The following is a 43,252-nucleotide window of genomic DNA, read 5'->3' on the forward strand; positions in this document are numbered from 1 at the left end:
TCCGCCAGTTTGACGCCGGCACCGAGGCGTCAGGACCACACGACTTCGCCGTCCGCAAGCCAAGCGCCCTCGTCAGAAGCGCCACCTGCGTCCACCGCATCCCGCCCCAACGTTCGTGACGATGGCCAACGCCCCTCTGCGGGACAGGATGATTCGTTTCTACTGCTGTTTCTACCAGGTGGTCAAGCGATAATTCGGAAAATCAGAAATTTGGAGAGTTTCCGGGGCGGGTCAGCGAAGGATATAGATTTGATCAGGGTCGTCGGCGAAGCAGAGTTTTTTGCAAAGAGGGCTGGACAGACGGATCGACAAACTGCCCGTCATGCAAAATCAGCCGACCTGCCCGCCCTCATCTGGGCGCCTTTCGGACATGGCGGATCTGACTGGCGATCTCCGTTCGCGGGGGTAAAGCAGACATCCGGCAGCTAAGCGAAGATGTACACTTGTGACCCCGCAGAGGACATGCCGGTCTCGCGAAGGCGTCGAAAAACTTTTTGATCCAAATCAAGGCGTCACGTCGAGGGTCATCCAGTCTACGAAACCTTGTGGCGCGCTCAGTGATGGGTGCTTTCAAAAATGGAAAAATTCGTCATGGGTAGTTGTCGATTGAGCGTTGCGACACTGACACTGACCTTTCTGTTGTCCACAGCATCGAGCGCGCAACAAATCAACGGCGTGCCGGGCTCACCCAGCGCGACGACGACGATTCCGGGCGACCAGCTTCCGGCGCCGCCGGAAAAATTCGGTGGCAAGATCGAGCGCGAGGCGACCAAGTCGAAGCCTTACTGGCCGGCGCGCATCGTCCCGCCCAAAGGCGCGCCGAACGTGCTTTTGATCATCACCGACGATGCCGGCTATGGCGTGCCCTCGACGTTCGGTGGCGTGATTCCGACGCCTGCGCTCGATCGCATCGCAAACGAGGGGCTGCGCTACACCAATTTCCATTCGACAGCATTGTGTTCGCCGACCCGCGCGGCGCTGATCACGGGGCGCAATCATCACTCGGTCGGCTACGGCGTCATCGCCGAGCAGGCCACCGGCTATCCCGGCTATGACAGCGTCATCACCAAGGACAAGGCCACCATCGGCCGGATCCTGCAGGACAATGGTTACCACACCGCCTGGTTCGGCAAGAACCACAACACGCCGGAATATCAGGCCAGCCAGGCCGGGCCGTTCGATCAATGGCCTACCGGCATGGGCTTTGAATATTTCTACGGCTTCATGGGCGGCGACACCAACCAGTGGGAGCCGGGCAACCTGGTCCAGAACACTACGCCGATCTATCCCTATGTCGGAAAGCCCGGCTGGAACCTGATGACGGCGATGGCCGACGAGGCGATCGACTATGTTAATCGCATCAATGCCCTGTCGCCCGATCAACCCTTCCTGATCAAGTTCGCGCCGGGCGCCACCCACGCCCCGCACCACCCGACGCCGGAGTGGATCAAGAAGATCAGCGACATGCATCTGTTCGACGACGGCTGGAACAAGCTGCGCGACACAATCTACGCCAACCAGAAGAAGCTCGGCGTCATTCCGCAGGACGCCAAGCTGACGCCGTGGCCGAAGGACCTGATCAAGGAATGGGACCAGCTCAATGCCGACGAAAGGAAGCTGTTCATTCGGCAAGCCGATGTCTTCGGTGCTTTCGTCGCCTACGCCGACAATGAGATCGGCCGCGTGATCCAGGCGATCGACGACCTCGGCAAGCTCGACAACACGATCGTCATCTATATCACCGGCGACAACGGCACCAGCGCCGAGGGCCAGCCGAACGGCACGCCGAACGAAGTGGCGATGTTCAATCAGGCCAACCCTTCGGTCGAGGAGCAGCTCAAATATTTCTACGACGTCTGGGGCACCGACCGCACCTACGGCCACATGTCGATCGGCTGGGCCTGGGCGTTCGACACGCCGTTCTCCTGGACCAAGCAGATCGTTTCGCATTTCGGCGGCACCCGGCAGGGCATGGCGATCTCCTGGCCGAAGGTGATCACGGACAAGGGCGGCGTTCGCACCCAGTTCCACCATGTCATCGATGTGGTGCCGACGATTCTCGAGGCGGCCCATATCAAGCAGCCGACCATGGTGGATGGCATCAAGCAGAGCCCGATCGAGGGTGTCAGCATGATGTACACTTTCGACAAGAAGAACGCGAACGCGCCCACGAGGCATACGACGCAATATTTCGAAATGTTCGCCGATCGCGCGATTTATCACGACGGCTGGATCGCCAGCTCCAAGGTGCTACGGCCGCCATGGGTGACGGTTGCCAAACTGCCGAGCCCGCTGGAGTACCCCTGGGAGCTTTATGACCTCAAGAACGACTGGACGCAGTACGAAGATGTCGCGGCGAAATATCCGGCGAAGCTGAAGGAGATGCAGGACCTGTTCTGGAAGGAAGCGCAGAAATATCAGGTTTTGCCACTGGATTCATCGGTAGCCGGGCGCTTGGTAACACCGCGACCGAGCCTCAGCGCCGGCCGCACTTCCTTCACCTGGATCCGGCCAATGACCGGCACGCCGAACGGCGATGCGCCGAGCCTGCTCAACACCTCCTACAATTTCAAGGTCGACGTCGAGATACCACAAGGCGGCGCCGAGGGAATGTTGATTACGCAAGGCGGGAGGTTCGGCGGTTACGGCTTTTACGTTCGGAAGAACAAGCCGGTGTTCCTCTGGAACTTGGTCGACCTCAAGCGTGTACGCTGGGAGGGGCCGGAGCTGACACCCGGCAAGCACCAGATCGAGTTCGACTTCAAATATGACGGTCTCGGCGCAGCTACCATGATGTTCGGCAATTATAGCGGAATCGGGCAGGGCGGCACCGGTACGCTTAAGGTTGACGGCAACACGGTGGCGACCGAGAAAATGGAGCATACGCTTCCCTTCATCCTGCAGTGGGATGAATCGCTCGACATCGGGTCGGACACCGGCACGCCGGTGGACGACGACGACTACAGCACGCCGTTCACCTTCACCGGCAAGCTCAACAAGATCACGCTGAATATCGACCGCCCGAAATTGAGTCCCGCGGATCTCAAGGGTCTCGAGGATGCGGCGCGGGCCGCCGGTGACGGACCGACAGGCGATGCCGGCGCGGCTGCGGCCGCCACGCCGCAGGTTTCCGCCGATATCGGTCTGGGTCTGCTTCAGAAAGTCGAGCTGCGGCTGGACAAGCGCGGGGGCTGCCGCAAGCAGGCTGAAGCGCTGGGGCTCGGGATTCTCGAAAGGATCCAGTTCGTCCGCAAATGCATGGAGTGAAATTCCATCGACGAAGTTGTCGTGCTGACGAGTTCGAACTCGCGCAGTCCGACGATGCAACGAGCGGGTGGGGTGCCGTTTTCCAATGCTGCGTAGCAGCAGCGGTACGGATTTTTAACGAAATTTTTGCTGTTGTGACCCATCCGCCACGGTCTTCACACGCCGTATGTGAGCTACTGTTTGAAGAGGGTCGACTGCCTGGCGAATGGTTCTGCGCGAGAGAGTGCGCAGGTCCGCCGTTCTGTCGCAAACTTCCGATCACAGCTGGCGCGAATACCGCAATTCTGCATGGAGGTCTGCAATGGTACGAAATGAATCGAGATTTCGCTGGATTGGCCTGATGGCAGCGGGCGCGGCGCTTGTTTGCTCAGTGGAAGTCTCCCGCGCGGATGAAAGCGGTGTTTCGTTCTGGCTTCCGGGATTATACGGCAGCCTCGCCGCAACTCCCGGCACACCAGGTTGGTCAGTGGCCGCGATCTACTACCACACCTCGGTGAATGCGTCGGGGGCGGCGGCTGCGTCGCGGGAATTCCAGGTCGGACGATTTTCCCCGACCGTCAATATCAATCTGAATCTGGCCTTGAGCGGCCAGGCCGATCTGATGGTAGTCGCGCCGACCTACACCTTCGCGACGCCGGTGCTCGGCGGCCAGTTGTCCGCGACCCTGGCCGGCATCTATGGCAGAAACTCCGCGAGCCTCGCCGGCACGCTGACGGCGGCCGGGGGGCCGATCGTGACGACGCGCACGGGATTTCTTGAAGACGCGCTCACTTCCTATGGCGATCTCTATCCGACGCTGAAGCTGAAGTGGAACAGCGGCGTCAACAACTACATGGTCTACGCCGCCGGAGACATTCCCGTCGGCGACTACAATCCGAACCGGCTGGCCAATATCGGCATCGGTCACGGCGCCCTCGACGTCGGTGGCGGCTACACCTATCTTAATCCCGCATCAGGCATGGAATTGTCGGGCGTCGGCGGCTTCACCTACAATTTCAAGAATCCCGATACCCAATATCAGAGCGGCGTCGATTTCCATTTCGACTGGGGCGTGTCGCAGTTTCTGTCGAAGCAGGTCATTGTCGGCGTCGTCGGCTATGCCTATCAGCAGGTCACCGACGATTTCGGTCAGCCGGCCGTTCTCGGCGGCTTCCGCTCGCGCGTTCTCGGCGTCGGGCCGCAGATCGGATATATTTTCCCGATCGGGAGCAGTCAGGCGTTTCTGGGCCTGAAGGGATATGGCGAATTCGACGCCGCAAACCGACCGTCCGGCTGGAATACCTGGCTGACGTTCTCGATCTCCGAACCTGCACCCGTTAACACGGTGACGCCGACCCGGCACATGGTTACGAAATAAATGAACCAACAGATCGAGATCTTGGATGGGACGCCGCAACCGCCGTTGCGACGGTGACAGTTTGCCCAGCAACATGCTGGCGCGAAGCGTTCATGGATCGCCCTCCTTATGTCGCAACGAGTTTTTGACTTATGAATACGGCAGAAAGCTTGTAAGTTGTTGAAGGGCTGCTTCTGGCGCAAAGTGGCCCTTGGCGGGTAGCTTACCGATGTCTGCTCTCGGGGGTATTTCGGACAAGCCGTGGAAGCGGGGCACTTCCGTTTTTGACCCTGAGCGGACCTTACTTTTGAACCGGTCTCAGGGCCTCAGGTCAAATTCCCTGAGTTTCTTTGCCGCCGTGCCGAATTGGCCAAGTTGATAAACCGCCGCGCCCGCCGGCGAAAAGGTGAAGGGCTCGAACGGTTCGGTGAGCAGCTTGTCGAGGTAGGTTCGAGGTGCGAGGCCGGTGGAGACATGCGGACTAAAGCGTTCGGCCGTGTTTTTCGGAACAAACGTCGAAACATAGTCGATCAGGAAGGGGTCGATGACGCGATCATCTGAAGTCGTGACGAAGGCGGCCGAAGTTCCGCTCGTCACCGTGAAGGGGGCTACCGCGGCGACCAAGTCATCTTGCAGCTTGAGCAGTTCAGCTGTCGGCCTCGCGACAATCCCAGAGAGGCCCAGATCGTTGGATGGGACGTAGTAGTATTTGAAGGCTTCGAGCTTTATCCCGGTCACATTGGCGCGGGCAAGAACCTTGCCGGCGGCGGCATAGACCTTGTCGAGGTCCGCCGTGCGGACGAAACGCTGGATTAGCGTAATGTGAGGGCGGTGCGCCGCATCCAGCGCAAAGCCTTGCGGAAATATCTTCAGGTGGCTCGCGTTCACGGCTTCCGCATGGCGGAGCATGGTGGCGTCCGGCTCGAGCAGGATGTCGATGGCCGTGACCGTTCCCGGTTCGAACGGAAACACCAGGCCCCAATCGTTCTTCATGCTGACGACGGTCCAGCCTGCCTGCTTCGCTTGATCGTAAAGGGCCTGCGGGAACGCCCCTAGTTTCGGTTCGGGCAATCCCAGCGCCGGACCGTAGGCGTATTCGCGGGCCGCATCGTCGTGCAGCACCAGCAGTTCGAACCGCGCGCCGCCACCGGCTTGCGTGTATTCCAGCATTTCCTTGTCGCCACGGGAGTTGCCGAACGCGGCGATCGGACGACGGCCGATGTGCTGGTTGATGCCCACGGGCTTGCCGCCTTGGTCATCATTGAAGTTGAATTCCGGCAAGCGCACGAGAATGGGTTTTCCGTCGCGCATGTCGAACTTCGTCTTGATGCTGCTGCCGACAACCTGTTCGGGCGGGATGCCGTAAACGCGCGCCGCCCACGGCCGCATGAACTCGATGCCGCCGCCGGAAACGATGTAGTTCTTGAAGCCGTTGGCGCGGAGGTAGGACAGCACTTCGAGCATGGGCTGATAGACCATGTCGGTATAGAGCTGGCCGGTTTTCGGATGCTTCGCGGTGGCGATCCAGTTTTTTACGATCTGCTCGAATTCCGCCGTGGTCATGCCCGCATGGGTGGCCATGACGATTTCGAGCAGGGCGTGGTCGCCGCCGGCCATTGCCTTTTGAAAATCGCCCTTCAGGAGGGAGGCGAACGGCTCCCGGGTTTTCCATTCCGGGTGCTGCGGCGCCAGCGCCTTGACGCGGTCGAGCGCGAAATACAATTGCACCGGCATCGGCTGTTCGCACCACAGCGTGCCGTCATTGTCGAAGGTCGCGATGCGTTCGGGCACCGGCACGAAGTCCGGCGAGCCGGGTTTGGTGACCTTCTCGACAAAGGCGATGATGGATTGCTTCGCCGGGCCGTCGTTCCACGACGGCAGGGGATCGGCAGCTTGCGAAACGACGGTGGTGAACCCCAGCGCAACGAGGGCGAAAATGATGAGAACGGCCTTGAGCGCCGTTCTCTGCATACCGAATTTGGCGTTCTGCTTTATGCCCATGTTCAAACGGCCTCGCAGAGGTTTGCCGACACAAAAAGGCGTCCAGCCACACTCAACGGCTATTCTGCGTTCCGGTCTTCCGACTTGAGCCAAATCAAGGCCGGCTAATCCGCCCAACTCTAGCTTGGCCCATTAGCCGGCCGGCCTGTGCCGACCTGACCAACAAAAAACCGACAATTGCTCAAGATCACTTGGTTTCATCAGCCTGGCTCGCCGTCCCCCCAGGTATCGCAACGGCCTTTTTGAGCCCTGGCCGCGGGGACGCGGCACAAACAGAGAAGGAAACGCTGCATGGCAAGATGGAAGCACGCGTTGGTCGCGATCACGCTCGCGGCGCCGCTATTGGCGCCTGCGACTGTGCAAGCGCAGCAGCCGCGAAAGCCGAATATCGTCATCATCTGGGGTGACGACATCGGCCAATCCAATGTCAGCGCCTATTCGCGCGGGATGATGGGGTATCAGACACCGAACATCGACCGCATTGCCAATGAAGGCACGATGTTCACCGACTATTATGCGGAGCAGAGCTGCACCGCCGGCCGTGCTTCCTTCATCACCGGGCAGTCGGGCTTGCGCACCGGCATGACCAAGGTCGGTCTGCCCGGCGCCACGCTCGGGTTGCAGAAGGAAGATCCGACGATTGCCGAACTGCTCAAGCCGCTCGGCTACGCGACCGGCCAATTCGGCAAGAACCATCTTGGCGACCGTAACGAATTTCTGCCGACCGTGCACGGCTTCGACGAGTTCTACGGCAATCTCTATCACCTCAACGCCGAGGAAGAGCCGGAGCTGCCCGACTATCCAAAGAGCCCCGAGTTTCGTGCCAAGTTCGGACCGCGCGGCGTGATGGACTGCAAAGCGTCGGACAAGGACGATCCGACGGTCGATCCACGCTTCGGACGGGTCGGCAAGCAGGTCTGCACCGACACCGGCCCGCTAACGAAAGCGCGGATGGTCGGAATCGACGACGACATCGCCAACCGTGCAGCCGACTACATCAAGCGGATGAACAAGGCCGGAAAGCCGGCGTTCGTCTGGGTGAACTTCACACACATGCACTTCCGCACCCACACCAAGCCTGAAAGCATCGGCCAATCCGGGCGTTGGCAGAGCCCGTATCACGACGCCATGATCGACCACGACAAGAACGTCGGCACGGTGCTCAAGGCGATCGACGACGAGGGCATCGCCAACAACACCTTCGTCATGTACTCGACCGACAACGGTCCGCATATGAACTCATGGCCGGATGGCGCGATGACGCCGTTCCGCAACGAAAAGAACTCGAACTGGGAAGGCGCCTACCGGGTACCGGCGATGTTCCGCTGGCCGGGCAAGATCAAGCCGGGCCAGGTCTCCAACGACATCGTCGCCCATCTCGACATGCTGCCGACGCTGCTGGCGGTCGCCGGCGATACCGATGTCAAAAGCAAACTGCTCACCGGCTACAAGGCCGGCGACATGACCTACAAGGTCCATCTCGACGGCGACAACCTCGTGCCTTACCTCACCGGTCAGGCTCCGAAGAGCCCGCGTGAATCCTTCCTCTACATCAACGACGACCAGCAATTGACGGGCCTTCGTTATGACAACTGGAAGCTCGTGTTCATGGAACAGCGTGCTACGGGAACGTTGCGTATCTGGTCGGAGCCGTTCACTAACTTGCGGATTCCGAAGATTTTCAACCTCCGAACCGACCCCTACGAGCGCGCGGACATCACCTCGAACACCTACTACGACTGGCTGCTTGACCACGCCTTTCAGCTGGTCCCGGCACAGGCCTATGTCGGTCAGTTCCTGACGACGTTCAAGGATTTTCCGCAGCGTCAGAAGGCGGCCAGCTTCAACATGGATGAAGTGATGCAGAAGCTGGGGGAGTCGTCAGCAAAGGATTAGGCGCCGTCGATGCAAATGATCTGCGGCCGGCCATGCTCTGTGGTCGGCCGCAGGAACGATCGGACCGGGGAGTCAGAGATATAACCCGGGCCTAGTCGTCATCACCAGCGCGATACCGCGCTGAAGTTAGCAGCGCGTTGAGACGCGCGGAGACCGACCATGCTGATCATCGCAATTCTCTACATCGGCATCGCCTGGCTGGTGTTCTTCCGGTTCAAGCTGCTGCCGTGGAACTGGCCGTGGCGGATTGTCACGGCGCTGCTCGGCTGCGTCATCCTCGCGGTATTCATTGCTCTTCTCAACACGCTGACGCCTTCCGGCCGGATCGCGGTTGTCGGACGTGTCGTCGAGGTGACGCCAAACGTCGCCGGCACCGTCACGTCGATACCGGTCGAGCCCAATGAGCTTGTCAAGGCCGGAACGGTCCTGTTCCAGATTGATCCCGCCCCTTACGACGCCAAGGTAAAACAGCTTCGCGCGGCCGTCGCGGAGGCGCGGCAGAAGGTGGAGCAACTCAAGTCCCAGGTCGATCTCGTGGTCGCGGATGTCAAAGGTGTGGGCTCTCAGCTGGACTATGCGGAAAAGCGGCGTGATGACGTTGAAAGACTTGCGAAGACCGGCGCGACGAACCAGTTCGCGCTTCAGGATGCGGTTGCAAAAGTCGATGGGCTCACCGCGCAGGTCCAGGCCGCCAACGCCAGGGAGATCAATGCGCGGTTGGCCCTCGGATCGGAAATCGGCGGTGAGAATACCACCGTCGCCCAACTCAACGCACAACTCGAAAACGCGCAATGGGAGCTCGATCAGACGACCGTGAAAGCAGCGGACGACGGCTATGTCAGCATCATGACACTCGCGGTCGGAGCCCGGGCGGTGCCGTTTCGGGGGGCGATGTCGTTTATTCTCGCCGACGACATGTCCATCGTCGGCGTGTTCGACCAAAACGGATTCAAGAATATCAAGCGCAGCGCGCCGGTGAAGCTCGTGTTCGCAAACCGGCCCGGTAAAGTCTTTTATTCCGCAATTTCGGATGTCTATCGAGGCGTCGGCCAGGGTCAGGTCGCGGTTTCCGGCACGCTGGCCCGAGCGGAGACGGTCGGGACCAGTTCGACCTTTCCGGCGAAAATCGAAATCCCAAAGGGCATCGACCCTGATATGCTCCGGCTCGGCATGGTGGGAACGGCGACGGTCATCTCCGACAAAGCGGGCCCGATCGGACTTTTGGCTACGATTCTTCTTTGGGTGAAGGCATACGCCGCGTATCTATGATGCGGTCTGCTTGGCCTTGACCGTCGGACATCTATCCGGTCGGTTCTTGGGCGGTTTCGTGAGAGGGACCGTTGGTGTTCTTTCTTGCGGCCATATTGCGGCTGAATGCGGTCGATACGGAGCGTCGCCAATGCGAGCGGGAATTTTTCCCGGACGGAAAAGACGCGATGCTGGCGTCACGGTCGCCCTTGTACTTTTTAGCGTTTGCCTCCTCGTTGCGATGATCCTGCGGCCGACGGTTGCCGCCTCACAAGACGCGTCCTCCCGTGATGAAAGCAATGCGGGCCTGGACTTCTTCAGGCCTCCGTCGAATCTGTTTCAGATCATGACCTATTACAAGACGGCTCCAGGAAGCGGACCCACGAGCGGATCTACTGCCAACGTCACGACCGAGACGCTCAATCTGCGTTATGACCACGCAGTGGCTCTCGCGCCGATGTGGGTCCTGGCGCTGCGCTCAGATTTGCCTCTACTTGCCAAGAATCCCTTCTCTTCCAGCAATCCCGATGGCGATTACCTGCATGGCGTCGGTGATGCTGATGTTCAGGCTGCCATCATCCATAATTTGAGCCAGCGTTGGGCGGTCGGCTTTGGCGCCCGCCTGATCGCGCCCACGGGTGGAGACACGTTCGGCTCGGGAAAATGGCAGATGATGCCCATTGTCGGCGTGCGCTACGCGTTGTGGGAGATCAATTCATCCAGCTATTTCGAGCCGATCGTTCGATACGACGCGAGCGTTGCCGGTGATCCGACCAGGAGAAATATCAGCAACCTGCAATTTGCGCCGACATTCAACCTGGGGCTTTCGGACCGATGGTTCCTTACCTTCTATCCGAACGCAGATATCCGGATAAATCTGGGAGACCCGATCACCGGCCAGACCGGCCGGCTGTTCCTGCCGTTCGACGCCAGAATCGGACGCAAACTGTCGGACAATGCCGCGCTCTCGTTCGAGCTCGGCGTCCCCATCATCAAGGACTATCCGATCTATAATATAAAGACGCAGGTCAGGCTGAACGTGACCTATTAGATTTCTACGGAATGCCCGGATATTCCGGCTGCCCGAATTGACGAATCCGCTCCCCGATCCACGCGCGGCCCACTTGACTTGAGGGCACGCCGGCCGATGATGATAGCGGTCCTGGTGGAGGATTGTTCGATCGCTTTTTTGCGATCCCGGCACTGAGGGACTAGGCCGTTGGCACGCAAGCGACGCAAATCCGGCAAGATAGTTGGATCGCGGAAAAAATCTGCCGGAGAGCCGACGCAGGCCGAACTGTCGCAAGAAACGACTTCTGACATATCCAGAACCACTGTCCTCTCGGGACGTCTGATTTGGATTTCGGCGGTGGCGGCCGTGCTGGTCATCGCCGCCGCCGGCTTTGGCTTACATCTGCGCAGTGGTAACGGGATTGCGCCGACGGCAAGTTTCGTCGGCAGCCAGACATGTGCAGGCTGCCACCAGACCGAAGCAAAATTGTGGGAGGCCTCGCAGCACAAGGCAGCGATGCAGCACGCGACCGACAAGACCGTGCTCGGCGACTTCAACGACGCAGGCTTCGATTATTACGGCGTGCATTCCCGCTTCTTCCGCAAGGACGGAAAATTTCTCGTTGAAACAGACGGTGCGGACGGCAAGCTTGCCGTGTTCGAGGTGAAATACACTTTCGGTATTGATCCGCTGCAGCAATATTTGGTGGAATTCCCCGACGGTCGTATTCAGACACTGTCGATCGCCTGGGATAGCAGGCCGAAGGAAAAAGGCGGACAGCGCTGGTTCCACATCTATCCTGACGAGGAGATCAAACACGACGATATCCTGCACTGGACCAGGCTGAACCAGAACTGGAATTTCATGTGCGCGGAGTGCCACTCGACCGGCCTGCGCAAGAACTACGACGCCAGCACCGATCATTTCGCCACCGGCTGGGCGGAGATCAGCGTGGGTTGCGAGGCGTGCCATGGACAAGGTTCGTCTCACGCTGCCTGGGCGCGCGACCAGAAGAGCTGGTGGCCATTTGGCAAGCGCGAGGATTTGAACAAGGGATTGCTCGTTCGCTTCGACGAGCGCTCCGATGTGACCTGGCCGATTGATCCGCAGACCGGGACGGCGCGGCGCAGCGCCGGGCCCGTCACGCTTCGCAAGGAAGTCGAAACCTGCGGATTGTGCCACGCGCGCCGCGCCGGGTTCCACGAAGACTGGATTCCCGGCCGGTGGCTGTCGCAAACCCATGTAGTCGAACCGCTGGCGCGCAGCACCTATCAGGTCGACGGATCGATCCGCGACGTGGAAGAGCCTTATAATTATACGCCGTTCAAGCAGAGCAAGATGTTCGCCGCCGGTGTCACCTGCAGCGATTGCCACGAGCCTCACAGCTCGAAGCTTCGGGTCTCGGGTGAGGGGGTCTGCCTGCAATGCCACGCGTCCGAGAAGTACGCCGATGTCAGGCATCGCCATCACGGTGGCGTCGACCCGCCGCCAACCTGCATTTCATGCCATATGCCGGCGCGCACCTACATGGTCGTCGATCCGCGCCATGATCACAGCTTTCGCATCCCGAGGCCCGATCTTTCCGTCACGCTCGGCACCCCGAATGCGTGCAACGATTGCCATGGCGACAAGGCACCGCAATGGGCCGCCGCGGCCGTCGAAGGCTGGTTCGGCCCGGACCGCAAGGGCTTTCAGACCTACGGGGCGGCTTTCCATGCTTCGCGTACGGACCAGGCGGATGCCGCCGCGCTCCTTGCGGCCCTCGCAGCGGATCCCAACGCGCCAGCCGTTGCGCGCGCGAGCGCGCTTGACGAGCTTGGGTCTCGTGTTTCACCCGCGAACATCGGCCTGGCGCGAACCGCGCTCGCCGACGCCGATCCAATGGTCCGGATCGGCGGGCTCGACATGCTGGAAAATGTACCCGCCGGTCAGATCTGGCCCTGGGTGTCTGCACTGCTGTCCGATCCGGTGCGGGGCGTTCGGATCAGGGCGGCTTCGCTGCTCGCAGCCGTTCCGACTGCAAGCCAGCCTCCAGCCGACCGGGAACGATTTGAGCGCGCGGCGACCGAGTTTGTGGCCGCGCAACGCTTCAACGCCGACCGGCCGGAAGCCCGCACGACATTGGGGAATTTTCTTGCCCGGCGCGGACAGCCAGTCGGCGCCGAGACCGAATACAAGGCTGCGCTCCAACTCAGCCCGCGATACGTCGCGGCAACCATCAACCTGGCTGACCTCTATCGGCAGCTCGGCCGGGACAGCGACGGGGAAGCCGTGCTTCGCGCCGCGACCGCCGTTTCGCCCCGCGACGCCGCGGCGTATCACGCGCTCGGCCTGACGCTCACCAGGCTCAAGAAGCCGGAAGCGGCACTCGCCGAGTTTCGGCGCGCGACCGAGCTCGCGCCGGATGGGGCCCGATATGCCTACGTCTACGCTGTTGCGCTGAACTCCGGCGGTCAGGGCGATAAAGCCATGGCGGTATTGAAGGAGAGCCTGGCGCTTCATCCGAACGACCGCGATATCCTGTCAGCGCTGGTTGCCTTCAATCGCGCGGCCGGGGATACCGGTTCCGCGCTCGCTTATGCCGAACGGCTGGCTGTCGTCATGCCGGATGACCGGGGCCTGGCAGGCCTTATTCAGGAGCTTCGGCGCCCGACCAAACCGAACTAGGGGTACGTCTTCACGGCAGCGCCAGCAGTCCAGCGGCGATCGCCAAAGTGGCGAGCGCCGACAGCGCCAGCGACCAGTGCACGCCGATCAGGCTGCCGAGCAGGCCAACGGAAACGCCGCTGAAGGCGCGCAAGCCGAGGCTCGCCATGTTGAACAGGCCGATGACGCGTCCGCGCTTGTCGGGCGGCGCATTGATCTGGACCAGGCTCTGCGCCATGGCGTTGAAGGATAGTTCCAAAAATCCCGCGGCAAACAGGAAGCCGAGCGCGAGCGGATAGCTTGTCGCCTGCGAGAAGCTCGCCAGCGCTCCGCACCACAGCATCGCGAGCACGATCGCGGTGCGCGGCCGCGGCGGCAGCAACCCCCGGCTTTCGAGCACGATACCCCCCAGAAACGCGCCGGCGGCATCGGCGGCCAGCAGCATGCTGTAGGACACGCCGGGATCGCCATGGCCGAGATCGGTCGCGAGCCCCGGCATTTGCGAACTATAGGCATTGCCGACAAAGAACGACGCCGCACCGGCCAGCAGTGTCATCGAGACGATGACGGCATGAGGCTTGATGTCCTGCACCGTCTGCACGATGTCGCCAAAGCCGCGGACGGCGCGGCGCGGGGCGGGGATGCCGGTGCGGTAGCGCGGACCATAGGGCGCGTTGACGAGCCACAGCACCAGCGGCAGATAGAACACCGTGTTGAGCATGATGCCGGGCGCCGGCCCGAGCGCGATCAGGATGACGCCGCCGACGGCAGGGCCAATCAGGATGCCGAGATAACGCGCCATCGCGTTGAGCCGCACCGCGCTCTCCAGATCCTGCGGGCCGACGATATCGTAGAGCAGCATCTGGTTCGGCGTCTGCCACAGCACCCCGGCGCAGCCATGAATCACCAGGATCACCATGGCCTGCCACATCTGCAGGGTGTCGGTGACGAAGAAATAGCTCCAGCTCAGGGAGGCGATGATGAACAGGGTCATGCCGATCTGGATGATCCGGCGCGGGTCGAAGCGGTCGGCGAGCGCGCCGGCGGCGACCGAGAACAGCAGGAACGGCAGCCAGTGCGACACGATGGCGAAACCCGCCAGGGCCGGCGAGTGAAATTTCTGGAACACCATCCAGTAGCTGATGACGTGCTCGATATTGTCCGCCATCATGGCGAGCACATAGGTGATGAACTGGGCCCGGAAGCCCGGGTGGCGCATCGCCGCAAAAGACCGCTGGGTGGATGACGCGGTGACGGGGGCAGTTCTCGTATCGCTCATCAAGGAACCGTTGGCTGCGCTGTGGGAGGGCCACATCCGGCAGCGCAATGCATTGGACATGTTCGAAGGGATGGTGGATTCGGATATTACGGTTTGCCCGGCCACCATGTCGATGGGCTCAATCGAATACCACTCGACCGATGTTGCATGGCCGCGCTGATGAGCGATCGGCAACCAGCAGGCGCGGCGGTTGTCTCTGATCGTAGGGTGGGCAAAGCGAAGCGTGCCCACCATGATAAATCGAATTCAAGTGGTGGGCACGGCGCGAAGCGCGCCTTGGTCTTACTGCGTCATAACCGGCTTTTCACCTCATCCTGAGGAGCTTGCGCAGCAAGCGTCTCGATGGATGTGGCCCGGGAAATACATGCGGGGGCCTCATGGCTCGAGACGGCGCTTGCGCGCCTCCTCACCATGAGGGTTTAGTCGAGTGACCCAGTAAGAATAGCCCACCCTATTATGCCCTGCACGCTAGGATGCCCGTCCTATCGCGCTCTTCTCCGACATTGCGAGCGCAAGCGAAGCAATCCAGTGTCAGGGGCAAGCTGGATTGCTTCGTCGCCCAGGCTCCCTTGCGCAAACGCTTTGCGTTTGTCGCAGGCAATGACGATGAACGGTGATCTTGCCGCCCCAGTCGCGCCGCGCCATACTCATTTCAATGCTCCGACAACGACCAGCCTGAGGAGATGCCCTTATGAAACCGTGGCCGCTTGTTCGACGATTATCCGTGATCGGCGTGGCCGCGCTGTTGGCGGTGAGGGCCGCTGCCGCCGCCGATGTGCAGGTGATGATCTCGTCCGGCTTTTATGGAGTCTATTCCGAACTGGGTCCGGCTTTCGAGCGTGCGAGCGGCGACCATCTGGTCACCACGCGCGGTCCATCGATGGGTGACTCTCCGGAGGCCATTCCGGCGCGGCTGGCGCGAGGCGAGGTCGCCGATGTCGTGATCCTGGATGGCGGGGCCGCCGACGAACTCGGCAAGCGGGGACTGGTGCGCCTCGACAGCAAGACCGAGCTCGCCCGCTCACTGATCGGCATGGTGGTGCGCGAAGGCGCCGCAAAACCCGATATCGGGAGCGTCGAGGCCTTCCGGGACACGCTGCTGGCGGCAAAGTCGATCGCCTACTCTGACAGCGGTAGCGGCACCTATCTGTCGACCAAATTGTTCGCCCGGCTCGGCGTCGCCGGAGAGATCGCGGGCAAGAGCCGAAAGGTGAGGGGACCTCCGTCCGGCGAGCCGGTGGCCGCGGTGGTCGCGCGCGGCGAGGCGGAAATCGGCTTCCAGCAGGTCAGCGAACTGATCCATGTCCCCGGCATCAGCTTCGTCGGTGCGATTCCGGCCGAGCTCCAGCCGATGTTCACGTTCGCCGGCGCGCTCGCCAGTACGGTCCAGCAGCCCGAGGCGGCCGCTGCGCTGCTCCGGTTCCTGGCTTCGCCCGAAGCCGCGCCGGTGATCGTGAAGGCCGGACTGGCGCCGCCCTCGGAGCGCTAACCCGGGATGGTTTTAGGTTGAGGTGCGGCGGCGATCCGTGGCTGCTCCCTCTCCCCGCCTGCGGGGTCGAGACGAGCAGAGCTCGCTCTTTAGAGGGTTGGGGTGAGGGGGACTCTCGTCAAAGTCGGACTCGCGGATAGTCCCCCTCACCCGATCACTTCGTGATCGACCTCTCCCCGCAAGCGGGGCGAGGTAGCCGAAATGCGCGAACAGACCGATTCAATCAAAATTCATCCGGCGTTAGCCCGCGCAAACCGGTTTCACCGATGCGGACGCCTGGCGATATCAGGGCAGGAATTTGATGCCGTAGGTCTTGCCGCGACGCCAGACGACTTCGCAGAGCTCGCGCTTCGGATGATCCGGCACCAGCGCCAGTTCGAAGGTGTCCCTGACATCCATCGCATCATCGGTCGCGATCCTGGCGCCGCCCGGCGAGACGTCCAACACGAAGCATTCACGCTTGGTCATGCCGTTGTCGACCGTCATCCAGGCTGGCTGCTTGCGCAGCTGCCGTCGCGGTTCGCGCGGTACCTTGGCCCTGTACTCAAGCACGGTCATGATGACCACCCGTCGTTGGACGTGACGGCGATCGGCTCGGCGATCGTCAAAACAGGTCGCCAGATTGACGGCGATTTCGTAAAGTTCCCTTAGCGCATTACCTTGAAGTTTATCGGTTTACGTCGCCGGGATGTCCGGCAGCCCCCCGCGATCGCCACCTTCGATGGGCCTTCTAGGCCTGCTTCAGCGCCGCGATGGCATCCCGGACATCCGGATCGAGGCCCGCGCCGCCGGCGTCGAGATGGGCGAGGATCGCCGTGCGCATCCGCGGATCCCAGAATTTTCGGATGTGCTCGGCAATGCCCGGAACCGCCTTGTCGTGGCCCTGGCTGTGGAAGAACTTGCCGATTTGATTGGCCATGTAGACCAGCCGGTCAGGCGACATGGACGGCTCCTTGCGTGACGGCCGCGGACGTAATGCGGCCCGGATGGGTGAAGATCTCGAAGCCGTCGCCACGCGCGATGGCCGCAAGCGTAATGCCGGCGGCATCCGCCATCCGTACCGCCAGCGCGGTCGGCGCGGAAACCGCGACCATCACGGCTGCGCCCATCGCGGCCGTCTTCTGCACCATCTCGACCGAGACCCTGCTGGTCAGCAACACCATGCCCTGATCAGTCGAGATCCCGCCCTGCGCCAGCGCGCCGGCCAGCTTGTCGAGCGCATTGTGGCGGCCGACGTCCTCGCGCAGGGCGACAGTGCCGCGCCCCGGCATCCAGAACGCCGCGGCATGCACCGCGCGGGTTTCGACGTTGATCGTTTGCAATGGCGGAATGCTCTGCATCGCCGTCATCACCTCTTGCGAGGAGAATCCTCGGCCCTGCGCGACGATGGCCGCCGGGCGCACCGCCTCGGCAATCGACTCGATCCCGCAAATTCCGCAACCCGTGGGGCCGGCGATATGCCGCCGCCGTTCATTGAGCCGATCCGCCCGCGATGGCGCCAGCCACATCCGCAGCTCGATGCCGTCGTCGAGACCGATGATATCGAGCGAACGGATATCGTCGGGGGATTGCACGATGCCTTCGCTGAGGCTGAACCCGACGGCGAAATCCCGGAGATTCTGCGGGGTGGCCATCATCACGGCATAGGTGCCGCCATTATAGGTCAGCGCAATCGCGGTCTCTTCCGGAATCGCACGCCTGCCGCGGCTGGGGCCGCCGTCGCGCCAGACCTGACGATCAACCGTGCGAACCGGGTCGTGCATCGCCTTACTCCGCGGCTTCCACGACGGGGGCAATGCGCCGGGAGTGGCGGGCCTGTTCGTCATAGGCCTTTTGCCATTCCGACGGACCGTTGGAGGGTGAAATCTGCACCGCCGTGACCTTGTATTCCGGGCAGTTGGTGGCCCAGTCGGAATATTCGGTGGTGATGACGTTGGCCTGGGTGTCCGGATGATGGAACGTGGTGTAGACCACGCCCGGCGCGACCCGCTCGGTGATCAGCGCGCGCAAGGTGGTTTCCCCGGCGCGGCTTGCAAGCCGCACCCAGTCGCCATCGCGCACGCCGCGCTGCTCGGCGTCGTGGGGATGGATCTCGAGCCGGTCCTCCTCGTGCCAGATGATATTATCGGTGCGCCGGGTCTGGGCGCCGACATTGTACTGGCTGAGAATGCGCCCGGTGGTCAGCAGCAGCGGGTAACGCGGACCGGTACGCTCGTCGGTGGCGATATATTCGGTGATGACGAACTTGCCCTTGCCGCGCACGAAGCCGTCGATATGCATGACCGGCGTGCCCAGCGGCATTTTCTCGTTGCAGGGCCATTGCACCGAGCCGAGTTCATCGAGCTTGGCGTAGGAAACGCCGCTGAACGTCGGCGTCAGCGCCGCGATCTCGTCCATGATCTCGGAGGGATGGTTATACTTCATCTCATAGCCCATCGCCTTGGCGAGGCGGATCGTCACTTCCCAGTCGGCCAGTCCGTTGCGCGGCGACATCACCTTGCGGACGCGCTGGATGCGGCGCTCGGCGTTGGTGAAGGTGCCGTCCTTCTCGAGGAAGGTCGATCCAGGCAGGAAGATGTGGGCGTAGTTGGCGGTCTCGTTGAGGAAGAGATCGTGGACGATGACGCATTCCATCGCCGATAGCGCCGCAACGACGTGCTTGGTGTTGGGGTCGGACTGCAGGATGTCCTCACCCTGCACATAAAGCCCCATGAAGGTGCCCTCGACCGCGGCATCGAACATGTTGGGAATCCGCAGGCCCGGCTCCTTGTTGAGCTTGACCTTCCACATCGCCTCGAACGACTGGCGTACCGCATCGCCCGAGATATGCCGATAGCCAGGCAGTTCGTGCGGGAATGAACCCATGTCGCAGGAACCCTGCACATTGTTCTGGCCGCGCAGCGGGTTCACGCCGACGCCGGGCCGGCCGATATTGCCGGTCGCCATGGCGAGATTGGCGATCGCGATCACCGTGGTGGAGCCCTGGCTGTGTTCGGTGACGCCGAGCCCGTAATAGATCGCGCCGTTGCCGCCGGTCGCGAACAGCCGCGCCGCGGCGCGCAACTCCCTGGGGTCGAGCCCGGTCGCCATCGCGGTAGCTTCCGGACTGTTGTTCGGCAGCGCGACGAAAGTGGCCCAATCCTGGAACTCGCTCCAGTCGCAGCGCTCCCGCACGAAGGCCTCATCGACGAGACCTTCGGTGACGATGACATGCGCCATCGCGGTCAGCACGGCGACATTGGTGCCCGGCATCAGCGGCAGATGATGCTGGGCCTCGACGTGGGCGGAGCGAACGATATCGGTGCGACGCGGATCGATCACGATCAGCTTGGCGCCGGCGCGCAGGCGCTTCTTCATGCGGGATGCAAACACCGGATGCGCGTCGGTCGGATTGGCGCCGATGATCATCATCACGTCGGTCTGCTCGACCGAATCGAAATCCTGCGTGCCGGCCGAGGTGCCGAAGGTGGTGGCCAGCCCATATCCGGTCGGGGAATGGCAGACCCGGGCGCAGGTATCGACATTGTTGTTGCCGAATCCGGCGCGGACCAGCTGCTGCACCAGATAGGTTTCCTCGTTGGTGCAGCGCGAGGAGGTAATGCCGCCGACGGAATCGCGGCCATATTTGGCCTGGATCCGCTTGAACTCGGAAGCCGCGTAGTCGAAGGCCTCGTCCCACGACACTTCGCGCCAGGGATCGGTGATCTTTTCGCGGATCATCGGGTGCAGGATGCGCTCCTTGTGGGTGGTGTAACCCCAGGCGAAGCGGCCCTTGACGCAGGAATGACCGCGATTGGCCTTGCCGTCCTTGTACGGCACCATACGGACGACTTCCTCGCCGCGCATTTCCGCCTTGAAGGTGCAGCCGACGCCGCAATAGGCGCAGGTTGTCACCACGGAATGCTCGGGCTGGCCGATTTCGATCACCGATTTTTCGGTCAGCGTCGCGGTCGGGCAGGCCTGCACGCAGGCGCCGCAGGACACGCATTCGGAGCCGAGGAAGCTCTCGCTCATGCCGGGCGATACCCGGCTGTCAAAGCCGCGCCCGGAAATCGTCAGCGCGAAGGTGCCTTGCACCTCCTCGCAGGCGCGCACGCAGCGCGAGCAGACGATGCATTTCGACGGGTCGTAGGTGAAATAGGGATTGGATTCATCCTTCGCCATCCAGGCCGCGTTCGCGGTCCCATTGGCCTTGGCGAAGACGTGGTTGTCGCCCTGATAGCCATAGCGCACATCGCGCAGGCCGACCGCGCCCGCCATGTCCTGCAATTCGCAGTCGCCGTTGGCGGCACAGGTCAGGCAATCCAGCGGATGGTCGGAGATGTACAGTTCCATCACCCCCTTGCGCAGTTTCTTCAGCCGTTCGGTCTGGGTGTGGACCACGAGGCCTGGCGTGGCCGGCGTGGTGCAGGACGCCGGCGTGCCGGCGCGGCCCTCGATCTCGATCAGGCACATGCGGCAGGAGCCGAAAGCGTCCACCATGTCGGTGGCACAGAGCTTTGGAATCTGGGTGCCGGCCTCCATCGCCGCGCGCATGATCGAGGTGCCCTCCGGCACGGTGACGCTCTGGCCGTCGATGGTGAGCGTGACCATGGTTTCGGATCGGGAGCGCGGGGTTCCGAAATCGGTTTCCTGGATCAGCGACATGGCGATCGTCCTTTATTCCGCAGCTTGCAGGCGCGTGGCGGCCGGGCCGAAATCTTCCCGGAAGTGCTTCAGGGCGCTCATCACGGGGTAGGGTGTGAAACCGCCCAGCGCGCAGAGCGAGCCGAATTTCATGGTGTTGCAGAGGTCTTCGATGACAGCGATATTTTCCGTCACGTGCTCGCCGGCGCGGATCTTGTCGATGGTCTCGGCGCCGCGGGTCGAGCCGATCCGGCAGGGCGTGCATTTGCCGCAGGATTCGATCGCGCAGAACTGCATCGCAAAGCGCGCCTGCTTTGACATGTCGACGCTGTCGTCGAACACCACGATGCCGCCATGGCCGATCAGGCCGTCGCGCGCCGCGAAGGCCTCATAATCGAACGGCGTGTCGAACAGCGCGCGCGGAAAATAAGCGCCGAGCGGACCGCCGACCTGGACGGCGCGGACCGGGCGTCCTGTAAAGGTGCCGCCGCCGACGTCGTCGACCAGTTCGCCGAGCGTGATGCCGAAGGCGACCTCGAACAACCCACCATATCTCACGTTGCCGGCGAGCTGGATCGGCATGGTGCCGCGGGAACGGCCGATGCCGAAATCGGCATAGGCCTTGGCGCCGCCGGCGAGGATGAAGGGGATTGCCGCGAACGACAGCACGTTGTTGATCACGGTCGGCTTGCCGAACAGGCCCTTATGCGCGGGCAGCGGCGGCTTGGCGCGGACGATGCCGCGCCGGCCTTCCAGGCTTTCCAAGAGCGAGGTCTCTTCGCCGCAGACATAGGCGCCGGCGCCGACCCGAACTTCGAGATCGAAGCTGTGCGCAGAGCCGCCGATGCCGGTGCCGAGATAGCCGCCACGCCGCGCCGCCGCGATCGCCGCGTTCATCGCCTCGACCGCGTGCGGATATTCCGAGCGGATGTAGATGTAGCCCTTGCTGGCGCCGACCGCGACGCCCGCAATGGTCATGCCTTCGATCACCACGAAGGGATCGCCCTCCATGATCATGCGGTCGGCGAAGGTGCCGCTGTCGCCTTCGTCGGCATTGCAGACGATGTATTTTCGGTCGGCGCTGGTCTGCGCCACGGTCTTCCATTTGATGCCGGTCGGAAAACCAGCACCGCCGCGGCCACGCAACCCGGAGGCGGTGACATCGGCGAGGATGACCTCCGAGGTCAGCGTCAGCGCGCGTTCGAGACCCTTGTAACCGTCGTGGGCGCGGTAGTCCTCCAGCGAGCGCGGATCGACCACGCCGCATCGCGCGAAGGTCAGGCGGGTCTGCCGCTTCAGCCAGGGAATGTCCTCGACGATACCGAGCCGCAGCGGATGCGGGGCTTCCGCCAGCATCGCGTCAAGCACGGAGGCGACATCGGCATCGGCCACCGGACCAAAGGCGACCCGTCCTTTCGCCGTTGCGACCTCGACCATCGGCTCCAGCCAGTACAGGCCGCGCGAACCGGTTCGGACGATTTCAACGGCCAGGCCGCGCCTCGCCGCCGACTGCTCGAAATGCCATGCGATCCCGTCGGCGCCGACCGCGATCGCGCCCGCATCGCGCGAAATGAAAATACGCAGGCTCATCGCCGCGCCTCCGCGACCAGCGCGTCGATCCGCGCCTCGTCCAGCCGTCCGACCACGCGGCCGTCGAGCATCGCCGAGGGCGCGGTGGCGCACAGCCCGAGGCAATAGATCGGCTCCAGTGTCACGCGTTCGTCCGGCGTGGTAGTTCCGAGGGCAATGCCGAGTTGGGCTTCGGCGCGCGCCGCCAGCGCATCGCCGCCGGCGGCCTGACAGGCTTCGGCGCGGCACAGTTTCAGGACGTGCCGGCCCGCGGGCTTGTGGCGAAAATCGTGGTAGAAGGTGAATACGCCGTGAACCTCGGCGCGGGACAGGTTCAATGCGGACGCGATCATCGGAATCGCCGGCTCCGGCACGTAGCCGAAGGCTTCCTGCAGCGCGTGCAGGATCACCAGCGTCGCACCTTCAAGATGCGTATGCTCGGCGATGATTTCGGCGCCGCGCGTGGCGTTCCATGGTTCGTAGACTGTCATCATCCGCACTCTCTATCGGAGGCCGTTTACCAGCGTCACAACAATCGGAAATCACTTCAAATATCAATAAAGCCGTCTCATGCGGCGATACGGAAACGCGATCAATACGGATATGAAATCAAGTGATATGAAAATAGAATTGACGAAGGGCTGATACCGCCGCAGCACATGCCGGCCTGCGTTTTTGCGTCCTCGCATCGCGCGGACCGTGGTATTCGTTGTCGTGAAACCGTTGGGGGTCTTCTTGATCGACAAGCTTGAACTTCTGCTCGCGCTGGCCAAGGAGCGTCACTTCGGACGCGCCGCGGAGGCCTGCGGCGTGACACAGCCGACGATGTCGACCAGCCTCAAGCAGCTCGAGGAAATCCTCGGCGTGATGCTGGTGCAGCGCGGCTCGCGGTTCCAGGGCTTTACGCCCGAGGGCGAGCGCACGCTTGACTGGGCGCGGCGCATCGTCGGCGACGCCCGCGCGATGCGCCAGGAAATCAACAGCCTGAAGGACAAGCTTTCCGGCGAGATCCGGATCGCGGCGATTCCGACCGTGCTGGGCATGGTGGCTTCACTGACCACGCCGTTTCGCGCGCGCCACCCGGACGTGCGCTTTCGAATCCAGTCCTGCACCTCGGCCGACGTGCTGGGCCTGCTGGAAAATCTGGAGGTCGATGCCGGCCTGACCTATATCGAGAACGAGCCGATCGGCAAGGTTCGCACCATTCCGCTCTACAACGAAAGCTACCGTCTGCTGACGTCGCCGGATGCGATGTTCGGCGATCGCGAGCAGGTCACGTGGACGGAGGTTGGACAGGTCCCCCTGTGCCTGCTGACGTCGGACATGCAGAACCGGCGCATCATCGATCGGGCGCTTCGCTCGGTCGGGGCGGAGGCGACACCGACGCTGACCTCGAACTCGCTGCTGGTGCTTTATACCCACGTCAAGACCGGCCGCTGGGCCAGCGTGATGCCGGCAAAGCTCGCTGAGACGCTCGGGCTGGCGGATACCGTCCGCAGCATTCCGATTGTCGACCCCGTCGTCGATTACAGCATCGGGATGGTGATACCGCAGCGCGATCCGATGACGCCGCTGATCGCCGCGCTCGTTCAAATCGCGCGGGAAGTCGCCCCGACGCTGGAATAGCGAAGGCGATTTTTGGCGCGCAGGAGAAGACGCGTCAACAAAGGATCAGGCCGCGGCGGAGACCTTCGCTCTGGCCTTGCGCGCGTCGCGCGGCAGCGATACGCAGACCACCGTGCCGGTGCCGAGCTTCGAACGCAACCGCATCGACCCGCCGTGCAGATTGGTCAGCGATCTGGCGATGGCCAGTCCCAGCCCGGAGCCGTGATAGGTCTTGGTGAGCTGGCTTTCCACCTGCTCGAACGGCCGTCCCAGCCGCTGCAGCGATTGTGCGGCGATGCCGATGCCGGTGTCGGCAATCATCAGCACGATCCTGTCTTCGAGCAACCGGCTGCGGACCACCACCTTGCCGCCATCGGGCGTGAATTTGACGGCGTTGGACAGCAGATTGACGATGATCTGCTTGATCGCCCGGCGGTCCGCCATGACCGAAATGGTGCTGTCGATATCGGCATCGAGCAGCAGGTTCTTGTCGTCGGCCCGCCCGGACACCACGCGCAGGGATTCCGCCAGCGTCTTGGACAAATCGAGCTCTTCCATGTCGAGCTTCATCCTGCCGGCTTCGATCTTCGACATATCCAGGATGTCGTTGATCACTTCGAGCAGATAGTGTCCGCTGGTGAGGATGTCGTGGCAATATTCCTGATATTTCTCCGAACCCAGCGTTCCGAACATGCCGCTTTCCATGATCTCGGAAAATCCGATGATGGCATTGAGCGGCGTGCGCAGCTCGTGGCTCATATTGGCGAGGAATTTCGACTTGGTCTGGTTGGCTTCCTCGGCGCGATTTTTTTCCTTGGAATATTTCTCCGCGAGATCGGCGAGTTCGAGGGCCTGCCGTTCGAGTGCGGACTGCGAACGTTTCAGATCGATCACGGTGGCGCGCAGCCGAAGGTCGTTCTCGACCAGTTTCTGTTCGTGTTCCTTGATGCGGGTGATGTCAGTTCCGACCGAAACGTAGCCACCGTCCTTGGTCCGGCGTTCGCTGATATGCAGCCAGCTTCCGTCGTCGAGCTGCGCCTCGAAGGTTCGTGCGCCTGGCGCCCGGTCGGCGACCTCGTGCAGGCGGGTGCGGACCTCCGGCATGCTGCCGACTTCGATCACGGTTTCATAGGAGGTGCCCGGCGTCACGGCGGAAGCCGGCAGCTTGTGCAGTCGCTGGAAATGCGAGTTGCAGAGCACCAGCCGATCTCCCGCGTCCCACAACACGAAGGCTTCCGGGATGGTCTCGATCGCATCGCGCAGCCGCAAGTCGGCCTCTATCGTTTTCTCGGCCAGGCTCTTTTGCTCGGTGATGTCGACGGCGATGCCGATCAGGTGCAGGCCGGCGTCGGCGGCGCCCTGACTGAGTTCGCAGCGTACCCGCAGCCAGATCCAGTGGCCGTCGGTGTGCCGCATGCGGAAGGTCTGGTCGATGTGGTTTATCTTCGACGAAATGAGCTGATCGGCGATCGCGAACAGATCGATGTCATCGGATTTTACCAGCGCATTGACCTCGCCGAACGTCAGGAGGTCGCTGCGGCTGTCGAGCCCCAGCATCGTGAACATCGACTGCGACCAGAAGATCCTGCCGCGCGAGAGATCCCAATCCCACAATCCGCAACGGCCGCGGTTGAGCGCGGTGTCGATACGCCCGCGCACGGCGTCATTGATCAGATCGCCTTCGCGCGCGCGGGTCGATTGCCAGTGGAACGCGAAGCCGAGGATCAGCACGACAAAGCCGGTGGTGGCGGAAAGTGTCACCGACAGGGCTGCATCCGATCGCCAAAGCGAATCGAACTTTTCCTGGATGATAATGACCTGACCGGGCAGCGATTTGACGACGTGCTGGACCGCCAGCGCTTCGTTGCCGTTCGGCAGGGTGATGTCGGTGACGCCGGCTTGCTGCGCGGCCGCGCCCAGTGGCAGCGCCGCGCCGATGAGGTCGAGGATGCGGCTGGTGTCGCCGATCGTGGCTTCGGTTGGAACGCGGGCGAGGACGCGTTGGTCGACGCCGGTGACGATGACGTGTCTGCCGGCAGCGATGGCCCAGGACGGAATGAGGCCGGGCAACAGCAGTTGCAGGCGCTCAAACGAGGCCGCGCGATCCGGTCGACCCGAAGCGATGCGGTCGAGACGTTCGGCCAGCACATCGGCCACCGCCGCCAGGTCGCGCTTGATCGACGCGCGCTTCAGCCGGTTCTGATCGATCACCTGCACGAAGGCGCCAAGGCAAATCGTGATGAGGAAGGCAATGATGAGGGTGGGCACAGCTCGGCGGAGCGCAGGCTCCGCAATCAGCAGCCTGTGATAGGCCGGTTTTGCGATCGATTGCGCCAATCCCTTGATCGAATCGGATTGGACGCACGCGTTCGCCGCGTGTGCACGCGCCATGCCTCTAGCCCCCTCGGAAAGACTTTTCTGAACCCCGTCCGGAAGAACCCCAGTGCCCCCGAATCAAGATCATTTGAATCCAGTTTTTGCGAACTGTCGAGAGTCAACGATTCGTTAATGCAAATAAATCTTGTCCACGGAGAATCAGGCCTTCGAAATCCCCGCAAAAATACCTGCGATGTGAGTCCGAAAGGAGAACACGCGTGGCGCGACGGCAGATACCGGCTACGCGTCGGGGGGCTCGGCGTGGCTGATCACGCGCTTGACGGTGGGAAAAGCGCGCCGCAATGCGCGCTCGATCGCGTCGACATTCTCGTGAACCTTGATCACGCTCATCGACGGCGCGGCGCGGCAATGAAAGTTTACGATTTCGCCGGCCACCGTATCGCGCACCCGGACACTGTGGATGTCATGGATGGCGCCATCGGCGGCAAACCCCGACAGCGCGAGCCGGATGGTTTCGACACGGTCGGGCGCGGCGTCGGTACCGAGCGGCAGTTCCGGTTCCAGTGGCTCGATATGGGTGTCGACTTCGACGTCCTCGCCGAATTCGTCACGGATATTCCGCTCCAGCCCCTGGGCGATGTCGTGGGCCGCCGTCAGCGCCATATCGCCGTCGACTTCGAGGTCGATGCTGACGGTGAGCTTGCCGCCGAGGTCGTGAACGGTGACGTGGTGGACGGCGAGACCGGAATTGCGGGCGATCACCATGATGCGTTCGCGGACGCTCTCGTTGTCGCGCGCCACCGGCACCGCGGTGAAGGTCAGGTCGGCGTCGTCAAGCGTTTTGGCGACGGCGTCCTGCGCCTTCCGCTTGATCTCCTCGATGCGGTCGATGGGGTAGGTGCGTGGGACCTGCACGATGGCGTCAATGAAGTGCGTCGACCCCACCATCCTGACCCGCAGTCGTTCGACATCGACCACGCCGGGCACCGCCCTGATCGCGGCGGTGGCCTGCTCCATGACGCCTTCGGGCGCGCGGTCGAGCAGGGTTTCGACGGTGGAGCGCGCCAGCCGCAGGCCCAGCATCGCGATCATGACCGCCACGCCGACCGCGGCAGCGGCATCGCCCCAGGCATAGCCCCATCCGGAAAGCGCAAGTCCGATGATGACGGCGAGCGAACCAAGCACGTCGGAGCCAAAATGCAGCGCGTCGGCGGCCAGTGCCTGGCTCTTGGTGTCGTGCGCGGCGCGGTGCAGCGCGCGGGCGCGCCAGAAATTCACGGCGATATCGACCAGCAGTACGATGAACGGGATCGCCGACAGCGTCGGCGGCGGCGCACCCTCGTGCAGGCGGCTGTATGATTCGACGAGAATCCCGCCCGCCAGCACATAGAGCATCGCGATAATGCCCAGCGCCGACAAGCTCTCGAGCTTGCCATGGCCGTAGTGATGTTCCTTGTCCGCCGGAAGGTCGGAAACCCGCACCACCATCCAGGTGACAATGGTCGCGACCACGTCGACCGAGGAGTGCAGCGCCTCGGAGATCAGCGCGAGACTGCCGATGGCGATACCGACCACCAATTTCGCCGTGGCCATGGCGGCGCTGGCGAAAATCGAGATCGCCGCAACGCGGGATTTGACGGTGTGAACGGGGGCGCCCATGGGCGGGGGGTTTAGCAGCCCGTCACGCAACATTAAAGCGCCGATCGAAGTGGAATTGGCCGGCGCCGGGCGCCACAAAATCCCGGGCTATGGCGTCTTCAAAATACCTCTGAGGCCCGCGCGCTCCGCGGCTTGGGAGAGCAGCCCGCCGGCTTGCGCCTCTTCGACGAAACGGCGCAGATATTCCAACGCGGCCTCGCGGCCCTTCGGGATCGCGATGGCGACGTGTTCCACGCCCCAGCGGCCGTCCAGTACCCGCGCCCCGGGCATTTGGTCGGACATCTCAAACAAGGTCGGCTTGTTGGTCGCAAATACGTCGAGCTCTCGGCGTTCCAGCATTTCAATGGCGCGCTTGACGTTCTGCGCCGCTACGACGGTGGCAATTGGCAGCAGGCTCGGAATTGTACCTTGCGACGTGCTTCCTTGTGTGACGCCGACCCGGATGCCGGGCCGTTCTAAGTCTGAAATGGCCGCGATCGGAGAAGCAGCCGGCACGAGGTATCCGAGCTCGAGCGAAAGCAGTGTCTGGCTGAACGTGACATCGGCCGCGCGCGCGGGCGTGGCATTGCTGACCGTGAAATCAACGTCTCCCGCTTTCATTCCCGCAAGCACATCCGCAACTCTCTGATAGTTGATCTGTTCGAAGGCGACGTCGAGCCGCTTCGCCAGCTCCTTGCCCAAATCGAGACTGAGGCCATGGATCTCGCCTGTCCTGCTGTCCTTGACCATGGATAGGGGACTACCGGGATAAACACCAACGCGCAGCCTGCCATTGGGGGCCAATACCTCCCGCGCGTCCTGAGCCAGTGCGCCGGCGGACGCTGAAGCCGCGACAGCCGCTGCGACCGCGATCGTGACGAGGGGAGGGCACATTGGATTCTTGCCCGGGCCGGTTAAGTGGTTATCCAGTCAATTCTATAGCGTCACGACGATCTTGCCGAGATGCTTGTTGGCTTCCATGTGTTCGAACGCCTTGCCGATATCGCCGAAGGCAAACACCTTGTCGATCGGCAATTGCAATTTGCGTGATTCCACCGCCGGCCAGATATCCTTGCGGACCTCGTCGAAAATCTCGCGAATTTCCTCGATCGTGCGGCTACGGAAGGTGACGCCGATATAGCTGATGCGCCGCGCGGCGTGCAGGTCGAAGTTGAAATCGGCATGGGTGCCGCCGAGCCTGCCGACATTGACGATGCGGCCCTTGATCCTGGTGGCCTTGAGATTTTGGCTCGCGACCTTGCCCGAAACCTGGTCGACGATCAGGTCGACGCCTTCGCCGGAGGTCGCCTGCAGCACCTGATCGACCCAGCCGGGATCGCCGGAATCCACCGCCAGATCGGCGCCGAATTCCTTCAGCCGCCCGCGGCGCATCGCGTCCGTCGAAGATCCGACCACGAGGCTGGCACCCTTGAGCTTTGCGATCTGCAGCGCCATCAATCCGACGCCGGAGCTTGCACCTTGAATCATCACGGTCTGGCCGGGCTGCAATCCGCCGACGGTCACCACCGCGTTGTGCATGGTGGAGATCGCGATCGGCAGCGTGCAGGCTTCCTCGAAGTTCATGTTCGAGGGCGTGCGGTACAAGCGCCCGTGATCGGCCAGCGTGTATTCCGCGAAGGCGGCGCTGCCCGAACCCATCACCTTGTCGCCGGGCTTCACCCCCCTGGCGTCGGGGCCGACTTCGGCGATCTCGCCCGCCCATTCCATCCCCAGCACAGTACCGGCGCCGCCGGCGCTGCCATGGGCGTGACCCTTGGTCATGCCGAGGTCGGCGCGGTTGAGGCCGCAGGCGTGAACGCGGACCAGAACCTGCGTGCCTTTCGGCGATGGCTTGGCGACTTCGGTGATGGCGGCGCCGTTGGCGCCGTAGACATAGGCCTTCATGCGATCATTTCCCGTTGGGTGGTGGTGCGTAGTCGCCTGGATCATGATCCGATTGGATTGAATCGGATCATAATCTCATCTCTTTGTTTGAGCATGATCTCCGCGCAAACGCGACGCGTTTGTCGCGAGGGAAAACCGGTTTCCACTTTTCCGGATCATGCTCTATTCGGCGGCCTGGCGGCGGTTGCCGGAGATCATGCCTTCCAGCCGGCCCTGGATGATGGCTTCCGCCTCGCGCATGATGCGTGATACCAGCTCCGCGCAACTCGGGATATCATGGATCAATCCCTGTACCTGTCCTGCGGACCAGATGCCTTCGTCGGCGTCGCCGGTGGCGTAGACCATCTTGCCGCGCGCGCCGGCCACGAGGTCGCGAACCTGCTCGAAAGTCGCACCTTGCTTTTCCATGGCGACCACTTGGGTGCTGACCGCGTTCTTGGCGACACGCGAGGTGTTGCGCATGGTGCGGAAGATCAGCTCGGTCTCGCGCTCGTCATTGCCGACGATCTTTTCCTTGATCCGCTGATGGATCGGGCTCTCCCTGGTGCACATGAAGCGCGTGCCCATGTTGATGCCCTCGGCGCCGAGCGCCAGCGCCGCGACCAGGCCGCGGCCGTCGCCGAAGCCACCGGATGCGATCATCGGGATCTTCACCTTGTCGGCGGCCACCGGAATCAGGATGAGCCCGGGCGTATCGTCCTCGCCGGGATGGCCGGCGCACTCAAAACCGTCGATCGAAATCGCATCGACCCCCATGCGCTCCGCCGACAGCGCGTGGCGGACACTGGTGCATTTGTGCACGACCACGATGCCGTGCTTCTTGAATTCGGTGACGTGTTCCTGCGGCTTGTTGCCGGCGGTCTCGACGATCCTGACGCCGCTCTCGATGATGGCCTGGCGGTATTCGGCGTAAGGCGGCGGCTTGATCGATGGCAGGATGGTCAGGTTGACGCCGAACGGCTTGTCGGTGAGGCCGCGGCAGCGGGCTATTTCCCTCGTCAGATCCTCCGGCGTCGGCTGGGTCAGCGCGGTGATGAAACCGAGTGCGCCGGCATTGGCGACGGCGGCGACCAGCTCCGCCCGGCCGACCCATTGCATCCCGCCCTGGACGATCGGATGTTCGACGCCGACGAGCTCGGTAAATCGTGTCTTGATCATCGCCTGCCTCTGAACCGCTTCCCCTGGGCGCGGGACGCGCGCCCTGATCTGTTCCGGTTTCCGGAAGGGGAGGATGCCGTCGCAGTGGCCGATTGTCCATCGCGCAGGTCTTCCGATCCGGCGCCGCGATCATGCAGGAATGGATGGTTACATTTTGGGACGGGTGGCCGCGATCTTTCGATTGAACAAAATCAGCATTGCGACAAAGGCCGTCAGGAGGCCGCATGCAATATCCGCACGCGTTTATCGGCTGGCCCAAAGATGCGTCTCAGAGCCGGGGTGATCGTCGCTGAAGATAAACGCCTTCGTCAGGCGGGCACGGCCCGCGCCGCAGCCGTCACTTCATCGTCGAATGCGGTTGAAATATCGCGGATGCTGATCACGCCGCACAGACTGTAGTCGTCGATGACCGGCAGGTGGCGGATGTGATGCTTGTTCATGAGATGACGAACGTCTTCGAGCGTATCGTTCGACGTGCAGGAGACCAGTTGCTGAACCGAGATCAGCTGCGAAACCTTGATGTTGATGCCGGCCGCGCCGTGTTCGGCGATGGCGCGGACGACATCGCGCTCGGTGAACATGCCGACGGCGGTATTGCCTTCGGTCCGCACCACGTCCTTGACCACGAGCGCGCTGACATTGCTGGCGCGCATCAGTTGGGCCGCGATGGCCACGGTTTCATTCATTCGAACTGTTGCAATACGCGCGGTCTTTTTGCGCAGGATGTCTCCGACTTTCATCGCAACCTCCTTCTGGTCAGCCGCAGGAAATTAGCAAAATAATTTTGGTATACATTATGCCAATTGTCAATTCGATTTCGTTGGAAATCGATCGCGGAAAGCGGCAGTAATATTGACGTTTCGGCGCGCGCGCTGCTCGGAACACTTTATCCCAAAAGGGATCCAGAAATATCTTGTATTTTGTATGCCAGATCGCGCGGACCAAAAAAGAGGCGCGCCAGGGCGCGCCTCTTTCACGAGAGTGGGAAAGCGTCAGGCCAGCTTGGCGTCTCGCGCCTTGGCCTCCGCTGGGGCTTCATTGCCGAGAATGAAGGCACGGCGCATCGGCTTGATCACGAACAAGGCCAGCAGCGCAGCAGTGGCATTGAGCGCAACCGCGATCACGAAAACCGCCTGCCAGCCGTATTTGGCGGCAACGATGCTGGCCAGCGGCACCAGCAGCGATGCGGTGCCCTTCGCCGTGTACAGCATGCCATTGTTGGTGGTGGCGAACTTGACCCCGAAGGTGTCGCCGCTGGTCGCCGGGAACAGGCTGTAGATCTCGCCGAACACGCCGAAATAGACCGCGGTTGCCAGCACGAAGACAATCGGGATGTGTCCATATACCGACAGCGTCAGCAGCATGGCAGCGGCCGTTCCAAACGCGATGAACATCGTGTGCTCTCGCCCGATATTATCGGAGACAAATCCGAAGAACGGCCGGCCGAACCCATCGAAGATCCGGTCGAGCGAAATCGCAAAGGTCAGCGCGGCCATCTGGAAGCCGGCCAGGCTCACCGGTTCGTTGGCGATCTTGAAGTCGTGAGCGATTGGCGCAATCTGCGCCGCCGTCATCAGGCCGCCGGCGGCGACCATCACGAAGACCAGATACATCACCCAGAAGATCGGGCTGCGCAGCACCTGCGGCGGCGTGTAGTCGATCTTGGTTTGCGGCAGGTTGAGCTGCTTCTTTTTCACCGGCATTGCTTGCGACGGCTTGCGGAGGAAAAAGGCAAGGATGAAAACGATCACGCCTTGTCCGATGCCGAAAGTGAAGAATGCGTCTTGATAGCCGCTCGTGGCAATCATTTTCGCAATCGGCGCGACCGTGAGCGCGGCCCCTGCACCGAACCCGGCCGCGGTAGCGCCGGCGGCCAGTCCGCGGTGGTCGGGAAACCATTTCAGCGCGTTGCCTACGCAGGTGCCGTAGACCGCGCCGGCGCCGATGCCAGCCAAGACCGCTGCGGTGTAGAGCAGCGTCAGCGAATCGGCGTAGGAATTGAGAACCCAGGCGATCGCAACCATGATGCCGCCAAAGGCAATGACGACCCGAGGACCGTATTTATCGACGAACCATGCTTCGATCGGAACCAGCCAGGTTTCCGTCACGACGAACAGCGTAAAGGCGAGCTGGATCGCCGCGCGGCCCCAATGATATTTCTGATCGATCGGATCGACGAACAGCGTCCAGCCGTATTGCAGGTTCGCGACCATCGCCATGCAGACAATGCCCATCGCGAGCTGCAGCCAGCGGAAGTATTTGCCTTCGGCGAATGGCACTGTCGATGCTTGTGGTGTGGTGGTCATGATTCCTCCCCTGGTACGCTTTTATTTTGGCCTCGGGCGTTACCGGCGCGACATATTGGTATGTGATATGCCAGAGTGCAAGTCATAATTCAGATAAATGCTGCAGCGGGCAGCGGCGCACGCATTGGCCACCAGGACCCCAAACGAAAAGACCCCGGAAAACCGGGGTCCTTGTTCGGAAGGAACGATCCCGCGGGGCTCGCCCGCGAGGGTGATCGGCCCGCCGTCTTACAGGTTACAGGCCGAAATAGGGCAGGTCGCCGTTACGAGCGGCGATGAGGGCATTCGCCATCAGCACACGATCGATGACCGACATTAAGCGGCTGAACAATGTAGCGGACGGCGTGAAGCCGAGAGAGGCGGTCTTCGACATGGTATCTCTCCTTTGGGTCAGTGATGTTGTCCCAACATAGGTATACCAGATGCCAGATCAATTGATTTGTTTGCATAGCAGCATAATCTCTTCTGCAATGCAGCATAGGGCGATCGGATTTTCCAATCAAAAAGGGCCGCCGGAGACCGGCGGCCCTTCAACTATCTGAAAGAAAAAGACTTTCTACTCGGCGGCCACTTTCCGTGGCGGATCGAGCGCGCCGGAATCGTGAATCTCCGCCACCTGATGGTCGGAAAAGCCGAGAACCTGCCGCAGGATCTCGTCGGTATGTTCGCCGAGCAGCGGCGAACGCAGAACCTCGCTCGGGCTGTCCGACAATTTGATGGGATTGCCGACCGACAGGTATTTGCCACGCTGGGGATGGTCCACTTCGACCACGGTGCCGGAGGCGCGCAGCGACTGATCTTCAGCCAATTCCTTCATCGACAGGATCGGGCCGCAGGGAATGTCGTCCTTGTTGAGAATATCCATCGCCTCGAACTTGGTCTTGGTCATGGTCCATTGCTCGATACGCGCGAAAATTTCATTCAGGCGGGTCAGCCGTGCCGGCGGCTTGGCGTAATCGGGATGGGTCTTCCAGCCGGGCTCGCCGATGACGTCGCAGATCTTCTCCCACACGGGCGCCTGGGTGATGAAATAGAGGTAGGCGTTGGGATCGGTCTCCCAGCCCTTGCACTTCAGGATGCGGCCCGGCTGACCGCCGCCGGAATCGTTGCCGGCGCGCGGCACGGCGTCACCGAACGGAATGCCTTCGCCGAACTGGCTGTATTCCTTGAGCGGGCCATGAGCGAGGCGCTGCTGGTCGCGCAGTTTGACGCGCGCCAGGTTCAGCACGCCGTCCTGCATCGCCACGGTGACGCGCTGTCCCTGTCCGGTCATGGTGCGCTGGTAGAGTGCTGCGACGATGCCGAGCCCAAGATGCAGCCCGGTGCCGCTGTCGCCGATCTGCGCGCCAGTGACGAGCGGCAGTCCGTCGCGGAAACCCGTGGTCGATGCCGAACCGCCGGTACACTGCGCGACGTTCTCATAGACCTTGCAGTCTTCATAGGGACCCGGACCGAAGCCCTTGATCGACGCCACGATCATTTTCGGGTTGAGGGCGTGGATCTTTTCCCAGGGGAAACCCATCCGGTCGAGCACACCGGGGCCGAAATTCTCCACCAATACGTCGCAGCTCTTGATCAGCGCGGTGAGGACTTCCTTGCCCTTCGGGTTCTTGGTGTCGAGCGTGATCGAGCGCTTGTTATGGTTGAGCATGGTGAAATACAGGCTGTCGACGTTCGGCTTGTCCTGCAATTGACCGCGCGTGATATCGCCGACGCCGGGGCGCTCGACCTTGATCACGTCGGCGCCGAACCAGGCCAGCAGCTGCGTGCAGGTCGGTCCTGACTGAACGTGGGTGAAATCGAGAATGCGAACGCCCTTCAGCGCTTTTGTCATCATATTGCTCCGTCTAAAATCTGTTCCTGCGCGCGCAGGAACACGTGGAATCTGTGAATCTGTCGGTTCATTTCTTCTTGAGAGCGCTCTGCGGATTGAGGTTACCGATGCGACCGCTTTCGGAGCCGGCCGCCGGATCGATCGCTGCGTTGATCAGCGTCGGTTTGCCGGAATCCATCGCCGCGTTCACCGCGCGCTTCAACTCGTCGGGCGTCGTCGCATGGACGCCGACACCTCCGAACGCCTCCATCATCTTGTCGTAGCGCGAGCCCTTGACGAAGACCGTCGGCGCGGGGTCGGAACCGACGGAATTGAGGTCGGTGCCGCGATAGATTCCGTCATTGTTGAAGATGACGATGCAAACCGGCAGCTTGTAGCGGCAGATCGTTTCGACCTCCATGCCGGAGAACCCGAAGGCCGAGTCGCCTTCAACGGCGAGCACCGGCTTGCCGGTCTCGATCGCAGCGGCAATGGCGTAGCCCATGCCGATGCCCATGACCCCCCAGGTGCCGACGTCGAGCCGCTTGCGCGGCTGGTACATATCGATGACGCCGCGCGCCAGATCGAGCGTGTTGGCTCCCTCGTTGACCAGGATGGCGTCAGGCCGCTCCTTGATGATGGTGCGCAGGACGCCGAGCGCGCCGTGATAGTCCATCGGCGAGTTGTTGTTCATCAGCCGCGGCGCCATCTTGGCGACGTTCTCTTCCCGCTTCGAACTGACCGTCTTCACCCAATCGGCCGGCGCGGCGGACCAGTTGCTGCCCATCGCGGCAAGCAGCGCCGACACACAGGAGCCGATGTCGCCGACTACCGGAGCGACGATCTCGACGTTCGAGTCCATTTCCTTCGGCTCGATGTCGATCTGGATGAATTTCTTCGGCGCAGTGCCCCAGGTCTTGCCCTTGCCATGCGACAACAGCCAGTTGAGGCGGGCGCCGATCAGCATCACCACGTCGGCGTCCTTCAACACCGTCGAGCGTGCCGCGCCCGCGCACAGCGGATGCAGGTCGGGCAACAGACCCTTGGCCATGCTCATCGGCAGGAACGGAATACCGCTCTTCTCGACCAGCGCGCGGATGTCGTCGTCGGCCTGGGCGTAGGCCGCGCCCTTGCCGAGAATGATCAGCGGACGCTTCGCGCCCTTGAGGACATCGAGCGCGCGCTTGACCGCGGACGGGGCGGGGATCTGGGCCGGTGCCGCGTCGATCACCTTGACCAGCGATTTGGCGCCGGCCTCGGCATTCATCACCTGTCCGAAAAGCTTGGCGGGCAGATCGAGATAGACGCCGCCGGGACGTCCCGACACCGCGGCACGGATCGCGCGTGCGAGCCCGATCCCGATATCGGCGGCGTGTAGCACGCGGAACGCCGCCTTGCAGAGCGGCTTGGCGATCGCAAGCTGGTCCATCTCCTCGTAGTCGCCCTGCTGCAGGTCGACGATCTCGCGTTCCGACGAGCCGGAGATCAGGATCATCGGGAAGCAATTGGTGGTGGCATGGGCGAGTGCGGTGAGGCCATTGAGGAAACCGGGCGCCGATACCGTCAGACAGACGCCAGGCTTCTTGGTCAGGAAGCCCGCGATCGACGCCGCATTGCCGGCGTTCTGTTCGTGACGGAACGAGATCACCCGAATGCCGGCGGCCTGCGCCATGCGGCCGAAGTCGGTGATGGGAATGCCGGGCACGCCGTAGATCGTCGTGAGGCCGTTGAGCTTCAGCGCATCGATCATGAGGTTAAAGCCATCGGTGAGCTCTTGCTCGGCGTCGGCCGTTTTCGTTTCGAGGCTTTGTACTGCTGCGGACATTCCGCTTCTCCCTGATCGTTTCTTGCGAAGGACGAGTTCGTCCTTCAATGAGTCGCGCGAAGCCTACGGTGCTGGAGCGCTAGAAGAGTTCCTGGCCATGCGCTTCGACATAAGCGGCAAGGCCGAGTGTGTGATCCCGCGCGAGCTTTTCCGCAAGCTCGGTATCGCGTTGTTCGAGCGCGTCGATGATCGCCATATGCTCGGGCAGGGACGCCGCGGTGCGGTCCACGCGCCCGATCGTCAATTGCCGGTAGCCGCGGACATGCAGCAGGATATCGTTGGTCATGTCGACCAGCACCGGCGACTCGCTGAGCGCAATCAGCGCCTGATGAAAGGCGATGTTGGCCTTCGAATATTCCTGGATGTGATCCTGCGGCAGGCGATCCTTGCCAAAATCCTTGAAGAAGTCGCGCAGTGCCGAAATGTCCTTCTTGCGCGCGGTGGTCGTGATCAGTCGCGCCGCCATGCTCTCAAGCGCGGCCCAGGCCCGGATCATGTCCACGATCTCGCTCTTGGTCCGACGCACGACGACGATGCCGCGCCGCGGCACGGTCTTGACGAAGCCATCCTGCTCCAGCATCGCGATGGCTTCGCGGATCGGGGTCCGGCTGACGCCGAGGCGCTCCGACAGGGCGCGCTCGTCGAGCATCACCGGCTCGGGCGTCGCGTAGATATCCATCTTAAGGATAGCTTCCTTCAAGGCCTCATAGGCCTTGTTCTTGAAGCTCGTCTCCGGCACGATCCGGACGATCGCAATCTCTGCCTCGGGCATGGGGGGCGGCGCCTTGGTTTGTTTCCGTGTAGGCACGACTCTATCGCCTCCTGGGAGACGTCTGTTGATCCAAACAACAACTGAATTATTTTTGGCATGCCAAATGCCAGAATGTCAAGTTGCGCATGTTTTCAACACTTCCGTGACTTGACAAGTTCGTTTCTGGCATACCAAATGCCATACGAGCCTTCTATTCCGCGGCCGCAACAGCCGCAGCGGACGCGGACCCGCGTTTGCCATCACCGTGAATGCCAATTGAGCCTGCGCCGGCAAGTCGGGGTGCTGATCCCAGCGCGCGCTGCCGGCGAACCAAGAATAGACTTCAAGGAGGAAGCCAATGTCGAATTCCAAAGATGCGGTCCGCAAGATTCTCGATGCGGTCAAAGCGGATAAGCGCACCAGTCTGACGGCACCGGAAGGCAAGCTGGTTTGCGATGCCTATGGCATCCCGGTTCCCAAGGAGGGGGTCGCCAAGTCCGCCGCGGAGGCCGCGAAGATCGCGTCCGCGATGGGCTTCCCCGTGGTGATGAAGATCGTCTCGCCGGACATCCTGCACAAGACCGAAGCCGGCGGCGTCATGGTGGGTGTGAAGACCGCCGCCGACGTCGAGGCGAATTATGCGACCATTCTGGCCAATGCCAAGAAGTACAAGGCCGACGCCAAGATCGAAGGCATTCAGGTTCAGCAGATGCTGGCTGGCGGCACCGAGGTCATCGTCGGCTCTATCACCGACGGATCGTTCGGCAAGCTGGTGGCCTTCGGCCTCGGCGGCGTGCTGGTGGAGATCCTGAAGGACGTCACCTTCCGGCTCGCTCCCGCCACCAAGGACGACGCCTTGTCGATGCTCGACGGCATCCAGGCCCATGACATGCTCAAGGGCGTGCGCGGCGGCGACCCCGTCAGCCGCGAGGCGCTGGCCGACGTCATCGTCAAGGTGTCACAGCTCGTCAGCGACTTCCCCGAAATCGTCGAACTCGATCTCAATCCGGTATTCGCCACCAAGAAGGACGCGATCGCCGCCGACGTGCGCATCGTCGTCGACTTCGACTACAAGCCGCGCCCGGCGCCGCGTCCGACCGAGGAAATCGTCACCGCGATGAACCGCATCATGCAGCCGAAGGCGGTCGCCGTGATCGGCGCCTCGGCCGAGGATGGCAAGATCGGCAACTCGGTGATGAAAAACCTGATCAATGGCGGCTACAAGGGCGACATCTATCCGATCCACCCTAAGGCCGCCGAGATCCTCGGCCACAAGGCCTACAAGAGCGTCAAGGATGTACCGGGTGTGATCGACACCGCGGTGTTCGCGATCCCGGCGAAGTTTGTCGCGGGCGCATTGATCGAATGCGGCGAGAAGAAAATTCCCGGCGCCGTTCTGATCCCGTCGGGCTTTGCTGAAGCCGGCGCGCCTGAATTGCAGGCCGAGATCGTCGAAATCGGCAAGAAGTACAACGTCCGCCTGATGGGGCCGAATATCTACGGCTTCTATTATACACCGGCCAATCTCTGCGCCACGTTCTGCACCGCCTACGACGTCAAGGGCCACGCGGCGCTGTCGTCGCAGTCCGGCGGCATCGGCATGGCGATCATCGGCTTCTCGCGCTCGGCCAAGATGGGCGTCTCCGCGATCGTCGGCCTCGGCAACAAGTCGGATATCGACGAGGACGATCTGCTCGCCTTCTTCGAGCAGGATCCGAACACGACGATCATCGCGCAGCATTGCGAAGACCTGAAGGACGGCCGCGCCTTCGCCGAAGCCGCCAAGCGCGTCTCCAAGAAGAAGCCGGTGGTGGTGCTCAAGGCGGGCCGCACGTCGGCCGGCGCCAAGGCTGCTTCGTCGCACACCGGCGCGCTCGCCGGCAACGACAAGATCTACGAGGACGTGCTCAAGCAGTCCGGCGTGATCCGCGCCCGCAGCTTGCGGCAACTGCTCGAATTCGCGCGCGGCATTCCGGTGCTGCCGACCCCGAAGGGCGAGAACGTGCTGATCATCACCGGCGCCGGCGGCTCCGGCGTGTTGCTGTCGGACTCGGTGGTCGACAACGGTATGTCGCTGATGGTGATGCCACCCGACCTCGATGCGGCGTTCCGCAAGTTCATCCCGCCGTTCGGCGCCGCCGGCAATCCGGTCGACATCACCGGTGGCGAGCCGCCGATCACCTACGTCAACACCGTCAAGCTCGGGCTGTCGGATGACCGCGTCCATTCGCTGATCCTCGGTTACTGGCACACCATCGTGACGCCGCCGATGGTGTTTGCCCGCAACATGGTCGAGGTGAAGAAGGAGATGGAGGCCAAGGGCTTCGTCAAGCCGATGGTCGCCTCGCTGGCCGGCGACATCGAGGTCGAGGAAGCCGCCGAGTATCTCTACCAGAACGGCATCCCGGCCTATGCCTATTCGACGGAATTGCCGGTCGAGGTTTTGGGCGCCAAATACAAATGGGCGCGCGGCGCAGGCCTTCTGTAAGAAGGTCCCTGCAAGAGGCCTGCTGTATCAATCAAACGCCAAAGTTAAAAAAGCCGTCCGGGTTCCCGGGCGGCTTTCTCTTGTGCCGCACTTGTCGCGTTCGGGAACCTCGTCGTCGCCTTGCGGCTTCATGTTGGAACCAGATCCAACCCGGAACAACTCTTTGCCCAGGTGGTTGGGGCTGTCGTGAACTCATTGGAGGATACGATGAAGAGACAGCTTACGGTTTCGTTGATCGCAGTGTCGCTGCTGGCCTCAGGCGCTGCCTTTGCTCAATCCACCACCGCCACCGGTGCGGTGAGCGGCGCCAGGACCGGCGGCGAGGTCGCGGGTCCGGTCGGTGAGATTGTCGGTGGCACGGTGGGCGCCGCCGTCGGCGCAGCGGTGGAAATTCCGAACGCCGTGATCACGTCGATCCAGGGCGAACGCGTTCCCTCGGTGACGGTGCAGGAGCGAGTCGTGGTAGGCGAGCCGTTGCCGCCGGCGGTCGAACTGCGGCCGGTCCCGCGATACACCGAATATCGCTACGCGGTCGTGAATGATCGGCGCGTGATCGTGGACCCGCGCACCCGCCGGGTGATCAGGATCATCGACTAGCAAAGTCAGCATCTTCCATTGCCTCGCGGGACCCGGGCCCGCGAGGATTCATTTTCTGGAGTCATGGTATTTGCCGGGCGCGCGACTGCCGCAAACGACGTGGGATCACAACGCTTCGCGCACGCCAAGACCGAGCATGAAACGCTCCCTGATCTGCGCGGGATCCCTGCGGGTCGCGCCGGTCCCCGGCTTGTCGTCGATACGCACCCCGATCAGCGTCGGGCCGGGAGCGGTCAGGGACTGCTCGACCAGCCGTTCGAAATCCTCTTCGTTCGCCGCCCAGGCGCTATTGGTGAGACCGCAGCCGATGGCGATCGCAACGATATCGGACACGGCGGCGGCCGGGGTCGGTTGTGCCCCGGTGATCTGGTAGATGCCGTTGTCCATCACGATCATGGTGAGGTTGTTCGGCTTGAGCGTCGCGATGGTCGACAGGCAGCCCAGTTGCATCAATAGCGAGCCGTCTCCCTCCAGCGCAAAGACGCGGCGTTTCGGCTGGGCCAATGCGACGCCGAGTGCGATCGGGAAGGCGAGGCCCATGCTGCCCAGCATGTAGAAGTTCTGCGGGCGGTGGCCGGCGGCCCACAGATCGAAATTGGTGTTGCCGATGCCGCCGATCACGGCTTCCTCGTTCTTCAGCTTCGCGACCAGCCTGGAGGTGAGATCGAACCGGTTCATCACCTTGGTGTTGCGGGCAGGGGCGCTCTCTGGCTTGTTCATGCGATAGCTCTCACTTGTCGAACACTTTGCCGCCGGTCAACAGCGGCGACAGGATCAGCGCCACCGGCGCTTGCGTCGTGATGGCCTGCTTGATGGACCGATCGATGATGAACTCGAACTCGTCGAGCCGGGTCGCGGTATGGTGCTCCATCGCCAGCGAGTCGAGCACCGGCCGCATCGTGCGGCAGACCAGCGACTGCCCGTAGTTGAATTCGCCGAGTGTTCCGCGCTCCGACACGAACATGATCAGCGGAATCTGGTAGGGGATCGCCAGCGAGGCCAGCACGTTGGCGAGCGTGGCGAAGCCGGATGTCTGCATCAGCACCGCGCCGCGCATGCCGCCCATCCACGCACCGGAAACGATACCGACCGCTTCCTCTTCGCGCGCGGTCGGGAAGCTGATGAAGTACGGGTCGGCGTGAATTTCCTTGATCAGCGTTGTCAGCACGCGGTCGGGGACGTAGGGCACCAGCCTGATGTCGTTGCGCTTGAGCGTTTGCAGCACCACCTGGTGCCAGGTCTTCGATTGAGACGTCTTCTCATTCAAGGATTGGGACGCCATTTGTCCCTCGGAAGCCGCCATCGAATTCTCCCTTAACTTCGCGAGGATCTTGGCTCGCAACGTGATCGCGACCGTCCCTTCGATGCGCCGAAACTTGACGCGATCGGCGGGATTGTCAACATGTCCCGATCGTTACGGTGATCTGCGCTGTACGGCGGTGCCATCGGCATGCAGGCGTGCGATAAAAAAGTAACAAAAATATCGGGAGGACGCCTTGAGCAGGTGGTTCTTGGGCAGCTTTGTGATGGCCTGCTCATCGTTGGGCCGGTTGTTTCTGACCGTCGCCGCAGCAGCGGCGATGTGCGGTGCAGGAGGCATCGCCTCGGCGCAGTCGCCGTTTCCGTCCAGGGCCGTGCATATTTTCGTGCCGTATTCGGCCGGCGGTGGGGTGGATATTCTCGCGCGCACCTTGGGTGATGTGGTCTCCCGGCAATGGGGCCAATCGGTCGTCGTGGAGAACCGGCCGGGAGCGGGCGGCGTTGTCGCCTCGCAGGCGCTGGTGACGTCGGCGCCCGACGGTTATACCCTCATCGTGGTGGCGAGCGGCCACGCCACCAATCCGTTTTTGTATCCCAAAATTCCCTACGACACTTTCAAGGACTTCACGCCGATTTCGCTGTTGGCGTCCTCCGCCAATATCCTGTTGGTGCGGGCCGATTCTCCGTTCAAGACGCTCGGCGATATGATTGCGCAGGCGCGGGCGAAGCCGGGAAGCCTGTCGTTCGGCCATGCGGGCAACGGAACATCGACGCATCTTGCCGGCGAGCTTCTGAAGAAACTCGCCGGGATCGATATTGACGCGATTTCGTACAAGGGCGGCGCGCCCGCGATCAATGATCTCCTGGGCGGACAGATTGCGATGTCGTTCAACAACGCGCCGGAAGCGACCGGACAATTGGAGGCCGGTACGCTGCGCGCGCTCGCCGTCACGACCGCATCGCGGACACCGTTTCTGCCCAATGTGCCTGCCATCAGCGAGACCGTGCCCGGTTACGATACGGAAGTCTGGTGGGGCCTGCTCGGACCCGCCGGCATGCCGCCCGAACTGCTCGCAAAACTCTCGCATGATTTCGTCGCGGCCCTTAATACCGAGCCGGTGAAGGAGCGCCTGTCAAAACTCGGCGCATCGCCGATTGGCAGCTCGCCGCAGCAATTCGACGCCAGGATTCGGACCGACT

General features: G+C 62.3%; 32 protein-coding genes and 1 pseudogene. 12 read left to right on the forward strand and 21 right to left on the reverse strand.

Features of this window, described 5'->3' with window-relative positions; translation table 11 throughout:
- The first annotated feature begins 591 nt into the window (after positions 1-591).
- Both E8A46_RS21105 and E8A46_RS21110 read left to right on the forward strand, forming a co-directional pair.
- Complete coding sequence (locus tag E8A46_RS21105) at positions 592-3,267, forward strand: arylsulfatase (protein WP_291565509.1); 2,676 nt, start codon at positions 592-594, stop codon at positions 3,265-3,267.
- A 301-nt stretch (positions 3,268-3,568) separates the two neighbouring features.
- Positions 3,569-4,624 carry a transporter gene (locus tag E8A46_RS21110; RefSeq protein WP_291565438.1) on the forward strand — a complete coding sequence of 352 codons (1,056 nt, stop codon included), beginning with the start codon at positions 3,569-3,571 and terminating at the stop codon, positions 4,622-4,624.
- Between the two features lie 936 nt (positions 4,625-5,560).
- On the opposite strand, the pseudogene E8A46_RS21115 reads toward E8A46_RS21110, so the two are convergent.
- Positions 5,561-6,604, reverse strand: a pseudogene (locus tag E8A46_RS21115) (HAD family hydrolase); the annotation flags it as partial.
- A gap of 291 nt (positions 6,605-6,895) precedes the next feature.
- Between E8A46_RS21115 and E8A46_RS21120 the strand changes: the two are divergent.
- The 4 genes from E8A46_RS21120 to E8A46_RS21135 all read left to right on the forward strand — a co-directional run bounded on the left by E8A46_RS21120 (position 6,896) and on the right by E8A46_RS21135 (position 13,427).
- On the forward strand, positions 6,896-8,500 hold the full coding sequence (locus E8A46_RS21120) for an arylsulfatase (protein ID WP_291565441.1): 1,605 nt from the start codon (positions 6,896-6,898) through the stop codon (positions 8,498-8,500).
- Between the two features lie 159 nt (positions 8,501-8,659).
- Positions 8,660-9,769 carry a biotin/lipoyl-binding protein gene (locus tag E8A46_RS21125; protein WP_291565446.1) on the forward strand — a complete coding sequence of 370 codons (1,110 nt, stop codon included), beginning with the start codon at positions 8,660-8,662 and terminating at the stop codon, positions 9,767-9,769.
- A gap of 130 nt (positions 9,770-9,899) precedes the next feature.
- Positions 9,900-10,799, forward strand: a complete 900-nt coding sequence (locus tag E8A46_RS21130) for a transporter (RefSeq protein WP_291565449.1) — start codon at positions 9,900-9,902, stop codon at positions 10,797-10,799.
- Between the two features lie 363 nt (positions 10,800-11,162).
- Positions 11,163-13,427, forward strand: a complete 2,265-nt coding sequence (locus tag E8A46_RS21135; RefSeq protein WP_291565511.1) for a tetratricopeptide repeat protein — start codon at positions 11,163-11,165, stop codon at positions 13,425-13,427.
- A gap of 10 nt (positions 13,428-13,437) precedes the next feature.
- Here E8A46_RS21135 and E8A46_RS21140 read toward each other — a convergent pair whose 3' ends face one another.
- Complete coding sequence (locus E8A46_RS21140; protein WP_291565451.1) at positions 13,438-14,577, reverse strand: MFS transporter; 1,140 nt, start codon at positions 14,575-14,577, stop codon at positions 13,438-13,440.
- A gap of 13 nt (positions 14,578-14,590) precedes the next feature.
- Between E8A46_RS21140 and E8A46_RS21145 the strand changes: the two genes are divergently transcribed.
- Positions 14,591-14,845: a hypothetical protein gene (locus tag E8A46_RS21145; protein ID WP_291565453.1), complete on the forward strand. Its 255-nt coding sequence runs from the start codon at positions 14,591-14,593 to the stop codon at positions 14,843-14,845.
- 531 nt (positions 14,846-15,376) lie between these two features.
- Positions 15,377-16,174, forward strand: a complete 798-nt coding sequence (locus tag E8A46_RS21150; protein WP_291565456.1) for a substrate-binding domain-containing protein — start codon at positions 15,377-15,379, stop codon at positions 16,172-16,174.
- 285 nt (positions 16,175-16,459) lie between these two features.
- Here the strand turns inward: E8A46_RS21150 and E8A46_RS21155 are convergent, their stop codons facing one another.
- The 6 genes from E8A46_RS21155 to E8A46_RS21180 all read right to left on the reverse strand — a co-directional run bounded on the left by E8A46_RS21155 (position 16,460) and on the right by E8A46_RS21180 (position 22,863).
- Positions 16,460-16,732 carry a PilZ domain-containing protein gene (locus E8A46_RS21155; protein ID WP_291565458.1) on the reverse strand — a complete coding sequence of 91 codons (273 nt, stop codon included), beginning with the start codon at positions 16,730-16,732 and terminating at the stop codon, positions 16,460-16,462.
- Positions 16,733-16,904: 172 nt separating this feature from the next.
- Positions 16,905-17,117 (reverse strand): formate dehydrogenase subunit delta, encoded by a 213-nt coding sequence (locus tag E8A46_RS21160; RefSeq protein WP_291565461.1) that lies wholly within the window; start codon positions 17,115-17,117, stop codon positions 16,905-16,907.
- A complete protein-coding gene (fdhD, locus tag E8A46_RS21165; protein ID WP_291565464.1) occupies positions 17,107-17,937 on the reverse strand; it encodes a formate dehydrogenase accessory sulfurtransferase FdhD in 831 nt (276 codons plus the stop codon). The genes E8A46_RS21160 and fdhD overlap by 11 nt, the downstream gene beginning before the upstream one ends.
- A gap of 4 nt (positions 17,938-17,941) precedes the next feature.
- Positions 17,942-20,821, reverse strand: coding sequence for a formate dehydrogenase subunit alpha (fdhF, locus tag E8A46_RS21170; RefSeq protein ID WP_291565467.1), 2,880 nt, complete (start codon positions 20,819-20,821; stop codon positions 17,942-17,944).
- 12 nt (positions 20,822-20,833) lie between these two features.
- Positions 20,834-22,390, reverse strand: a complete 1,557-nt coding sequence (locus E8A46_RS21175; RefSeq protein ID WP_291565468.1) for an NADH-quinone oxidoreductase subunit NuoF — start codon at positions 22,388-22,390, stop codon at positions 20,834-20,836.
- A complete protein-coding gene (locus tag E8A46_RS21180; protein WP_291565470.1) occupies positions 22,387-22,863 on the reverse strand; it encodes a formate dehydrogenase subunit gamma in 477 nt (158 codons plus the stop codon). The genes E8A46_RS21175 and E8A46_RS21180 overlap by 4 nt, the downstream gene beginning before the upstream one ends.
- Positions 22,864-23,104: 241 nt before the next feature.
- Here E8A46_RS21180 and E8A46_RS21185 point away from each other — a divergent pair, with 241 nt between their 5' ends.
- On the forward strand, positions 23,105-23,995 hold the full coding sequence (locus E8A46_RS21185) for a LysR family transcriptional regulator (protein ID WP_291565472.1): 891 nt from the start codon (positions 23,105-23,107) through the stop codon (positions 23,993-23,995).
- A 45-nt stretch (positions 23,996-24,040) separates the two neighbouring features.
- On the opposite strand, the gene E8A46_RS21190 is transcribed toward E8A46_RS21185, so the two are convergent.
- The 11 genes from E8A46_RS21190 to E8A46_RS21240 form a co-directional block, all read right to left on the reverse strand.
- Positions 24,041-26,365 (reverse strand): ATP-binding protein, encoded by a 2,325-nt coding sequence (locus E8A46_RS21190; protein ID WP_291565474.1) that lies wholly within the window; start codon positions 26,363-26,365, stop codon positions 24,041-24,043.
- Positions 26,366-26,590: 225 nt separating this feature from the next.
- Positions 26,591-27,970, reverse strand: a complete 1,380-nt coding sequence (locus E8A46_RS21195) for a cation diffusion facilitator family transporter (protein WP_291565476.1) — start codon at positions 27,968-27,970, stop codon at positions 26,591-26,593.
- An 87-nt stretch (positions 27,971-28,057) separates the two neighbouring features.
- On the reverse strand, positions 28,058-28,843 hold the full coding sequence (locus E8A46_RS21200; RefSeq protein ID WP_291565479.1) for a transporter substrate-binding domain-containing protein: 786 nt from the start codon (positions 28,841-28,843) through the stop codon (positions 28,058-28,060).
- A 42-nt stretch (positions 28,844-28,885) separates the two neighbouring features.
- The gene (locus E8A46_RS21205; protein ID WP_291565482.1) at positions 28,886-29,854 is read right to left on the reverse strand and encodes a zinc-binding dehydrogenase; all 969 of its coding nucleotides are present in this window, start codon (positions 29,852-29,854) and stop codon (positions 28,886-28,888) included.
- A gap of 162 nt (positions 29,855-30,016) precedes the next feature.
- Entirely contained in the window at positions 30,017-31,012 is a 996-nt protein-coding gene (locus tag E8A46_RS21210; RefSeq protein WP_291565485.1) for a nitronate monooxygenase family protein, read from the reverse strand.
- 308 nt (positions 31,013-31,320) lie between these two features.
- A complete protein-coding gene (locus E8A46_RS21215) occupies positions 31,321-31,752 on the reverse strand; it encodes a CBS domain-containing protein (protein WP_291565488.1) in 432 nt (143 codons plus the stop codon).
- A gap of 252 nt (positions 31,753-32,004) precedes the next feature.
- The gene (gene oxlT / locus E8A46_RS21220) at positions 32,005-33,318 is read right to left on the reverse strand and encodes an oxalate/formate MFS antiporter (RefSeq protein WP_291565489.1); all 1,314 of its coding nucleotides are present in this window, start codon (positions 33,316-33,318) and stop codon (positions 32,005-32,007) included.
- A gap of 235 nt (positions 33,319-33,553) precedes the next feature.
- Positions 33,554-33,691, reverse strand: a complete 138-nt coding sequence (locus E8A46_RS21225) for a hypothetical protein (protein ID WP_291565491.1) — start codon at positions 33,689-33,691, stop codon at positions 33,554-33,556.
- Positions 33,692-33,874: 183 nt separating this feature from the next.
- Positions 33,875-35,152, reverse strand: a complete 1,278-nt coding sequence (frc, locus tag E8A46_RS21230) for a formyl-CoA transferase (RefSeq protein ID WP_291565493.1) — start codon at positions 35,150-35,152, stop codon at positions 33,875-33,877.
- A 67-nt stretch (positions 35,153-35,219) separates the two neighbouring features.
- Positions 35,220-36,956 (reverse strand): oxalyl-CoA decarboxylase, encoded by a 1,737-nt coding sequence (gene oxc / locus E8A46_RS21235; protein ID WP_291565495.1) that lies wholly within the window; start codon positions 36,954-36,956, stop codon positions 35,220-35,222.
- Positions 36,957-37,035: 79 nt separating this feature from the next.
- A complete protein-coding gene (locus tag E8A46_RS21240; RefSeq protein WP_291565497.1) occupies positions 37,036-37,764 on the reverse strand; it encodes a GntR family transcriptional regulator in 729 nt (242 codons plus the stop codon).
- Positions 37,765-38,065: 301 nt separating this feature from the next.
- Between E8A46_RS21240 and E8A46_RS21245 the strand changes: the two genes are divergently transcribed.
- On the forward strand, positions 38,066-40,195 hold the full coding sequence (locus E8A46_RS21245; protein WP_291565499.1) for an acetate--CoA ligase family protein: 2,130 nt from the start codon (positions 38,066-38,068) through the stop codon (positions 40,193-40,195).
- Positions 40,196-40,402: 207 nt separating this feature from the next.
- Positions 40,403-40,792 (forward strand): DUF1236 domain-containing protein, encoded by a 390-nt coding sequence (locus E8A46_RS21250; RefSeq protein ID WP_291565501.1) that lies wholly within the window; start codon positions 40,403-40,405, stop codon positions 40,790-40,792.
- A 105-nt stretch (positions 40,793-40,897) separates the two neighbouring features.
- Here E8A46_RS21250 and E8A46_RS21255 read toward each other — a convergent pair whose 3' ends face one another.
- Together E8A46_RS21255 and E8A46_RS21260 are read right to left on the reverse strand one after the other, a co-directional pair.
- On the reverse strand, positions 40,898-41,512 hold the full coding sequence (locus E8A46_RS21255) for a thiamine pyrophosphate-dependent enzyme (RefSeq protein WP_291565503.1): 615 nt from the start codon (positions 41,510-41,512) through the stop codon (positions 40,898-40,900).
- 10 nt (positions 41,513-41,522) lie between these two features.
- Positions 41,523-42,095 (reverse strand): thiamine pyrophosphate-binding protein, encoded by a 573-nt coding sequence (locus E8A46_RS21260; RefSeq protein ID WP_291565505.1) that lies wholly within the window; start codon positions 42,093-42,095, stop codon positions 41,523-41,525.
- Between the two features lie 193 nt (positions 42,096-42,288).
- Between E8A46_RS21260 and E8A46_RS21265 the strand changes: the two genes are divergently transcribed.
- On the forward strand, positions 42,289-43,252 hold a 964-nt coding region (locus E8A46_RS21265; protein WP_291565507.1), incomplete at its 3' end, for a tripartite tricarboxylate transporter substrate binding protein.

It is taken from the genome of Bradyrhizobium sp. (assembly GCF_004799445.1).
Lineage (GTDB): Bacteria > Pseudomonadota > Alphaproteobacteria > Rhizobiales > Xanthobacteraceae > Bradyrhizobium.

Coding starts and splice junctions, on each gene's coding strand:
- E8A46_RS21105 (WP_291565509.1), top strand. CDS start 592: ATGGGTAGTTGTCGATTGAGCGTTGCGACACTGACACTGACCTTTCTG.
- E8A46_RS21110 (WP_291565438.1), top strand. CDS start 3,569: ATGGTACGAAATGAATCGAGATTTCGCTGGATTGGCCTGATGGCAGCG.
- E8A46_RS21120 (WP_291565441.1), top strand. CDS start 6,896: ATGGCAAGATGGAAGCACGCGTTGGTCGCGATCACGCTCGCGGCGCCG.
- E8A46_RS21125 (WP_291565446.1), top strand. CDS start 8,660: ATGCTGATCATCGCAATTCTCTACATCGGCATCGCCTGGCTGGTGTTC.
- E8A46_RS21130 (WP_291565449.1), top strand. CDS start 9,900: ATGCGAGCGGGAATTTTTCCCGGACGGAAAAGACGCGATGCTGGCGTC.
- E8A46_RS21140 (WP_291565451.1), bottom strand. CDS start 14,577: ATGATGGCGGACAATATCGAGCACGTCATCAGCTACTGGATGGTGTTC.
- E8A46_RS21150 (WP_291565456.1), top strand. CDS start 15,377: ATGAAACCGTGGCCGCTTGTTCGACGATTATCCGTGATCGGCGTGGCC.
- E8A46_RS21155 (WP_291565458.1), bottom strand. CDS start 16,732: ATGACCGTGCTTGAGTACAGGGCCAAGGTACCGCGCGAACCGCGACGG.
- E8A46_RS21160 (WP_291565461.1), bottom strand. CDS start 17,117: ATGTCGCCTGACCGGCTGGTCTACATGGCCAATCAAATCGGCAAGTTC.
- fdhD (WP_291565464.1), bottom strand. CDS start 17,937: ATGCACGACCCGGTTCGCACGGTTGATCGTCAGGTCTGGCGCGACGGC.
- fdhF (WP_291565467.1), bottom strand. CDS start 20,821: ATGTCGCTGATCCAGGAAACCGATTTCGGAACCCCGCGCTCCCGATCC.
- E8A46_RS21175 (WP_291565468.1), bottom strand. CDS start 22,390: ATGAGCCTGCGTATTTTCATTTCGCGCGATGCGGGCGCGATCGCGGTC.
- E8A46_RS21180 (WP_291565470.1), bottom strand. CDS start 22,863: ATGATGACAGTCTACGAACCATGGAACGCCACGCGCGGCGCCGAAATC.
- E8A46_RS21190 (WP_291565474.1), bottom strand. CDS start 26,365: ATGGCGCGTGCACACGCGGCGAACGCGTGCGTCCAATCCGATTCGATC.
- E8A46_RS21195 (WP_291565476.1), bottom strand. CDS start 27,970: ATGGGCGCCCCCGTTCACACCGTCAAATCCCGCGTTGCGGCGATCTCG.
- E8A46_RS21200 (WP_291565479.1), bottom strand. CDS start 28,843: ATGTGCCCTCCCCTCGTCACGATCGCGGTCGCAGCGGCTGTCGCGGCT.
- E8A46_RS21205 (WP_291565482.1), bottom strand. CDS start 29,854: ATGAAGGCCTATGTCTACGGCGCCAACGGCGCCGCCATCACCGAAGTC.
- E8A46_RS21210 (WP_291565485.1), bottom strand. CDS start 31,012: ATGATCAAGACACGATTTACCGAGCTCGTCGGCGTCGAACATCCGATC.
- E8A46_RS21215 (WP_291565488.1), bottom strand. CDS start 31,752: ATGAAAGTCGGAGACATCCTGCGCAAAAAGACCGCGCGTATTGCAACA.
- oxlT (WP_291565489.1), bottom strand. CDS start 33,318: ATGACCACCACACCACAAGCATCGACAGTGCCATTCGCCGAAGGCAAA.
- E8A46_RS21225 (WP_291565491.1), bottom strand. CDS start 33,691: ATGTCGAAGACCGCCTCTCTCGGCTTCACGCCGTCCGCTACATTGTTC.
- frc (WP_291565493.1), bottom strand. CDS start 35,152: ATGACAAAAGCGCTGAAGGGCGTTCGCATTCTCGATTTCACCCACGTT.
- oxc (WP_291565495.1), bottom strand. CDS start 36,956: ATGTCCGCAGCAGTACAAAGCCTCGAAACGAAAACGGCCGACGCCGAG.
- E8A46_RS21245 (WP_291565499.1), top strand. CDS start 38,066: ATGTCGAATTCCAAAGATGCGGTCCGCAAGATTCTCGATGCGGTCAAA.
- E8A46_RS21250 (WP_291565501.1), top strand. CDS start 40,403: ATGAAGAGACAGCTTACGGTTTCGTTGATCGCAGTGTCGCTGCTGGCC.
- E8A46_RS21255 (WP_291565503.1), bottom strand. CDS start 41,512: ATGAACAAGCCAGAGAGCGCCCCTGCCCGCAACACCAAGGTGATGAAC.
- E8A46_RS21260 (WP_291565505.1), bottom strand. CDS start 42,095: ATGGCGGCTTCCGAGGGACAAATGGCGTCCCAATCCTTGAATGAGAAG.